The 57,537-nt window shown below is 70.7% G+C and carries 47 protein-coding genes, 1 tRNA gene and 1 pseudogene (2 of these 49 only partly in view); 19 read left to right on the top strand and 30 right to left on the bottom strand.

Annotated features, from left to right (window positions below):
* Positions 1-1,503: the 5' portion of a proteasome ATPase gene (arc, locus tag OG257_RS30880; protein ID WP_329212780.1), read on the bottom strand. The gene continues 264 nt to the left of window position 1, outside the view; the window shows 1,503 of its 1,767 coding nt (coding positions 1-1,503); it begins with the start codon at positions 1,501-1,503; its stop codon lies off the left edge, out of view.
* A 241-nt stretch (positions 1,504-1,744) separates the two neighbouring features.
* Between arc and OG257_RS30875 the strand changes: the two genes are divergently transcribed.
* Positions 1,745-2,056: a ferredoxin gene (locus OG257_RS30875; protein ID WP_329212779.1), complete on the top strand. Its 312-nt coding sequence runs from the start codon at positions 1,745-1,747 to the stop codon at positions 2,054-2,056.
* Between the two features lie 4 nt (positions 2,057-2,060).
* Here the strand turns inward: OG257_RS30875 and OG257_RS30870 are convergent, their stop codons facing one another.
* From OG257_RS30870 to OG257_RS30860, 3 genes are all read right to left on the bottom strand, one after another.
* Positions 2,061-2,657 carry a hypothetical protein gene (locus tag OG257_RS30870; RefSeq protein WP_329212778.1) on the bottom strand — a complete coding sequence of 199 codons (597 nt, stop codon included), beginning with the start codon at positions 2,655-2,657 and terminating at the stop codon, positions 2,061-2,063.
* Between the two features lie 212 nt (positions 2,658-2,869).
* Complete coding sequence (locus OG257_RS30865; RefSeq protein ID WP_329212777.1) at positions 2,870-3,778, bottom strand: tRNA (adenine-N1)-methyltransferase; 909 nt, start codon at positions 3,776-3,778, stop codon at positions 2,870-2,872.
* A gap of 96 nt (positions 3,779-3,874) precedes the next feature.
* Positions 3,875-5,125 (bottom strand): site-2 protease family protein, encoded by a 1,251-nt coding sequence (locus tag OG257_RS30860; protein WP_329212776.1) that lies wholly within the window; start codon positions 5,123-5,125, stop codon positions 3,875-3,877.
* Positions 5,126-5,296: 171 nt separating this feature from the next.
* Between OG257_RS30860 and OG257_RS30855 the strand changes: the two genes are divergently transcribed.
* Together OG257_RS30855 and OG257_RS30850 are read left to right on the top strand one after the other, a co-directional pair.
* Entirely contained in the window at positions 5,297-6,142 is an 846-nt protein-coding gene (locus tag OG257_RS30855; RefSeq protein WP_329212775.1) for a RecB family exonuclease, read from the top strand.
* Positions 6,143-6,151: 9 nt separating this feature from the next.
* Entirely contained in the window at positions 6,152-6,823 is a 672-nt protein-coding gene (locus tag OG257_RS30850; protein ID WP_329212774.1) for a response regulator transcription factor, read from the top strand.
* 84 nt (positions 6,824-6,907) lie between these two features.
* Here OG257_RS30850 and OG257_RS30845 read toward each other — a convergent pair whose 3' ends face one another.
* From OG257_RS30845 to metH, 3 genes are all read right to left on the bottom strand, one after another.
* Complete coding sequence (locus OG257_RS30845) at positions 6,908-8,494, bottom strand: ABC transporter substrate-binding protein (RefSeq protein ID WP_329212773.1); 1,587 nt, start codon at positions 8,492-8,494, stop codon at positions 6,908-6,910.
* A gap of 277 nt (positions 8,495-8,771) precedes the next feature.
* The gene (locus tag OG257_RS30840) at positions 8,772-9,482 is read right to left on the bottom strand and encodes an HAD family phosphatase (protein WP_329212772.1); all 711 of its coding nucleotides are present in this window, start codon (positions 9,480-9,482) and stop codon (positions 8,772-8,774) included.
* A 140-nt stretch (positions 9,483-9,622) separates the two neighbouring features.
* Positions 9,623-13,135 (bottom strand): methionine synthase, encoded by a 3,513-nt coding sequence (gene metH / locus OG257_RS30835; protein ID WP_329212771.1) that lies wholly within the window; start codon positions 13,133-13,135, stop codon positions 9,623-9,625.
* Between the two features lie 240 nt (positions 13,136-13,375).
* Between metH and OG257_RS30830 the strand changes: the two genes are divergently transcribed.
* The 6 genes from OG257_RS30830 to OG257_RS30805 all read left to right on the top strand — a co-directional run bounded on the left by OG257_RS30830 (position 13,376) and on the right by OG257_RS30805 (position 20,578).
* Positions 13,376-14,140, top strand: coding sequence for an IclR family transcriptional regulator (locus tag OG257_RS30830; protein WP_329212770.1), 765 nt, complete (start codon positions 13,376-13,378; stop codon positions 14,138-14,140).
* 274 nt (positions 14,141-14,414) lie between these two features.
* Positions 14,415-15,206 carry an MIP/aquaporin family protein gene (locus tag OG257_RS30825; RefSeq protein ID WP_329212769.1) on the top strand — a complete coding sequence of 264 codons (792 nt, stop codon included), beginning with the start codon at positions 14,415-14,417 and terminating at the stop codon, positions 15,204-15,206.
* Positions 15,207-15,245: 39 nt separating this feature from the next.
* On the top strand, positions 15,246-16,781 hold the full coding sequence (glpK, locus tag OG257_RS30820; RefSeq protein ID WP_329212768.1) for a glycerol kinase GlpK: 1,536 nt from the start codon (positions 15,246-15,248) through the stop codon (positions 16,779-16,781).
* 6 nt (positions 16,782-16,787) lie between these two features.
* Positions 16,788-18,398 carry a glycerol-3-phosphate dehydrogenase/oxidase gene (locus OG257_RS30815; RefSeq protein WP_329212767.1) on the top strand — a complete coding sequence of 537 codons (1,611 nt, stop codon included), beginning with the start codon at positions 16,788-16,790 and terminating at the stop codon, positions 18,396-18,398.
* A gap of 118 nt (positions 18,399-18,516) precedes the next feature.
* Positions 18,517-19,482 (top strand): LLM class flavin-dependent oxidoreductase, encoded by a 966-nt coding sequence (locus OG257_RS30810; RefSeq protein ID WP_329212766.1) that lies wholly within the window; start codon positions 18,517-18,519, stop codon positions 19,480-19,482.
* 37 nt (positions 19,483-19,519) lie between these two features.
* On the top strand, positions 19,520-20,578 hold the full coding sequence (locus OG257_RS30805; protein ID WP_329212765.1) for an LLM class flavin-dependent oxidoreductase: 1,059 nt from the start codon (positions 19,520-19,522) through the stop codon (positions 20,576-20,578).
* Positions 20,579-20,643: 65 nt separating this feature from the next.
* Here the strand turns inward: OG257_RS30805 and OG257_RS30800 are convergent, their stop codons facing one another.
* From OG257_RS30800 to OG257_RS37270, 4 genes are all read right to left on the bottom strand, one after another.
* Positions 20,644-21,801 carry an LLM class flavin-dependent oxidoreductase gene (locus OG257_RS30800; protein WP_329212764.1) on the bottom strand — a complete coding sequence of 386 codons (1,158 nt, stop codon included), beginning with the start codon at positions 21,799-21,801 and terminating at the stop codon, positions 20,644-20,646.
* Positions 21,802-21,823: 22 nt separating this feature from the next.
* Entirely contained in the window at positions 21,824-23,005 is a 1,182-nt protein-coding gene (locus tag OG257_RS30795; RefSeq protein ID WP_329212763.1) for an SfnB family sulfur acquisition oxidoreductase, read from the bottom strand.
* The gene (ssuE, locus tag OG257_RS30790) at positions 22,998-23,552 is read right to left on the bottom strand and encodes an NADPH-dependent FMN reductase (RefSeq protein ID WP_329212762.1); all 555 of its coding nucleotides are present in this window, start codon (positions 23,550-23,552) and stop codon (positions 22,998-23,000) included. The genes OG257_RS30795 and ssuE overlap by 8 nt, the downstream gene beginning before the upstream one ends.
* Before the next feature lie 212 nt (positions 23,553-23,764).
* Positions 23,765-23,848 carry a putative leader peptide gene (locus OG257_RS37270; RefSeq protein ID WP_383805710.1) on the bottom strand — a complete coding sequence of 28 codons (84 nt, stop codon included), beginning with the start codon at positions 23,846-23,848 and terminating at the stop codon, positions 23,765-23,767.
* 213 nt (positions 23,849-24,061) lie between these two features.
* On the opposite strand from OG257_RS37270, the gene OG257_RS30785 reads away from it, so the two are divergent.
* Positions 24,062-24,733: a FadR/GntR family transcriptional regulator gene (locus OG257_RS30785; protein ID WP_329212761.1), complete on the top strand. Its 672-nt coding sequence runs from the start codon at positions 24,062-24,064 to the stop codon at positions 24,731-24,733.
* A gap of 247 nt (positions 24,734-24,980) precedes the next feature.
* Positions 24,981-26,084, top strand: a complete 1,104-nt coding sequence (locus OG257_RS30780; RefSeq protein ID WP_329212760.1) for a PAC2 family protein — start codon at positions 24,981-24,983, stop codon at positions 26,082-26,084.
* Positions 26,085-26,203: 119 nt separating this feature from the next.
* Here the strand turns inward: OG257_RS30780 and OG257_RS30775 are convergent, their stop codons facing one another.
* From OG257_RS30775 to OG257_RS30755, 5 genes are all read right to left on the bottom strand, one after another.
* Positions 26,204-29,251 carry an NPCBM/NEW2 domain-containing protein gene (locus OG257_RS30775; protein WP_329212759.1) on the bottom strand — a complete coding sequence of 1,016 codons (3,048 nt, stop codon included), beginning with the start codon at positions 29,249-29,251 and terminating at the stop codon, positions 26,204-26,206.
* Between the two features lie 125 nt (positions 29,252-29,376).
* Entirely contained in the window at positions 29,377-30,606 is a 1,230-nt protein-coding gene (gene mshC, locus OG257_RS30770; RefSeq protein ID WP_329212758.1) for a cysteine--1-D-myo-inosityl 2-amino-2-deoxy-alpha-D-glucopyranoside ligase, read from the bottom strand.
* Positions 30,607-30,806: 200 nt separating this feature from the next.
* Positions 30,807-31,676 (bottom strand): SCO1664 family protein, encoded by an 870-nt coding sequence (locus OG257_RS30765; protein ID WP_329212757.1) that lies wholly within the window; start codon positions 31,674-31,676, stop codon positions 30,807-30,809.
* Entirely contained in the window at positions 31,640-32,230 is a 591-nt protein-coding gene (locus OG257_RS30760; RefSeq protein ID WP_329212756.1) for a DUF3090 domain-containing protein, read from the bottom strand. Before OG257_RS30760 ends, OG257_RS30765 begins: the two co-directional genes overlap by 37 nt.
* A gap of 105 nt (positions 32,231-32,335) precedes the next feature.
* Positions 32,336-33,046, bottom strand: coding sequence for a histidine phosphatase family protein (locus OG257_RS30755; RefSeq protein WP_329212755.1), 711 nt, complete (start codon positions 33,044-33,046; stop codon positions 32,336-32,338).
* Positions 33,047-33,109: 63 nt separating this feature from the next.
* On the opposite strand from OG257_RS30755, the gene corA reads away from it, so the two are divergent.
* Complete coding sequence (corA, locus tag OG257_RS30750; RefSeq protein WP_329212754.1) at positions 33,110-34,096, top strand: magnesium/cobalt transporter CorA; 987 nt, start codon at positions 33,110-33,112, stop codon at positions 34,094-34,096.
* A 32-nt stretch (positions 34,097-34,128) separates the two neighbouring features.
* On the opposite strand, the gene OG257_RS30745 is transcribed toward corA, so the two are convergent.
* Together OG257_RS30745 and OG257_RS30740 are read right to left on the bottom strand one after the other, a co-directional pair.
* A complete protein-coding gene (locus OG257_RS30745; protein WP_329215438.1) occupies positions 34,129-34,917 on the bottom strand; it encodes a ferritin-like domain-containing protein in 789 nt (262 codons plus the stop codon).
* A gap of 229 nt (positions 34,918-35,146) precedes the next feature.
* The gene (locus OG257_RS30740; protein ID WP_329212753.1) at positions 35,147-36,199 is read right to left on the bottom strand and encodes an LLM class F420-dependent oxidoreductase; all 1,053 of its coding nucleotides are present in this window, start codon (positions 36,197-36,199) and stop codon (positions 35,147-35,149) included.
* A gap of 144 nt (positions 36,200-36,343) precedes the next feature.
* Here OG257_RS30740 and OG257_RS30735 point away from each other — a divergent pair, with 144 nt between their 5' ends.
* On the top strand, positions 36,344-37,327 hold the full coding sequence (locus OG257_RS30735; RefSeq protein ID WP_329212752.1) for an aldo/keto reductase: 984 nt from the start codon (positions 36,344-36,346) through the stop codon (positions 37,325-37,327).
* Positions 37,324-39,648, top strand: a complete 2,325-nt coding sequence (locus OG257_RS30730; protein WP_329212751.1) for a helix-hairpin-helix domain-containing protein — start codon at positions 37,324-37,326, stop codon at positions 39,646-39,648. The genes OG257_RS30735 and OG257_RS30730 overlap by 4 nt, the downstream gene beginning before the upstream one ends.
* 69 nt (positions 39,649-39,717) lie before the next feature.
* Here OG257_RS30730 and OG257_RS30725 read toward each other — a convergent pair whose 3' ends face one another.
* Positions 39,718-40,374, bottom strand: coding sequence for a hypothetical protein (locus OG257_RS30725; RefSeq protein ID WP_329212750.1), 657 nt, complete (start codon positions 40,372-40,374; stop codon positions 39,718-39,720).
* Positions 40,375-40,421: 47 nt separating this feature from the next.
* Here OG257_RS30725 and OG257_RS30720 point away from each other — a divergent pair, with 47 nt between their 5' ends.
* Entirely contained in the window at positions 40,422-40,610 is a 189-nt protein-coding gene (locus tag OG257_RS30720; RefSeq protein WP_185301746.1) for a DUF5703 family protein, read from the top strand.
* 70 nt (positions 40,611-40,680) lie between these two features.
* On the opposite strand, the gene OG257_RS30715 is transcribed toward OG257_RS30720, so the two are convergent.
* The 3 genes from OG257_RS30715 to OG257_RS30705 form a co-directional block, all read right to left on the bottom strand.
* Positions 40,681-41,451: a chaplin gene (locus tag OG257_RS30715; RefSeq protein ID WP_329212749.1), complete on the bottom strand. Its 771-nt coding sequence runs from the start codon at positions 41,449-41,451 to the stop codon at positions 40,681-40,683.
* 138 nt (positions 41,452-41,589) lie between these two features.
* Positions 41,590-41,823 (bottom strand): chaplin ChpH, encoded by a 234-nt coding sequence (gene chpH / locus OG257_RS30710; RefSeq protein WP_329212748.1) that lies wholly within the window; start codon positions 41,821-41,823, stop codon positions 41,590-41,592.
* 164 nt (positions 41,824-41,987) lie between these two features.
* A complete protein-coding gene (locus tag OG257_RS30705) occupies positions 41,988-43,313 on the bottom strand; it encodes a M20/M25/M40 family metallo-hydrolase (RefSeq protein WP_329212747.1) in 1,326 nt (441 codons plus the stop codon).
* 183 nt (positions 43,314-43,496) lie between these two features.
* Here OG257_RS30705 and OG257_RS30700 point away from each other — a divergent pair.
* Positions 43,497-43,584, top strand: a tRNA-Leu gene (locus OG257_RS30700).
* A 46-nt stretch (positions 43,585-43,630) separates the two neighbouring features.
* Here the strand turns inward: OG257_RS30700 and OG257_RS30695 are convergent.
* The 3 genes from OG257_RS30695 to OG257_RS30685 form a co-directional block, all read right to left on the bottom strand.
* The gene (locus OG257_RS30695) at positions 43,631-46,183 is read right to left on the bottom strand and encodes an alpha-L-arabinofuranosidase C-terminal domain-containing protein (RefSeq protein WP_329212746.1); all 2,553 of its coding nucleotides are present in this window, start codon (positions 46,181-46,183) and stop codon (positions 43,631-43,633) included.
* Between the two features lie 168 nt (positions 46,184-46,351).
* The gene (locus tag OG257_RS30690) at positions 46,352-47,395 is read right to left on the bottom strand and encodes a glycoside hydrolase family 43 protein (RefSeq protein WP_329212745.1); all 1,044 of its coding nucleotides are present in this window, start codon (positions 47,393-47,395) and stop codon (positions 46,352-46,354) included.
* Between the two features lie 28 nt (positions 47,396-47,423).
* Entirely contained in the window at positions 47,424-48,482 is a 1,059-nt protein-coding gene (locus OG257_RS30685; RefSeq protein ID WP_329212744.1) for a rhamnogalacturonan acetylesterase, read from the bottom strand.
* Positions 48,483-48,793: 311 nt separating this feature from the next.
* Here OG257_RS30685 and OG257_RS30680 point away from each other — a divergent pair.
* Positions 48,794-50,005 (top strand): annotated as a pseudogene (locus OG257_RS30680) (immunoglobulin-like domain-containing protein); the annotation flags it as partial.
* 70 nt (positions 50,006-50,075) lie between these two features.
* Positions 50,076-51,014, top strand: coding sequence for an RluA family pseudouridine synthase (locus tag OG257_RS30675; protein ID WP_329212743.1), 939 nt, complete (start codon positions 50,076-50,078; stop codon positions 51,012-51,014).
* Positions 51,015-51,026: 12 nt separating this feature from the next.
* On the opposite strand, the gene OG257_RS30670 is transcribed toward OG257_RS30675, so the two are convergent.
* From OG257_RS30670 to OG257_RS30655, 4 genes are all read right to left on the bottom strand, one after another.
* Positions 51,027-51,656: an MBL fold metallo-hydrolase gene (locus OG257_RS30670; protein ID WP_329212742.1), complete on the bottom strand. Its 630-nt coding sequence runs from the start codon at positions 51,654-51,656 to the stop codon at positions 51,027-51,029.
* Positions 51,656-52,741 (bottom strand): S-(hydroxymethyl)mycothiol dehydrogenase, encoded by a 1,086-nt coding sequence (locus tag OG257_RS30665; RefSeq protein ID WP_329212741.1) that lies wholly within the window; start codon positions 52,739-52,741, stop codon positions 51,656-51,658. Before OG257_RS30665 ends, OG257_RS30670 begins: the two co-directional genes overlap by 1 nt.
* A gap of 121 nt (positions 52,742-52,862) precedes the next feature.
* On the bottom strand, positions 52,863-54,506 hold the full coding sequence (locus tag OG257_RS30660) for an amidohydrolase (protein ID WP_329212740.1): 1,644 nt from the start codon (positions 54,504-54,506) through the stop codon (positions 52,863-52,865).
* A gap of 55 nt (positions 54,507-54,561) precedes the next feature.
* Positions 54,562-56,115 (bottom strand): APC family permease, encoded by a 1,554-nt coding sequence (locus tag OG257_RS30655; protein WP_443054584.1) that lies wholly within the window; start codon positions 56,113-56,115, stop codon positions 54,562-54,564.
* 52 nt (positions 56,116-56,167) lie between these two features.
* Here OG257_RS30655 and OG257_RS30650 point away from each other — a divergent pair, with 52 nt between their 5' ends.
* Positions 56,168-56,902 carry a TetR/AcrR family transcriptional regulator gene (locus tag OG257_RS30650; protein WP_329212738.1) on the top strand — a complete coding sequence of 245 codons (735 nt, stop codon included), beginning with the start codon at positions 56,168-56,170 and terminating at the stop codon, positions 56,900-56,902.
* A gap of 9 nt (positions 56,903-56,911) precedes the next feature.
* On the opposite strand, the gene OG257_RS30645 is transcribed toward OG257_RS30650, so the two are convergent.
* On the bottom strand, positions 56,912-57,537 hold the 3' portion of the coding sequence (locus OG257_RS30645; RefSeq protein WP_329212737.1) for a FadR/GntR family transcriptional regulator. 76 nt of this gene lie beyond the right edge of the window; 626 of the gene's 702 nt are visible here — the last part of the coding sequence; its start codon lies off the right edge, out of view; the stop codon is at positions 56,912-56,914.

The following is a 57,537-nucleotide window of genomic DNA, read 5'->3' as shown; positions in this document are numbered from 1 at the left end:
CACGATGTTCTGAATCATCGCTCCGGAGTTGAAGTCCTTGAAGTACAGGACTTCCTTGTCGCCGTTGGCGTAGGTGACCTCGAGGAAGCGGTTCTCCTCGGACTCCGTGTACATCCGCTCCACGACCGACTGGATCATCGCGTGGGCGGCGGCCTCCTTCGAGCCGGAGTGCTCGGCGAGGTCGTCCGCGTGCAGCGGCAGCGAAGGAGTGAGGTACTTCGCGAAGATGTCCTTCGCGGCCTCCGCGTCCGGGCGCTCGATCTTGATCTTCACATCGAGACGGCCGGGCCGCAGGATGGCGGGGTCGATCATGTCCTCGCGGTTGGAGGCACCGATGACGATGACGTTCTCCAGGCCTTCCACACCGTCGATCTCGGCGAGCAGCTGGGGGACGATGGTGTTCTCCACGTCCGAGCTGACACCGGAACCACGGGTGCGGAAGAGGGATTCCATCTCGTCGAAGAAGACGATGACGGGGGTGCCCTCGCTCGCCTTCTCCCGGGCACGCTGGAAGACCAGACGGATGTGCCGCTCGGTCTCACCGACGTACTTGTTGAGGAGCTCGGGGCCCTTGATATTGAGGAAGTAGCTCTTCCCCGCGGGCTGTCCGGTGACCTCGGCGACCTTTTTGGCCAGCGAGTTGGCTACGGCCTTGGCAATGAGTGTCTTGCCGCAGCCGGGGGGACCGTAGAGCAGGATGCCCTTCGGCGGGCGCAGTTCGTGCTCCTTGAAGAGGTCCGGGTGGAGGTAGGGGAGCTCGACCGCGTCTCGGATCAGCTCGATCTGGTCGCCCAGGCCGCCGATCTTCTCGTAGTCGATGTCCGGAACCTCTTCGAGGACGAGCTCCTCGACCTCGCTCTTGGGAACCACTTCGTAGACGTAGCCGGACCTGGGTTCGAGCAGGAGGGCGTCGCCGGGGCGGATGGTGATGTCCAGCAGAGGCTCGGCGAGCCTCACCACCCGCTCCTCGTCGGTGTGCCCGACGACCAGGGCGCGTTCGCCGTCCTCAAGGATCTCCTTGAGGGTGACGATGTCCCCGGCCCGCTCGAATTCCATGGCCTCGACCACGTTGAGCGCCTCGTTGAGCATGACTTCCTGGCCCCGCCGAAGGCCTTCGATCTCGACGCTTGGGCTCACATTCACCCGGAGCTTGCGGCCCCCGGTGAAGATGTCGCAGGTGCCGTCCTCGTTGACCTGCAGGAAGACACCGAAGCCGGCCGGTGGCTGGGCAAGCCGGTCGACTTCCTCCTTGAGGGCCACGATCTGGTCGCGGGCCTCGCGGAGTGTATTGGCGAGCCGCTCGTTCTGCGCGGACACGCCTGCCAGGTTGGTCTGCAACTCGACGATCCGCTCTTCGAGAATCCTCGTATGACGCGGAGAGTCGGCGAGCTTACGTCGCAGGACGGCGATTTCCTGCTCGAGATAGGCAACCTGGCCGGCTGGGTCTTCTGACCCCCGCCCGGGCCGGATGCCGCGGTTGATGTCGTCGTCGTGGGCTGCCACGGTCCTCACCTCCTCCAAGGGGAGCTGGACGCTTCCTGACCCTACCTGGGTGGGTGATGATTGAAACCCCTAGATCACAAAGACCCGGTGGTGTGTCCGATCTTCACCCTTGCGCTCTCCCTCACGCCAAGGGAATACCCACCCTTCGGCACCGGGAAGCTGCCGGTTGTATCGTCGAACCGTTCAACACCCGTCAGGGCTGGCTTCAATTGGTGCAGATACGCAGGGAACGGCAGGACACATGACCGCGCAGCAGGACGCTCCGGGCAACAGTGACACGCAGGACCTGGAGGTCTGGATCGACCAGGACCTCTGTACGGGCGACGGCATCTGCGTGCAGTACGCACCTGAGGTGTTCGAGCTGGACATCGACGGTCTGGCCTACGTCAAGAGCTCCGAGGACGAGCTGCTCCAGGACAAGGGAGCGACCACCCCGGTGCCGCTGCCGTTGCTCCAGGACGTGGTGGACTCGGCGAAGGAATGCCCGGGCGACTGCATTCATGTACGTCGCGTTTCGGACAACGTGGAAGTCTTCGGCCCGGACGCGGCGTAGCGGCTCAGGCGCTCAGCGCGGTGTCCCCGGCGGGTCCGGCGGACTTGATGAACGCGTTGCCCTTCCACTGCCAGGTGGCGCTCTCCTGCTCGTCGGGGCAGCAGCGCGGCACATCGGCCGAGGAGTAGCCGAGGAGTGTCGCGGCGACCAGGCCGTCGCGGACCGCGAAGTCCGTGACCGTGATTTTCTGAGCGGGGTCCACCAGGGTTGCCACAACCCGCGGTGCGGCCCCGCTCGCCTGTGTCAGGACGTAGACCCCGCTGGGCGGTGTGCCGGAACCCGCGGCGCAGTGCACGACGGCGACGGTCTCGGGCCTGTTGTCGCCGTCGAGGTCGCCGGCGGCCTGGTCGGCCACGGTGTACCCGGCCGTGCCGCAGTCCAGCGGGAAGGCGGCGTCGGCCGGGTCGGGTGCTTCGGCGGCGGGCGCGGCACCGTGCTGGGCGTTCGTGCGGTGCTCGGACGCGGAGGCGGTCGCCGTGGCCGCGTCCGGCTGGAGCAGGCCCGCCGCGGCGACGACGGCGGCCATGGCCGCGGCCGTGGCGAGCCAGTGCACCGGCTTGGTGTCGGTGTGCGCGAGATCCGGGAGCGCGGAGGACTGCACGCGGTTTCTCTCCTGTGGTTCCTGGAGGCCTGGATAGGCGGCGGCCGACGGGAAATCGGCGGGTGGGGGGTGGCCAGCATCGTGCCACACCTCACACCGCAGGGGAACGGCGGGGTCACTGCCCGGTGCCCCGGAACAACGAAAAGGCGCCGCCTGCCGGCTCCCGGGGTCGGTCCGGGGAACTCGGCGGCGGCGCCTCTGCCTTGTACGGGTCAGTCGCGGGTGGCGGAGCCGCTCCGGCTGCCGGGACCGCTGTAGTCCTCGCCGTAGGCGCCCTTGGAGGGGCGGCGGCGGCGCAGCGGCGCCTCGACGCCGTCCGCGAGACGGCGGGCGGTGACCAGGAAGCCGGTGTGGCCGATCATCCTGTGGTCGGGGCGGACGGCCAGGCCCTCGACGTGCCAGTTGCGGATCATCGACTCCCAGGGCTGCGGCTCCGCGAAGCAGCCGATCTCCCGGATGGATTCGACGGTCCGTGACAGCTGCGTGGTGGTCGCGACGTACGCGCAGAGGATGCCGCCGGGCACGAGTGCCTTGGAGACGGCCTCGAGGCACTCCCACGGGGCGAGCATGTCCAGGACGACTCGGTCGACGTCGGTGTCCGAGAGGTTGTCCTGGAGGTCGCCGACGGTGAGCTGCCAGGCGGGGTGCGGAGAGCCGAAGTAGCGCTCCACGTTCTGCTGGGCGATCTCGGCGAAGTCCTCGCGGCGCTCGTAGGAGTGCAGCATGCCCTGCTCGCCGATGGCGCGCAGGAGGAAGGTGCTGAGCGCTCCGGAGCCGACACCGGCTTCGACGACGCGGGCGCCGGGGAAGATGTCGCCGAAGGCCAGGATCTGCCCCGCGTCCTTGGGGTAGACCACGGCGGCGCCGCGGGGCATGGACAGGACGTAGTCGGGGAGCAGGGGGCGCAGCGCGAGATAGGCGACGTTTCCCGTGGTACGGACAACACTGCCCTCGGGAGCACCGATCAGCTCGTCGTGCGGGAAAGAACCCTTGTGGGTGTGGAAGTTCTTTCCGGCCTCGAGCGTGAAGGTGTAGTGGCGTCCCTTGGGGTCGGTGAGCTGGACCTGGTCCCCGACTTTGAATGGGCCGCGACGGCGGGCGGCACCGGTCGGTTCGGACATGCGGCCAGCCTACCGGTATTTCGGGGTCCCCATTTCGGGGGCCTTGCCGGGGGCTTTCCGGGGCTTTCGACCGCCCGCGTGCCCGGTGGCGGACGGTCAGGCCGCGGGCCGGGCCATCGCCGCGACGAAGGCGCGTTCGACGTCGGCTGTGGAGAGGACCCCGTAGATCTCGCCGGTGTCCTCGACGACCAGGTACTCGGTGGCCGGGGTCGCCTTGAGCCGGTCCAGCAGGGCCTCGCCCGCGAGTTCCGCGGGGACCTTCATGCCCTCGGTGAGGTCCTGGGCGAGGCCGCTGACGGCCACCCAGGGGCGGCGGTGCTCGGGGACTCCGACGATGGCGGCCTCGCGGACGACGCCCTTGGGGTTGCCCTGTCCGTCGACGACCACCAGGGCGCGGGCGCCCGCTTCGTTGGCACGGCGGAGCGCCTCGGAGAGCGGAGTGGCGGACTCGACGGGGACCGCGCGCCGGGTCAGGGTGCGGGCGCGCAGGTCCGGGAGGTGCTCACGCAGCCTGGCCATGCGCAGGCTGTTGCCCGCGCCGGTCCAGATGATTCCGGCGAGGATCGCGGCGAGCAGGGCGTCGGTCACGGTCTCGAAGCCGCTGATCTCGCTGGTGGCGTTGCCGAGGGCGCCGGTGTGGGTGAGCAGGGGCAGGCCGACGAGAACGGCGACGGCCAGGCCCCGGCCGACCCATGCGGCGGCGATGGTGCCGCTCATCGGCTTGCCGGTGATCTTCCAGACGACGGCTCGGAGCATGCGTCCGCCGTCGAGGGGGAGCCCGGGCAGCAGGTTGAAGGCGGCGACGATGAGGTTGGAGATCATCAGTCCGGCGAGGAGCACCCCGGGGACCGTGCCGGCCTCGACGAACTGCAGGGGGATGTAGAAGAGGCCGCCGAGCACCAGGGAGAGCAGGGGGCCCACGAAGGCGAGGACGAACTCGCGGCCGGGGGTCTCCGATTCCTTCTCGATCTCGGAGACGCCGCCGAAGAACTGGAGCTGGATGCGGCGGACCGGCAGCTTGTAGTGCAGGGCTGCGACGGTGTGCGCGAGCTCGTGGACGAGTACGGAGGCGTAGAAGGCGATCGCGAAGAACAGGGCGACCAGGTAGCGGGCGGCGCCGAGTTCCGGCAGGACGCGGTCGAGCTGACCGCCGAAGACCCACGTGATCAGGGCGGCGACGACGAACCAGCTGGGTGCCACGTACACGGGCACACCGAAGGGGCGGCCCATGAGCAGGCCGCCGCCCGGATCTGCGGGGCGGCGCGGTTTGCCTTTCTCCGGCCCGGTGCCGGGGTCGGAACCCCCTGCGCCGGGCTTCGGGCGCCCGCTGTCGCCGCTCTCGTCCACGGGGTCCTTTCGGTCGGTGGCGTCCTGCCACGATCATGCAGTCTGCGAGCTCTGTGGTCGATGGTATGCCGCTCGGTGTCGGTGGCGGGTCGTAGGGTCTTCGACATGACCTCCGTACCGCGCCCGCCTCGGCCACCCTCGTCCCTGTCGCCGTCGCGCGCGAGCGATTTCATGCAATGCCCTTTGTTGTACCGCTTCCGGGTCATCGACAAGCTGCCCGAGAAGCCCAGTGAGGCGGCTACCCGGGGCACGCTGGTGCATGCGGTGCTGGAGCGCCTGTTCGACTCCCCGGCGGGGGACCGTACGGCGCCGAGGGCCAAGGCGTTGATTCCCGGTCAGTGGGACCGGCTGCTCGAGTCGAAGCCCGAGCTGACCGAGCTGTTCGACGGGGACGCCGAGGGTGAGCGTCTGGCCGGGTGGCTGAGCGAGGCGGAGCAGCTGGTGGAGCGGTGGTTCTCGCTGGAGGACCCGACCCGGCTGGAGCCTGCCGAGCGTGAGCTGTTCGTCGAGACGGAGCTGGATTCGGGGCTGCGGCTGCGGGGTGTGATCGACCGGATCGATGTGGCTCCCACCGGCGAGGTCCGGATCGTGGACTACAAGACGGGCAAGGCCCCGCGTCCGGAGTACGCGGAGGGCGCGCTGTTCCAGATGAAGTTCTACGCCCTGGTGATCTGGCGTCTGAAGAACGTGGTGCCCAGGCGCCTCCAGCTCGTCTATCTGGGCAGCGGTGACGTCCTGACGTACGACCCGGTCCCGGCCGACCTCGAGCGGGTGGAGCGAAAGCTGCTGGCGCTGTGGGACGCGATCCGGCTGGCCACGGAGACGGGCGAGTGGCGGCCGCGGCCGACGAAGCTCTGCGGCTGGTGCGATCACCGTGCGGTCTGTCCCGAGTTCGGTGGGACTCCCCCGGTGTATCCCCTGTCGGTTCGCCCTGCGGAGTCGGAGGAAGGTGTCCAGGGCAGAATGGAGCCGGTCCGGGCAGAGGCCGGCCAACCGGTGGCCCTCGAAGGCCCTTAAGGAGATTCCGTGGCTATCCGCGTCCTACTGGTCGATGATCAACCACTGCTGCGCACCGGTTTCCGGATGATCCTGGAGGCCGAGGGCGATCTCGCGGTGGTCGGTGAGGCCGGTGACGGTCTGCAGGCCATCGACCAGGTGCGGGCACTGCAGCCCGATGTCGTGCTCATGGACATCCGGATGCCGCGGATGGACGGTGTCGAGGCGACCCGTCAGATCACCGGCCCGGGCCGGGACGGTCCGGCGAAGGTCCTCGTGCTGACGACGTTCGACCTCGACGAGTACGTGGTGGAGGCGCTGCGCGCCGGAGCCAGCGGCTTCCTCCTGAAGGACGCCCCGGCCAACGAGCTGGTGCAGGCCATCCGTGTGGTGGCGGCGGGCGAGGCGATGCTGGCGCCGAGCATCACGCGCCGGCTGCTCGACAAGTACGCGGACCATCTGCCGTCGGGCGAGGAGACCGTCCCGGACGCGCTGCACACGCTCACGGAGCGCGAGGTGGAAGTGCTGAAGCTCGTGGCGCGCGGCCTGTCCAACGCGGAGATCGCCGCCGACCTGTTCGTGAGCGAGACGACGGTCAAGACGCATGTGGGCCACGTGCTGACGAAGCTGGGCCTGCGCGACCGGGTGCAGGCGGCCGTCTACGCCTACGAGAGCGGTCTGGTGCGTCCCGGCGCCCAGTGAGCCGGGGCGGTGCAGGCGGTACGGACGACGATGCGGTCCGGGGCAGTGGCCCCGGACCGCATCGTTGTTCCGGAAGGTGTCGCGTCAGGCGCGCGCGAGCTCCCAGAGCTGCAGGTCGGCCGAGGCGTTGACCGCCCACTCCACACCGTTCAGGCCGTCACGCGAGGCGACGTACTGCTTGCCCTGCCAGACCGGGAGGACGGGGACGTCGTTGGCGACGATGTCCTGGAGCTTCGTGAAGGTCCCGGACGCGGCGCTGCGGTCGGCCACGCGGCGGGACTGGGGAATGAGCGTGTCCTGGGCGAGTGCCGACTCGTAGGGCGAGTTGAGGAAGTTGTTCTTGTCGAGGAACGGCGCCGTGTAGTTGTCCGGGTCCGGGAAGTCCGGGAACCAGCCCATGCCGTAGACCGCGTAGTCGCCCTTCTTCTGAGCGGGGCGGTACTTGGACCACGGGGTGCCCGCGACGTCGACGTCGAAGAGCTTGGAGTTGTTGAGCTGCTTGGCCAGCAGTTCGAACTCGGAGGCGGTCGCGGGACCGTAGTGGTCGGTCGTGTAGTTCAGCGTGAACTTCACCGGAGTGTCGATACCGGCCTTCTCCAGGGTTTCCGCGGCCCCGGCGACGCTCGGCTCCCCGTACTTGTTGAAGAACGAGTTGGTGTGTCCGGTGACTCCGGACGGGATCAGCGAGTAGAGCGGCTCGGCGGTGCTGCCGTACACACCCGTCGCGATGGACCCCCGGTCGATGACCTGGGCCATGGCCTGGCGCACGGCCTTGTCCTTCACCACCGGGTCCTCGGTGTTGAAGGCGAGGTAGCTGATGGCGAGGCCGGGCATCTCGGTGAGCTCGATGCCGTCCTTCGGCTTCTCGAGCATCTGCTTGGACTGCTCGGGCGACATGGTGCGCGTCATCATGTCGATCTCGTCGTCCTCGAGCGCCCTGCCCATCGCCGCCGCGTCGGGGAAGAGGTTCAGCTCGACCTTGTCGTTGAGAACCTTCAGATCGCCCTTGTACTTGGGGTTCTTGGTGAAGACGACCTTGACGACCTGGTCGTCCTTGACCTCGGGCTTCATGGTGTACGGACCCGAGCCGTCGACCTGGAAGCCGTCACGGGCGGCCTTCGCCGGGTACTTGTCCTTCTGGACGATCCCGGCGGGCGGCGTGGCGAGCTTGTACGGGAAGGTCGCGTCCGAGGTGCTCAGGTGGAAGACGATCTGCTTCGGACCCTTGGTCTCGATCGTGTCGATGTTCGCGAGCAGACCCACCGGGCCGCTCTCGTCCTTGATGTCCAGGACGCGCTGGATCGAGTACTTCACGTCCTCCGGCGTGACGGGCGTGCCGTCGGAGAAGGTGAGGCCGTCGCGCAGTGTGCAGCGGTAGCTCTCGTTCGCCGTGTCGGTGAACTCGCAGCTCTGGGCCGCCTCGGGAACGGGCTCGCCGCCGCCGCGCGGGATGTGGGTCAGGGTCTGCACCGTCTGGCGCAGGACGTTCCAGACACCTGCTTCGTAGCCGATCGCCGGGTCGAGCGGCGCGGTGTTGTCCTTGGAGGCGACGAACTGGTCCGTTGTCCCGACAACGATGGCATCGCCCCCGTCGTCCGACCCGCCACAGGCGGCGAGAACGGGCGCGAGCAGGCCGATCACGGCCGGCAGCACCAGCGTCTTGCGGTTCATCTGGACGTTCTCCCTCATTCCGGCATGTGAGATGACCGAGGTTAGTGGGAGCCGTACAGGGGCTTGACCGGGGCGATCCCGGCACGTATGCACTCGGTGATGACAGATGACCGCGCGTCTACGTCACGCTCGGGAATGATTCGTACACCGCTTCACGAACCGGGACACAAGGACTGCGGAAACGGACACTCGGGGCGATCCCGAGGAGGCCCGACCGTCACGACGCGTGACGAAGCTCACGCCCGCACTGCTGACGACATCTTGACATGAACCTGCATTACGGGAGCTGGTCCGTGTCCGTGATCAGCCGGCGCAGGAACGCGAGATCCACTGCTTCGAGGGAGGGCACCACCACACGTCCGGGCGCGGCGGCGATCGGCGCGACGGACGGTACGGCGACCACACGGCAGCCTGCGGCCTCCGCCGCGGCGACGCCCGTCGCGGTGTCCTCGATGACCGCACAGCGCCGGGGGTCGGCCGCGAATCCGGCGGCCGCCGCGAGGTACGGCTCCGGGTGGGGCTTGGTGCGGGTGACCTCGTCACCGGCGACCGTGAGGGCGAAGTGGTGGTGCCCGACCGAGTCCAGCACCCGGTCGATGATGCGGCGGTGCGAGGCGGACACGAGGGCGGTGGGCACCTTGTGCGCGGCGAGCTCGGCGAGCAGCCGTGCGGCGCCCGGCATCAGCGGCACGCCCCGAGCGATGCGCTTCTCGAAGCGGTCGTTGAGGAGCACCGTGAGCTCCTCGATGGAGATGTCGGCACCGGTGACCTCGATGAGGTACCCCGCGCTGCGGGTCATCGGACCGCCGACGACGACGTCGCGCCAGGATTCGTCCAGGCGGTGTCCGAGGTCGGCGAAGACCTCGGCCTCCACGTCCCACCAGAATCCCTCGGTATCGACCAGGGTGCCGTCCATGTCGAGCAGGACGGCCTGCAGGGCGGAGCCTTCGGCCGTACGGGGCAAGGACGCGGGGACCGTACTGGTCATCCGGTACACCTCCATGGGGGACGAGAAGGCCGGCCGCCTTCCCGGTGGGAACGGCGACCGGCCTGCACTGGACCGACCAGTCTACGACTCGTGCGGGGACGGCGCATGGAGCGGCGCCCTGCCGCGCGTTGAACAGCTGACTACCGTGCGTTGAAGTACTTGGCCTCGGGGTGATGGATGACGATCGCGTCGGTGGACTGCTCGGGGTGCAGCTGGAACTCCTCGGAGAGCTTCACCCCGATGCGCTCGGGCTCCAGGAGCGCCGCGATCTTCGCCCGGTCCTCCAGGTCGGGGCAGGCCCCGTAGCCGAGGGAGAAGCGCGCTCCGCGGTACTTCAGCGCGAACATGTCCTCGACGTCGGACGGGTCCTCCCCGGCGAAGCCCAGCTCGCTGCGGACCCGCGCGTGCCAGTACTCGGCGAGCGCCTCGGCCAGCTGCACGGACAGCCCGTGCAGTTCCAGGTAGTCGCGGTAGGAGTTCGCCTCGAAGAGCTCGGCGGTGGCCCCGCCGATCTTCGAGCCGACCGTGACGACCTGGAGGCCGATCACGTCCGTCTCGCCCGACTCCTCGGGGCGGAAGAAGTCCGCGAGGCACAGGCGGCGGCCGCGGCGCTGGCGCGGGAAGGTGAAGCGGGTGCGCTCCGAGCCGTCCTCGTGCAGCAGGATCAGGTCGTCGCCCTTGGACACGCACGGGAAGTAGCCGTAGACGACGGCTGCCTCCAGCAGGTTCTCGGTGTGGAGCTTGTCGAGCCAGCCGCGCAGGTGCGGGCGGCCCTCGGTCTCCACGAGCTCCTCGTACGTCGGCCCGTCGCCCGCACGGGCCTGCTTGAGGCCCCACTGGCCCTTGAAGAGGGCTCCCTCGTCCAGCCAGGAGGCGTACTCCTTGAGCTGGATGCCCTTGACCACGCGGGTGCCCCAGAACGGCGGCTCGGGGACCGGATTGGTGACGGAGACGTCGGAACGCACGCCCTCCTCCGGCTCCTCGACCTCCAGCACGGCGGCGTCCCGCTTGGGCACCCTGCGCTGCTTCAGCTCGGGGAGCGTGGCGCCCGGGACGCCCCGCTTGACCGCGATGAGGGCGTCCATGAGCCGCAGCCCCTCGAACGCGTCGCGGGCGTAGCGGACCTCGCCCTCGTAGATCTCGTGCAGGTCCTGCTCGACGTAGGCCCTGGTGAGGGCGGCGCCGCCCAGGATGACCGGGTAGTCGGCCGCCATCCTGCGCTGGTTCAGCTCCTCGAGGTTCTCCTTCATGATCACCGTCGACTTCACCAGGAGACCGGACATGCCGATGACATCGGCCCGGTGCTCCTCCGCGGCGTCCAGGATCGCGGCGACGGGCTGCTTGATGCCCAGGTTGACGACGTTGTAGCCGTTGTTCGACAGGATGATGTCGACGAGGTTCTTGCCGATGTCGTGGACGTCGCCGCGGACGGTGGCCAGCACGATGGTGCCCTTGCCCTCGGCGTCCGACTTCTCCATGTGCGGTTCGAGGTGGGCCACCGCCGTCTTCATGACCTCGGCGGACTGCAGCACGAACGGCAGCTGCATCTGCCCGGAGCCGAAGAGCTCGCCGACGACCTTCATACCCGCGAGCAGGGTGTCGTTGACGATGTCGAGCGCGGGGCGGGTCTGCAGGGCTTCGTCGAGGTCCGCCTCCAGACCGTTCTTCTCACCGTCGATGATGCGGCGCTGCAGCCGCTCGTCCAGTGGCAGGGCCAGGAGCTCCTCGGCCTTGCCCTCCTTCATCGACTTCATGTTGACGCCCTCGAACAGCTCCATGAGCCGCTGGAGGGGGTCGTAGCCCTCGGCGCGCCGGTCGTAGACGAGGTCGAGTGCGACCTTGACCTGTTCCTCCTCCAGCCGCGCGATGGGCAGGATCTTGGAGGCGTGCACGATCGCCGAGTCCAGGCCGGCCTTGACGCACTCGTCGAGGAACACGGAGTTCAGGACGACACGGGCGGCCGGGTTGAGGCCGAAGGAGATGTTGGAGAGGCCGAGCGTGGTCTGGACGTCGGGGTGGCGCTTCTTGAGCTCCCGGATTGCTCCGATCGTGGCGACGCCGTCCTTGCGGGACTCCTCCTGACCCGTGCAGATGGTGAAGGTCAGGGTGTCGATGAGGATGTCCGACTCGTGGATGCCCCAGTTCCCGGTCAGGTCCTCGATCAGGCGCTCGGCGATGGCGACCTTGTGCTCGACGGTGCGGGCCTGGCCCTCCTCGTCGATGGTCAGCGCGATCAGCGCGGCGCCGTGCTCGGAGGCCAGCGCGCTGACCTGGGCGAAGCGGGACTCGGGCCCGTCGCCGTCCTCGTAGTTCACGGAGTTGAGCACCGCTCGTCCGCCGAGCTTCTCCAGACCGGCGCGCAGGACGGGCAGCTCGGTGGAGTCCAGGACGATGGGCAGCGTGGAGGCCGTGGCGAAGCGTCCCGCCAGCTCCTCCATGTCGGCCACGCCGTCGCGGCCGACGTAGTCGACGCAGAGGTCGAGCATGTGCGCGCCCTCGCGGATCTGGTCGCGGGCCATCTCCACGCAGTCGTCCCAGCGCGCCTCGAGCATGGCCTCGCGGAACTTCTTCGACCCGTTGGCGTTCGTACGCTCGCCGATCGCCAGGTACGAGGTGTCCTGGCGGAACGGCACGGTCTGGTAGAGGGAGGCGGCGCCCGGCTCGGGGCGCGGCTCGCGGGCGGTGGGGGCAACGCCCCGCACGCGCTCGACGACCTGGCGAAGGTGTTCGGGCGTGGTCCCGCAGCAGCCGCCGATCAGGGAGAGGCCGTACTCGCGTACGAAGGTCTCCTGGGCGTCGGCGAGCTCGGCCGGGGACAGCGGGTAGTGCGCGCCGTTCTTGCCGAGCACCGGCAGGCCGGCGTTCGGCATGCAGGAGAGCGGGATGCGGGAGTGCCTGGCGAGGTAGCGCAGGTGCTCGCTCATCTCGGCGGGGCCGGTGGCGCAGTTCAGTCCGATCATGTCGATGCCGAGCGGCTCGAGAGCGGTCAGTGCGGCGCCGATCTCGGAGCCGAGCAGCATCGTGCCGGTCGTCTCGACGGTGACGGAGCAGATGACCGGCAGGTCGGCGCCGGCGGCTTCGAGGGCGCGCCGGGCGCCGATGACGGAGGCCTTGGTCTGCAGCAGGTCCTGGGTGGTCTCGATCAGGAGCGCGTCGGCGCCGCCGGCGATCATGCCTTCGGCGTTCTGCTGGTAGGCGTCGCGGAGCTTGCCGTACGGGGCGTGGCCGAGGGTCGGCAGTTTGGTACCCGGCCCCATCGAGCCGAGCACCCAGCGCTGCTGCCCGGTGGAGGCGGTGAACTCGTCGGCGACCTCGCGGGCGATACGGGCGCCGGATTCGGAGAGCTCGAAGACCCGCTCGGGAATGTCGTACTCGCCCAGAGCCGCGAGGTTGGCTCCGAACGTGTTCGTCTCGACGCAGTCCACGCCGACGGCGAAGTACTCCTCGTGCACCGAACGGACGATGTCGGGCCGGGTGACGTTGAGGATCTCGTTACAGCCCTCCAGGTCCTCGAAGTCCTCGAGGGTGGGGTCCTGGGCCTGCAGCATCGTGCCCATGGCACCGTCGGCCACCACCACACGGGTGGCGAGCGCCTCGCGGAGGGCTGCGGCTCGGGTGCGGCTGTCAGCGGCGGGGGTCGGCAACGAGGCCATGGATGTTCTCCCTGGGATGCGACGGCTGTCGGCTTTGCACCCTTCTGCGGAGGAGGGCACGCCGCCAGCGTAGCCGGGCGGGGCCCGGCCCGGTCATTGCGTCCCACGGGGCGGACTGCATGCTGTGCGAGGAACGGGCCCGGTCGCGCGGTGACGCGGAATCTTCGACCGACCGGACAGAGGTCGGCATCGACCGATAGTGTTCAGCATTGTCGAACCGAGGTGGAGGAGTACGGCGCGATGGCCAAGAACATCCAGTCGCTCGAGCGGGCAGCAGCGATGCTGCGTCTGCTGGCGGGCGGCGAGCGTCGGCTCGGGCTGTCCGACATCTCCTCCTCGCTGGGGCTGGCCAAGGGCACCGCACACGGCATCCTGCGCACCCTGCAGCACGAGGGCTTCGTCGAGCAGGACGCCGCCTCCGGGCGTTATCAGCTCGGCGCCGAACTGCTGCGACTGGGCAACAGCTACCTCGACGTGCACGAGCTGCGGGCCCGCGCCCTCGTCTGGACCGACGACCTGGCCCGTTCCAGCGGCGAGAGCGTCCACCTGGGCGTGCTGCACCAGCACGGCGTCCTGATCGTCCACCACGTCTTCCGGCCCGACGACAGCCGCCAGGTCCTGGAGGTCGGGGCCATGCAGCCGCTGCACTCCACCGCCCTCGGCAAGGTGCTCTCCGCCTACGACCCCGTGGCGCACAGCGAGGTCGTCGAGGTGGAGCGCCGGCCCTTCACGCCGCGCACGGTCACCGGCGAGGAGGAGTTCGAGACACTGCTCGACCTGATCCGGGCGCAGGGCTGGGCCTCGGACGTGGAGGAGACCTGGGAGGGCGTCGCCGCGGTGGCCGCCCCCATCCACGACCGGCGGCGGATGCCCGTGGGCGCCGTGGCCGTGACGGGCGCCGTGGAGCGGGTCAGCCCCGGCGGCGACCTGCGCCCCGAGCTCATCGCCGCGGTACGCGACTGCGCCCGCGCCGTCTCCCGGGATCTGGGTGCCGGGCGCTTCTGAGTCCGCGCCGCGCCGTCGGTAACGATCGAGTCCCGCACCCGGTCCCGAGCCACAGAACTCTTGACGCGTCGTTCATTGGGGAGAAACATTGCCGTTCACCGGTCGGCATTGCCGAACACCTAACGGCAATACACGTTAGGGTGTGACAGTGCCGAGGGCCGGTCAAGCCCTTACAGGTGACGTGCCCTTACTGATGGGTACCCACCTGGGGCGCGATCCACCGGAGGAAACCGGTGTTTCGCCTTCCCCTGGACGAAGGACAAAGGAGTCGCGGGTGTCCAGCTCCGACATCTTCATCGGCGAGACCATCGGTACCGCCATACTCATCCTGCTCGGCGGCGGTGTCTGTGCCGCCGTCACGCTCAAGCACTCGAAGGCCCGGAACGCCGGCTGGCTGGCCATCACCTTCGGGTGGGGCTTCGCCGTACTGACCGGCGCCTATCTCTCGGCCGGCGTGTCCGGCGCCCACCTCAATCCGGCCGTCACGATCGGCCTCGCGATTCAGGGCGGCACCCCGTGGAGCGAAGTACCCCTGTACTTCGCTTCCCAGCTGCTCGGCGCGATGATCGGCGCGGTGCTGGTCTGGGCCGTCTACTACGGACAGTTCCACGCACACCTCAACGACCCGGAGATCGTGAAGGGCGAGCCTGCCGAAGAGGGCATGGTCGACCAGTCGGCCGCTCCGGCGGCAGGCCCGGTGCTCGGGATCTTCTCCACGGGTCCTGAGATCCGCAACGTCGTACAGAACCTGGTCACGGAGATCATCGCCACCGCCGTACTGATCCTGGCGATCCTCACCCAGGGCCTCAACAACGAGGGCAAGGGCCTCGGGACGCTCGGCGTCCTGATCACCGCTCTGGTGGTTGTCGGAATCGGTCTCTCGCTCGGTGGTCCGACCGGCTACGCGATCAACCCGGTTCGCGACCTCGGTCCGCGTATCGTGCACGCGCTGCTGCCACTGCCGAACAAGGGCGGTTCCGACTGGGGCTACGCCTGGGTACCGGTAGTAGGACCTCTCCTGGGCGCCGCCCTCGCGGGCGGGCTCTACAACCTCGCCTTCGCCTGAGCCGTAACCCTCGACACCACAGACCTCCGGGAGCACACCGTGACCGACGCACACACCACCGGGCCGTTCATCGCGGCCATCGACCAGGGCACCACGTCCAGTCGCTGCATCGTCTTCGACAAGGACGGCCGGATCGTCTCCGTCGACCAGAAGGAGCACGAGCAGATCCTCCCCAAGCCGGGCTGGGTCGAGCACGATGCGACCGAGATCTGGGAGAACGTCCAGGAGGTCGTCGCCGGCGCCATCGTCAAGGCCGGCATCACCTCCGCCGACGTCAAGGCGATCGGCATCACCAACCAGCGCGAGACCACCCTGCTCTGGGACAAGAACACCGGTGAGCCCGTCCACAACGCCCTCGTGTGGCAGGACACCCGCACCGACGTGCTCTGCAAGGAACTCGGCCGCAACGTCGGCCAGGACCGCTTCCGCCGCCAGACCGGACTGCCGCTCGCCTCGTACTTCGCGGGCCCCAAGGTCCGCTGGCTGCTCGACAATGTCGAGGGGCTGCGCGAGCGCGCCGACCGGGGCGACATCCTCTTCGGCACCATGGACTCCTGGGTCATCTGGAACCTGACCGGCGGCACGGACGGCGGCGTCCATGTCACCGACGTCACCAATGCCTCGCGCACCCTCCTGATGAACCTGCACACGATGCAGTGGGACAACGAGATCGTCCGGTCGATGGACATCCCCCCGTCCGTACTGCCGGAGATCCGCTCCTCCGCCGAGGTCTACGGCCATGCCAAGGGCGGCGTCCTCGACGGCATCCCGGTGGCCTCCGCGCTCGGCGACCAGCAGGCCGCGCTGTTCGGCCAGACGTGTTTCGCCGAGGGCGAGGCCAAGTCCACGTACGGCACCGGCACCTTCATGCTGCTGAACACCGGCGAAACGCCGGTGAACTCGTACAACGGGCTGCTGACGACCGTCGGGTACCGGATCGGCGACCAGAAGGCGGTGTACGCCCTGGAGGGCTCCATCGCCGTCACCGGTTCGCTGGTGCAGTGGATGCGCGACCAGATGGGCCTGATCAAGTCCGCGGCCGAGATCGAGACGCTCGCGTCCTCGGTCGAGGACAACGGCGGCGCGTACTTCGTCCCGGCGTTCTCCGGTCTGTTCGCCCCGTACTGGCGTCCCGACGCCCGCGGTGTGATCGCCGGCCTCACCCGGTACGTGACCAAGGCGCACATCGCCCGTGCCGTGCTCGAGGCCACCGCCTGGCAGACCCGTGAGATCAGCGACGCCATGACCAAGGACTCCGGCGTCGAGCTGACCGCTCTCAAGGTCGACGGCGGCATGACCTCCAACAACCTGCTGATGCAGACGCTCTCCGACTTCCTGGACGCGCCCGTCGTGCGCCCCATGGTCGCCGAGACCACCTGCCTCGGCGCTGCCTACGCCGCCGGTCTGGCCGTCGGCTTCTGGCCGGACACCGACGCGCTGCGCGCCAACTGGCGCCGGGCCGCCGAGTGGACACCCCGTATGGACGCGGCCACCCGCGACCGCGAGTACAAGAGCTGGCTCAAGGCCGTGGAACGTTCCATGGGCTGGCTCGACGAGAACACTGGCGAGGAGTAACCAACCATGACCACCCTGCAGAGCGTCCCCGCCCTCGGGACGCATCCGGCCTCCGGCTCCCTTCCGAGCCGCGCCGAGACCCGGGAGCAGCTTTCCAAGGCGACGTACGACCTCCTGGTGATCGGCGGCGGCATCCTGGGCATCTCCACCGCCTGGCACGCCGCGCAGTCCGGACTGCGGGTGGCCCTGGTGGACGCCGGCGACTTCGCCGGCGCCACCTCCTCCGCCTCCTCCAAGCTCCTCCACGGCGGTCTGCGCTACCTGCAGACCGGCGCGGTGAAGCTGGTCGCGGAGAACCACTTCGAGCGGCGCGCGGTGTCCCGTCAGGTCGCACCGCACCTGGCCAATCCGCTCACCTTCTACCTCCCCGTCTACAAGGGCGGGCCGCACGGCGCGGCCAAGCTCGGGGCGGGCGTCTTCGCCTACTCGGCACTGTCCGGGTTCGGGGACGGCGTCGGCCATGTGATCAGCCCGGCGAGGGCACAGCGTGATGTGCCCGAGCTGCGTACGGACAACCTGAAGGCCGTCGCGGTCTACGGCGACGACCAGATGAACGACGCCAGGATGGCGCTGATGACGGTCCGCGCGGCCGTCGACGCCGGCGCCGTCGTCCTCAACCACGCCGCGGTGACCGGTCTGCGCTTCACCCGGGGCCGGGTCACCGGGGCCGAGCTGGAGGACCGTCAGGACGGCACGGAGTTCGGTGTGGACGCCCGCCTCGTCCTGAACGCCACCGGCCCGTGGGTCGACCACCTGCGGAAGATGGAGAACCCGGACGCGGCTCCTTCCATACGGCTGTCCAAGGGCGCGCACCTGGTCCTCAAGCGCACCCGCCCCTGGAAGGCCGCGCTGGCCACCCCGATCGACAAGTACAGGATCACGTTCGCGCTGCCGTGGGAGGACATGCTGCTGCTCGGCACGACCGACGAGGAGTACGAGGGTGACCCGGCCGATGTCGCGGTCACCGAGAAGGACACCGCGCAGATCCTGGACGAGGCGGCGTTCTCCGTCCGCGACCAGCAGCTGTCGCGCGACCTGATCACGTACTCCTTCGCGGGCCTGCGCGTCCTGCCGGGCGGCCCCGGCGGCACGTCCAGGGCGAAGCGGGAGACCGTCGTGACGGAGGGCCGCGGCGGCATGCTGTCGGTCGCGGGCGGCAAGTGGACGACGTTCCGCCACATCGGCCGTACGGTGATGAACAAGCTGGCCGCTCTGCCCGGGCACCCCCTCACCGAGGACATGGAGCCGATGTCGCGGCTGCCGCGGAAGCTGCCGCTCCCCGGCATCGCGAACCCCGACGCGGTCGCGCACCGGCTGATGGTCGACGGCGGCACGCCCGGTCCGCGGATGTCGGCCGACACGGCACGGCACCTCGCCACCCACTACGGCTCGCTCGCCTTCGACATCGCGCGGCTGGCGAACGAGAACCCGGCACTGGCGGCCCGTATCCACCCGGACGCACCGGAGATCTGGGCGCAGGTCGCGTACGCGCGTGACCGCGAGTGGGCCGAGACGGCGGACGATGTGCTGCGCCGCCGGACGACGCTCACGATCCGGGGTCTGGCGACGGACGGGATCCGGGCCCAGGTCGAGGACGTGCTGGCAGACAGGCGCTGACGGCCGGTACGCAAACACAGGGGGCGGCTCCGGGGGGAGCCGCCCCCTGTGGCATGCCTCCCGGGACGTGCCACACAGCCGCCATACGCGTGCAACGTGACGCGGGGACAGTGGAGGGATGACCGCACACGAGGGTTTCCGTCTGTCGGTGGCACTGAACGGTGCCGGGTCCCATCCCGCCGCACCCGCACGGCAGTTCACGCCCGAGGCGTATGCCTCACTGGTGCGCGGTGCAGAGGCGGGGCTGCTGGACTTCATCACCGTGGAGGACGGCCCCGGGCGGCTCGACTCCGCCCTGCTGCTCGCACTGGCGGCCACCGTCACCGACCGCATCGGGCTCGTCCCGCTCGGTCCCGCGACGGGTGACCCCGAGGCGTGGGCCGCGCGGATCGCGACGCTCGACCATCTGAGTGCGGGGCGGGCGGGAGTACGGCCGCGCGCGGCGACGAGCACCGCCGAGCGTGCGCGTCTGGTGGCGCTGTACGGGACTCCCGAGGGTGACCGCGAGCTGGCCGAACTGTTCGGGCAGGCAGGCGAGTTCCTGGACGCGGCGACACAGGCGTGGGGCACCGCCGTACGCCCCGTGCAGGGCCGGCCGCCACTGGCGGTGCTCGCGCACGCCACGATCCCCTACCGGCTGGCGGCCGCCCATGCCGATGTCGTGTTCGTGACCCCGAAGGACACCGCCGGTCTCGTCACCATCCGCAAGGAGGTCGAAGCCCTGCGGGAGGAAGCAGGACGCCCCGCGGGGGCACTGCGGGTCTTCGCCGACCTCGAGGTCGTACTGGGCTCCGGCCAGGAGGCGGCCGACGAGCGCCGGGCCAGGCTGGACGAGGCCGCGGGCGAGCCGTTCGTCTCGGACGCGGCGGTCTTCACGGGTACTCCGGAAGGTCTGGCCGACCTCCTCGAGGAGTGGTTCCGCGAAGGGGGCGCCGACGGATTCCGGCTGCGGCCCGCCGTACTCCCCGACGACCTCGACGCGATCACCGCCGGCCTGGTGCCCGTCCTGCAGCGGCGCGGGCTCTTCCGCACCGAGTACACCGCCCTGACCCTGCGCGGCCACCTCGGCCTGGCCGGGGTCTGACGCCCGGCCTCTCCACACAACGGAAGGAACGGTCCTCGTGAAGTTCTCCGTACTCTCCCTCATCGGGCACGCGCCGCACCCGCTGACGGGTGAACTCCCTTCGGCCGCCGACCGGTTCCACGAGGTGATCGAGACCGCGACGGCCGCGGAGCGCCTCGGTTTCGACGCCTACTCGGTCGGGGAGCGGCACGCCGGGCCGTTCCTCTCCTCCAGTCCCGGCGTGGTGCTGGGCGCGCTGGCCGCACGTACGAGCACCATCAGGCTGCTGACCGGGGTCACGGTCGTCGCGATCCTCGATCCGGTGCGGGTGGCGGAGGACTTCGCGACGCTCGACCAGATATCGCGCGGCCGGATCGAGCTCGTCGTGGGCAAGGGCGCGGAGGCCGGACACTTCGATCTGTTCGGGCTCGACGAGGAGCGTCAGTGGGACCTGCAGAAGGAGAAGTACGAGCTGCTGCGGCGGCTGTGGGCGGAGGAAGGGGTCGACTGGGAGGGCGAGTTCCGTCCGTCCCTGAAGAACGTGACGACCGTGCCGCGTCCGTACGCCGGGCTGCCGCGCATCTGGCACGGCTCGGCGACCAGCCTCAACTCCCCCGAGCTCGCGGCGAAGCACGGCGATCCGCTCTTCACGGCCAACGCGATCCAGCCCCGTGAGGCGTACGCCCGGCTCATCGCCCACTACCGGGAACGGTTCGAGGCGTACGGACACGACCCGGCCGGTGCGCGGGTGGCGGCGGGGTCGGGCGGGCTGCTGATCGCGGACAGCTCGCAGCGGGCCGTCGAACGCTACAAGGAGCTCTACGAGGCCAGGGTCGCCCAGTCGTTCAAACCGCACCTGGAGGGCAGGGCGGGCTACAACACCCCGTTCCGCACGATCGAGGACGCGATCGCGAACGGGCCGCAGCTCATCGGGTCCCCGCAGCAGATCATCGACAAGGTCCTCGGCTACCACTCGGTGTACCGGCACGACCTGCAGTCGATCACCGTGGACGGTTTCGGCCTGTCGCACGGCGAACAGCTGGAGACCCTGCAGCGGTTCGCCGAGGAGGTCGCCCCGGTCCTGCGACGCGAGGCGCCCTCCACGCTCTGGGAGTGAGTGGCCCTGGGGCCACGCTCCGGGAGTGGCCCCGGGCCCGCGCGGGGGCCCGGGGCACCGTGCCCTCAGGACCCTGCCGGAGCCTTCGCGAAGGGGACCTGGGCGGGGCCGGGGTCGGCCGGACCGTCCGGGTGGGCCCACAGGCCCCGGGCGGCGAGCCGGGGCAGGACGCCCTCGCCGAACCAGTACGCCTCCTCCAGGTGCGGGTACCCGGAGAGGATGAACTCGTCGATGCCGAGCCGGTGGTACTCCTCGATGCGCTCGGCGATCTCCTCGTGGCTGCCGACGAGCGCGGTGCCCGCACCGCCCCGGACCAGGCCGATGCCCGCCCACAGGTTGGGGTGGATCTCCAGGCCGTCGCGGCCGCCGCCGTGCAGGGCGAGCATCCGCTTCTGCCCGTCGGACTCGCTGCGGGCCAGGCCCTCCTGGACGGAGCGCACGGTGGCGGGGTCGAAGCCCGCCAGGAGGCGGTCCGCCTCGGCCCAGGCCCGCTCGGAGGTGTCACGGGCGATGACGTGGAGCCGGATGCCGAAGCGCAGGCTGCGGCCCTCGCGCTCGGCGAGCCCGCGTATCCAGGCGATCTTCTCCGCGACCTGGGCGGGCGGTTCGCCCCAGGTGAGGTAGACGTCCGCGTGGCGGGCGGCGACCACACCGGCGGCGGGCGAGGAGCCGCCGAAGTACACCTCGGGCACCGGGTCGGGAACCCGGGTGAGCCGGGCGTCCTCGACGGTGAGGTGCTCGCCCTTGAAGTCCACCGTCCTGCCGTCCCACAGGTCCCGGACGATCTCCAGGAACTCGCCGGTACGGGCGTAGCGCGCGTCCTTGTCGAGGAAGTCCCCGTACGCGCGCTGCTCGTGACTCTCCCCGCCCGTCACCACGTTGAGCAGCAGCCGGCCCCCGGTCTGGCGCTGGTAGGTGGAGGCCATCTGCGCGGCGAGGGTGGGCGAGACGAAACCGGGCCTGAAGGCGACCAGGAACTTCAGCCGTTCGGTGTGCTGGCTGACCATGGCCGTGGTCAGCCAGGCGTCCTCGCACCAGGCACCGGTGGGGGTCAGCACTCCTTCGAAGCCGAGGTCCTCGGCGGCACGGGCGATCTGGGCGAGGTAGCGGACGGTGGGCGGGCGGTCGCCGCCCGCCGCGGTGACGGGGGTGCCGTGACCGCCTCCGACGACGTGGCGGCTGTCGCCGTTGGTGGGCAGGAACCAGTGGAAGGTGAGAGTCACCGGTGATCTCCGTTCGGGGGTGTCACAGCAGGCCGTGGCGGGGCGGTCGGGTGCCGCTGAGGGCATGGCGGCCGAGGTGCTGGATCTTCCAGCGGGCCGGGTCGTGGAGGGTGTGGGTGCGGGCGTCGCGCCAGTGCCGGTGCAGGTTGAGCGAGTCGAGGGCCGAACGGGTGCCTGCCACCTCGAACAGGGCTCCCGCGACCTCGACGGCGGCGCTCGCGGCGTACGCCTTGGCTGCGGCGACGGCGAGGGACGCATCGGCGGCGGTCTCGTCGGTGAGGGTGGCCTGCGCGGTGTCCACGGCACGGGCAGCGGTGTCCAGGAGCGCGTCGGCGGCCCGCACCCGGAGGTCGAGTTCGCCGAACCGCTGGATGAGCAGCGGGTCCTCGGCCGCGGTGTCGTAACCGCTCTCGAACCAGGGACGGCTCTTCGTCCGTACGAAATCCGCCGCCTCGGCCAGCACACCGACGGCGATCCCCGCGTCGATCGCCGCGTGCAGCAACTGGGCCGCCGCACCGTGCAGTTGCGGGCCCTCGAAGGTCAGATGGTGGGCGAACAGCCGGTCTGCGGGCACCCGCACCCCCTCCAGGCGTACGGTGCCGCTCGCGGTGGTGCGCTGGCCCATGCCGTCCCAGTCGTCGACGACGGTGAGGCCGGGTGCGCCGGCGGGGACAAGGGCGACGTACAGCTTGTCCTCGGCGCCGCGGGCGAGCACGGGGATCCAGTCGGCGAAGAGTGCGCCGGTCGCGTAGTTCTTCACACCGGTCAGCAGGTACGAACCGTCGGGGGCGGGTTCCAGCCGGGTGCGGATGTCCTGGACGTGCTTGGTCCCCGCCTCGGACTGGGCGTTCCCGAACCGCTTGCCGGCCAGCAGCTCCGCGTGGAAGAAGGCCTGCTGCTCGCGGGTGCCCTGCCTGCGGATCACGTTGACGTACGCGAAGTGGCTCTGCGGGATCTGGGCAAGGCTCGCGTCGGCCGAGGCGAGCAGCCGGAAGACGTGGGCGAGGGTGAGTGCGCTGACGTCCGCGCCGCCGTGGTCCGCGGGGACGGTCACGGCCAGCAGGCCGGATGCCGAGAGCTTCTCCAGTTCGGCGCGGGGCAGCAGGCGTTCGGCGTCGCGCCGCGAGGCGCCGTCGCGGAATTCCGCGGCCAGTTCGGCGGCCTTCTTCAGGGCCTCGGCGTCGTCGCGGATGATCTCAGCCATGGACGGCCACCGGTGCCGTGCGCTCCAGCGCGGCCGAGAACCCGTCGACGATCCGGTCCAGCGCCTCGGCATCCGTCGCCTCGACGGTGAGTGTCCCGTCGGGAGACACCGTGAGGTGCCGGTCCAGGACGAACCAGCCCTGGGTGATGTGGGACGCGCCCATCGAACTGAGCACCGGGCGCAGCGCGTAGTCGATGGCCAGGACGTGGGCGGTGCTGCCTCCGGTGGCCAGGGGCAGGACGGTCTTCCCGACGAGCGCGGTCTGCGGCAGCAGGTCCAGCAGGGCCTTCAGCAGCCCCGAGTACGCGGCCTTGTAGACGGGCGTGCCGATGACGACGCCGTCGGCCCGCGCGAACAGTTCGAGGGCTCCCACCACGGCCGGATGGCCGAAGTCGGCGCGGAGCAGGGCCTCCGCGGGCAGCGTGCGGACGTCGAAGGGTATGACCGTGTGGCCCTGTCCGGCCAGGCGGTCGTCGAGGTGGCGCAGCAGCCGGGCGGTGCGGGAGGTGGCGGACGGGCTTCCCGAGACGGACAGGACGGTGGCCATGGGCTCTCTTCTCGTGGGGCGGTGCGGGCGGGACTGCGCACGGACCCGCGCCGGACGGCACGGAGCGGGACGGAGCGGCACACGGCGTCGGGCCGGCCCGGGGCGGAACGGGCGTCGGCGGGGAAGGCCGGGTCACCGGCGGAGAGGGTCCCGGGAACGGGCCGGCCCGTCCTGGTCAGGAGGGCATGGGACAGCGCGCGAAGGAGGGGTCCTCAGACTTCGCGACAACAGAAGGAACTGGCAACACGTGCGAGGTCGATGTGACGTCGCTGTGTGAGATTCCGTCGGTCCTTCATGCCCGTCAGACTAGCCATCCACGGCGCCGGCAGTCGAGTGGGCCCTCACGGGGCGCGGTGTCGCCGGCCGGGCGCTTCACGCGGCGAGTGCCTTCCACCGGCTCTTCGTGGAGCACGCCCGGAGCCTTTGCGGCCCACGGGTGGCCCTGTCACCGGCCGAGGGCCACATAATGGGGTCATACATCGGATGTCTTGTGCGCGAGGAGGCCCACCATGGCCGTCACCGACGAAGCGATCGAGAAGATCAAGGGAATGATCGTCTCGGGCGCCCTGCGGCCCGGCGACCGGCTCCCCAAGGAGAGCGAACTCGCGGCCGAGCTGGGCCTGTCACGCAACTCGCTGCGCGAGGCGGTGCGGGCACTGTCCCTGATCCGGATCCTCGACGTGCGCCAGGGCGACGGCACCTATGTGACCAGCCTGGATCCGCAGCTGCTGCTGGAGGCCCTGAGCTTCGTGGTGGACTTCCACCGCGACGACACCGTGCTGGAGTTCCTCGCGGTCCGCAGGATCCTGGAGCCGGCAGCCACGGCGATGGCGGCTCAGCTGATCGAGGATTCCGAACTGGACGCGCTGGACGCCCAGCTGGACGCACTGGGTGCCGACCCCTCGGTGGAGGAGCTGGTCGCCGGCGATCTGGAGTTCCACCGCGGGATCGTCCAGGCGTCCGGGAACTCCGTCCTGTGCTCGTTGCTGGACGGGCTCTCCGGGCCGACCACCCGGGCCAGGGTCTGGCGCGGGCTGACCCAGGAGGACGCGGTCAGCCGCACCCTGCACGAGCACCGGGCGATTCTCGCGGCGCTGCGGGACCGGGACGCCGAGGCGGCCCGCTCCTGGGCGACGGTGCATGTGGCGAGTGTGGAGCAGTGGCTGCGCTCGACGCTGTGACGGGCGGGCCGGCGGCCGGCGGACCGCGTTCCACCGGCGCCCTCGACATCCGTGAGGGTCCGACTCATGTGCGCTGGTGGGCACATGAGTCCGGGTTCGAGGGGGAACTCGGCCCGTTTCCCCAGTACAGCTCGGATGAATCCAGGCGCTTGCACGGTTCGCCCGCCCACGCAAACGGACTGCGGGGGGAGGGGGCGGAAGCCGTAAGGTTGGTCCGTACGCAAGGAAACTTCGGAAGGAGGCCTGGGTGATCGAGCTCGAGGGGGTACCCGAGCTGATCGACCCGGTCATGGTGGCCGCGTTCGAAGGCTGGAACGACGCCGGTGACGCCGCCTCCACAGCGGTCGGACATCTGGACCGGGAATGGAAGGGCGAGGTGTTCGCGGCGCTCGACGCCGAGGACTACTACGACTTCCAGGTCAACCGGCCCACGGTGTGGCTGGACGGTGGGGTACGCAAGATCACCTGGCCCACCACACGGCTCTCCGTGGTCCGAATCGGCGGGGAGAAGCCCCGCGATCTGGTGCTGGTCCGCGGCATCGAACCCTCGATGCGCTGGCGCTCGTTCTGCAACGAGATCCTGGGTTTCGCCCATGAGCTGGGCGTCGAGATGGTCGTCATCCTGGGGGCGCTGCTCGGCGACACCCCCCACACCAGGCCGGTGCCGGTCAGCGGGGTCACGTCGGACCCGGATCTGGCCAGGACGATGGATCTGGAGGAGACCAGGTACGAGGGCCCGACCGGCATCGTCGGCATCCTCCAGGAGGCGTGTACGCATGCCGGAGTTCCTGCGGTGAGCCTGTGGGCGGCGGTGCCGCACTACGTGTCGCAGCCGCCGAACCCGAAGGCGACGCTCGCCCTGCTGAACCGTCTTGAGGACCTGCTCGGGCTGCGGATCCCGCTGGGCGAGCTGGCCGAGGACGCCCGCGCGTGGCAGCTCGGCGTCGACCAACTGGCCGCCGAGGACAGCGAGGTGGCCGAGTACGTGCAGACGCTGGAGGAGGCGCGGGACACCGCGGAGCTGCCCGAGGCGTCCGGCGAGGCCATCGCGCGGGAATTCGAGCGGTATCTCAGGCGCCGGGATGTGGGAGGTCCCGGTCAGGGGCCGGGCGGCCACGCCACGGAGAGCGGTGACGTGTCCTATCTGCGGGACACGTCGAGCGGTCGCACGAGACCGCCGAAGCCGCAGCGTCCGGAGAGCGGGCCGGAAAGTGATCCCGGGGCCGTACGTCCGCCGTCGCCCGGCAAGGGGGACAGCGGAGCGGCCGGCACGGGGAAGGCGTCCGAGGACTCCCCCGACGCCCCGGACACGTCCGGGGACAACGACAACGGGGACACCACGGAGGACTGACAGGCCTGACAGGCCAGTGGCCGGCGGCAGCCGAGCGCGCATGGGGCGCCGGGCGGGAACGAATCCCGTCCGGCGCCCCCCGTGTTGGTACGGGACCGGTATCCGGTCCCGGCGTCCTGTCAGGCGCAGCTGAACCTCGCAGCCCCCCAGTCGCCGTGGTCACCGGTCTTGGAACCGTTGGTGTCCCTGACCTTCAGATGCACGTGCCGCGCACCGTCGAGGCTCACGTCGACGGGCACCATGGCCGAGGCGCCGGTCAGCTTCGGAGAGGTCCACAGCACCTTGCCGTCGGCCTCCACGGAGAACTCCACCTCGCCGTAGCCGTTGATCTCGTCGTCGATGCCCACGTCCGCGGTGAACGCGGTGCACCGGCCCCCGAGATAGACCTCGATGTCGGAGTCGGCGTGGGTGCCGATCCCCTTCTCGTACGTCTTGCCTGCCAGGGTCAGCGTGTGCCCGTCGGCCGCACCGGACTCACCGTTGGAGCGGTCACGCTCCGCGGGCCCGTAGCCGTTGGCCGACGTGAGCCAGACCAGGTCGCTCGCCCAGGCCGCGCCGGCCGGGGGCGGCGGCATCACTCCGAGGGCGAGGCGCTGCACGGCCGTTCGGGCCTCGCCCGCCGACCGGTAGCGGGCCAGCGCGGTGATCCGCGCCTCGCCCGCCGTGGCGTCCCGCGCCGGGGTGACCGCCACCTCGACCCGGCGGGTGGTGCCCGCCGGTATCCGCGCCACGACCGCCGCCGGGGTGACCTGCCAGCCCTCCGGGACGTCGAGGGTGACGGCGGTGTCCGTCAGGTCGGCGGAGCCCGCGGTGACGTCGACGGACACGGTGCCGGCCACCCCTGCGCCCGCCTCCTGTGCGTCCGGTGCGGAGACGACGGCCGTCGCGCCGGGCTTCTTCCCGCCGACGGCGCTGGCGTTCTCCAGCGTGAGCGTGAACGCCTGACCGGTGCTCAGCGGCAGGGTCTTGACCTTCACCACGCCGCCGCGGTCGTCCTGGTCGTACCACCAGCCCTGCTTCGCCGCCTCGAAGTCCGCCGCCGAACGCACCTGCGGCAGCTTGCCCGCGAGCTTCACCGCAGTGGGAGCGGACCCGGTGTGCACGGCGAACTCGTAGGGGCGGCGGCTCTGTTTGCCCGCGAAGCTCCCCCTGCTCTCCCCGATGCGTACGGTGACATCGCCCGCACCGCTCTTCGGGGCGTCCACGACGGCCCGCTGCGTGGCGTACCTGCCCTCGCGGTGCTGCCGGGTCACACCGTCGTCCTCGTACAGCGTGAACGACGAGGTCCCCTGCGGATACACGTCCCAGGCCAGCGGTGAGTCCGCCGTGCGGTCCTTGTACGAGCGGATGCCGGGCCACATCGGCACGGCGGCGCCCGCCTTCACGAAGAGCGGGAGGGTGTCGAGCGGGGCGCTGTAGTGGTCGACGGTGGTCGGCCCCTGGTACGTCCTGCCGCTCCAGTAGTCGGTCCAGGTGCCCTTCGGCAGGTAGATGCCACTGCGCTCGGTGGCGTCCTGGTGGACGGGGGCGACCAGGAAGTGCTCACCGGACATGAACTCGTACTTCGCCGCGTCCGACGCCGCCTTCGGGTCGTCCGGGTACTCCAGGACGAGCGGGCGGACCATGCCGACGCCCGTCTTCGTCGCCTCGTGGGCGTAGGAGTACTGGTACGGCAGCAGCGACTCCTTCAGCTTCAGGTAGTCACGGTTGACGGAGGTGTACGGCTCGCCGTACCGGAAGGGCTGCTTGTCGTTCGCGGCCCAGCCGTCCATGGTCATCGTCGTACCCAGGAACATCTTCCACTGGAGGTCCCGGGTGTACGTCTTGGCGCTGCCGCCGAAGATGCCGTCGACGTCACCCGTCGTGTACGCGAGTCCGGACATCGTGGCGCCCGCGTAGGTCGGGATCTGCCAGCGGATGTACTCCCAGCTGCCCGACTGGTCGCCGGACCACTGGACTCCGCAGCGCTGGGCGCCCGCCCAGCTCTCCGGCGCCCAGGTGAAGCCGCGGGCATCGCTGTTGTCCTCGATGCCCTTGTACGCGTCCTTGCAGCCGTCCAGGGCGAACTTGTAGCCCTCGCCGATCCAGGCGACATCGAGCTTGGCGACCCGCTGGCCCGCCTTCACCTGGTCGGCGAGCTTGTCGATGCCGTCCTCGGTCCACAGACCGAGCTCCATCCCGCGGTCCTGGAGGCCCTCGGCGGTCTCGGCGAGGTCCTCGTAACCACAGCCGTAACCGTCGTTGACGAGCATCCAGCCGTTCGGCATGTCGTTCTCGACGTAGCCGTCGGCGACCTTCAGCGCGTCCAGGGTGTGCCGCTCGCCGCGGTTGGCGTTGTGCAGGTAGCAGTCGGCGTCGCCGATCTCCATGCCGTACACGGGCGGCAGGAAGGGCTTGCCGGTGAGCTTCGTGTACTGGCCGATGACGTTCTTGGCGTCACCCGCGAAGTAGTAGGCGTCGAAGCGCTGTTCCCGCGCGCTCGTCGTCACCGGGTCGGTGAAGGCGTAGGTGTTGGGCGCGTAGGTGTTGCGGTAGACGCCGTATCCGGCGGAGGAGAGGTAGAACGGGACCGAGTTGGGGTGGCCGCCGTCGTCCCAGTTGTAGTCGACGCCGACCTCGACGGTCTTGCCGCGGTGCGAGGTGTTGCCGCGGCCGTTCTGCATCCCGGCGCCGTAGAACTGCTCGTCGGCACCGCGGGCGAGGGTCTGGGTGGTCTTCTCCCCGTCCCAGCTCAGCCCCTTGGCCTCGGACCAGACCTGGCTGCCGTCGGCCCGGTGCAGCGCGAACCGCAGGGGCGACTTGTAGGCCCGCAGGGTGACCCCGCCGCTCGCGGAGAGGTCGTAGCGGTCGCCGCGGTCCTTCCAGCTGGTTCGTGGCGGAGCGCCCTGGGGCAGCACGATGTCGTCACCGGTCGGGTCGGCGAACGTGCCGTCCGGGGCGAGTTCGATGCGGAAGGTCTCGGCGGAGACGAAGCTGACGCGGGCCTCGGCCTTGCCGGCCGTCAGGTGGTAGACGGGCCCTTCGGCGGAGAACCCGGTGACGTCGCCGACGGTCGTGCCCACCGGTTCGGACGGCTCGGCCTGGGCGCTGCCCGGCCCCGCGAGTGCCGCGAGCAGTCCGAGCAGACCGGCAACTGCCGCCACTCTGATGCGCGTTGATGATTGCATAGAGCGCTTTTAGCGCAACTTCGAGCAATTGACCACGGACAAAAGGGAACCGGCCCCGACTTCGTGAGGAAGTCGGGGCCGGTCCTTGGGATCGGGTCACGCGGTGCGGTCACACCACCCGGCTGCTACAGGGCGACGCCGAGCAGGGCGTCGACGGTGCGCGAGACGAGACCGGGGGCACCCTCGTCCGTTCCGCCGTCGGAGTTCTGCCGGGCTGCCCAGCGGTCCACGGCGGCGAGCGCCGCCGGAGCGTCCAGGTCGTCGGCCAGGGCCTCGCGGACCTCCTCGACGAGTGCGTCCGCGGAGAGCCCGTCGGGCCGGGAGACGGCGGCACGCCATGTCGCGAGACGCGCGACGGCGTCGGCGAGCACCTGGTCGGTCCACTCCCAGTCGGACCGGTAGTGGTGCGAGAGCAGCGCAAGCCTGATCGCCGCAGGGTCCACGTCGTCGCGGCGCAGCGCCGAGACGAAGACGAGGTTGCCCTTGGACTTGGACATCTTCTCGCCGTTCAGGGCGACCATGCCGGCGTGCACGTAGGCACGGGCGAACGGGTGCTCGCCGGTCAGTGCCTGCGCGTGCGAGGCACCCATCTCATGGTGCGGGAAGGCGAGGTCGGAACCGCCACCCTGGATGTCGAAGCCCATGCCGAGGTGGTCCAGCGCGATGGCGACGCACTCGATGTGCCAGCCGGGCCGGCCGCGGCCGAGGCTGGCGCCGTCCCAGCTCGGCTCGCCCTCACGGGCGGCCATCCAGAGCATCGGGTCGAGCGGGTTCTTCTTGCCCGGCCGGTCCGGGTCTCCGCCGCGTTCGGCGGAGAGCAGGCGCATCGCGTCGGCGTCGAGCCCCGAGACCTCACCGAAGTGCGGGTCGCAGTCGACGGAGAAGTACACGTCGCCGCCGAGCTCGTAGGCGGCGCCCGCGTCCCTGAGGCGTTCGACGAGCGGGACGATGCCGGGTATCGCCTCCACCGCCCCGATGTAGTGCTGCGGGGGAAGCATGCGCAGGGCGGTCATGTCCTCCCGGAAGAGTGCCGTCTCGCGCTCCGCGAGCTCGGTCCAGTCCTGACCGTCGCGCACGGCCCGCTCCAGCAGCGGATCGTCCACGTCGGTCACATTCTGGACGTAGTGAACCTGCCGCTTGGTGTCGAGCCACACGCGCTGAACGAGGTCGAACGCGTTGTAGGTCGCCGCATGACCCATGTGGGTCGCGTCGTACGGCGTGATGCCGCAGACATAGATGCGGGCGACGGGACCGGGGTCAAGGGTGATCCGTCCGCCGGTCGCGGTGTCGTGGATCCGAAGGTCGCGGCCCTTGCCAGGCAGGGCGGGGACCTCAGAAGCGGGCCAGGCATGCATGTCATGAGCGTAACCGGACGATGCTTCCGGATACGAACCGGATCAGGAATCCTGGCCGAAGAGGCGGTCTTGTACGTGCGGGAGTTTTCCGCTAATGGCCGGGAGCGCACTGCCGGCGGCGCACTCCCGCACCCGGGAATCCGCCCTCCGGACCCGCTCTCCGGCCTTCGGCCACCTGCCCCCGGGAGAGAGCGCCGCTCTCACACTGGTGGCCACGGAATCGCCGGCCACTCCCCGCTCGGCTGCGGGTGCCTCCCGGACTTCCGCAGCCCGGAAACCCGCCCCCGCAGCGCGTCGAGCTCCACCGCGGTGATGAGTTCCCCCAACCGGGTGGCCAGCGCCGCACCTGGTTCCAGTTCGGCGGCCAGCGCGTCCAGCACCTCGACCGCCTCGGCCGTCAGCGGCTCGCCCGCCCAGCCCCACAGCAGGGTCCGCAGCTTGTCGTCGGCGTTGAAGGTGACGCCGTGGTCGATGCCGAACAGCCGGCCCCCGGGGGCGGGCAGCAGATGCCCGCCCTTGCGGTCACCGTTGTTGATCACCGCGTCCAGGACCGCGAGCCTGCGCAGCCGGGGGTCGTCCGCGTGCACCAGCAGCGCGGTCCTCCCCTCCCCCACCTCGGCGAATCCCACGGCCTTCCAGCCGTCCCCCGGCTCCTCGTCCTCGACGAGCCCGAGCAGCGGTGGAAGTCCGTGGACACCGGCAACGTCGGCCCCGGACTCCTCGGCGGTCTCGTCCGCCTCGATCCACAGCTGGCACATGCCCTCGCCGTAGGGGCCCTCGCGCAGCACCGTCGGCGGCACGAGCCCCCACCCGGTCGCCTCGGAGAGCTCGTAGGCCGCCACCTCGCGCTGGGCGAGCGTGCCGTCCGGGAAGTCCCACAGCGGCTGCTCCCCGGCCACCGGCTTGTACACGCAGGGGCGTTCCTCGCCCTCGTAGGCGACCGTGCAGTAGAGCACGGCGTTCGACGCACCGCGGACCTGTCCGAGGACCGTGAGCTCCCCCTGGGCGAGCAGGGTCTTCAGTCCGGCCTCCGTCAGGCCCCGCGACGGTATCCGTTCTGGCGCGGGCATACGTGTCCTTCCGGGTCGAGCGGCAGGCTGCAGAGCGGGCACGGCGGGCGGCCGGCGTTCACGACGTCCAGGGCGCGCTTGGCGAACGCCCGGGCCTGCGCGCCGCTCAGCCGGACCCGGAGCATCGGCGGGCCGTTCTCCTCGTCCTGCAGGAGCCTTTCCTCGGCCTCGGCGAGGTCGTCCTCGGAGTCCGCGTCCAGCTCGACGAGAGCCTGCGCCTCGACGATCATGCGCTGTTCCTCGCCGTCCCAGGCCAGCGCCATCGTGCCGACCCTGAACTCCTCCTCGACCGGGGCGTCGAGCGGGGCGGTGTCGGTGACGTCCATGGGAGCCACCGCCGGCACCGGTGAATTGCCGCCGGTCCGCCGGACGACCTCGTCGAGGAGTTCGTCGATCCGTTCGGCCAACGCGGCAACCTGGGTCTTCTCCAGGGCCACACTGGTGACCCGTCCCGTCGAGGATGCCTGCAGGAAAAACGTACGGCGGCCAGGCAGCCCGACCGTACCGGCCACGAAACGGTCCGGGGGGTCGTAGAGGAACACCTGACGGGACACGTCCTGTCTCCCTTGAAATATGAAGGCGAATGGGGGCCGACCGGGCCCCGGGGGGATGCCCCCCGCAAGGCCTCTACGGCGCGTCCACCCTACTGCGCGGAGAGATCACGGCGCCCCAGCGCCGCCCCCGACGGCCGCATCCGTTGCCTCCTCCCCCGCCGCGTCGGCCCCCAGGGGCTGTTCGCGCGGTGCCAGGGACGCGAAGTCGCCGGTGTCACCGAGGCGGAGGAGAAAGGGGCGTAGCCGGGTGTAACGGATCGCGGTGACCGAGCAGGGGTCGGCGTGGATGCGCTGGAAGAGGTCGAGATGCATGCCGAGCGCGTCGGCCACGAGGGCCTTGATGATGTCGCCGTGCGAGCACATCACGTACGTGGCGTCGTCGCCGTGTTCCGCCTCGATGCGGCTGTTCCAGTCCCGTACGGCGTCCACGGCCCTGGCCTGCATGGCCCGCATGGACTCGCCGCCGGGGAACGCCGCGGCCGAGGGGTGCTGCTGCACGACGGACATCAGCGGTTCGTCGGAGAGCTCGGCGAGCTTGCGCCCCGACCAGTCCCCGTAGTCGCATTCGCTGATGCGGTCCTCGGTGCGCAGCACGAGGCCCGGCCGGGCGTCGAGCAGGGGCTGGAGCGTCTCGCGGCAGCGCTGCAGGGGGCTGCTGACGGCCGCGACGAGGCTGAGTGCGGCCAGCCGTCCGGGCAGCGCGGCCGCCTGTTCGGCGCCGCGTTCGTCGAGGGAGACGCCGGGGGTCCGCCCCGCGAGCACTCCGGCGGTGTTGGCGGTCGAGCGTCCGTGGCGTACAAGGATGAGCGTGGGCATACGTGCCAGCGTAGAGGGCACGTCGAAGGTGCGAGGAGGCACGATGCAGGGAAGAATGCGCGCGTGATCGTGGACTGCGGCATTTACCGGGACGGGCGCCGGACCGACGGCCCCGCCGACTTCTCCGACGCCCTGGGCGAAGCGCGGGAGGCCGGGGACGCCTTTGTCTGGATCGGCCTGCACGAGCCGACGGAGAAGGAGTTCGACCTCGTCAGCAGCGAGTTCGGCCTGCACCCCCTGGCGGTGGAGGACGCCCTGCGCGCCCATCAGCGCCCCAAGCTCGAGGTCTACGACGACTCCCTGTTCGCCGTCATCAAGCCCGTGGTCTACGAGCCGGAGAGCGACACGGTCAGCACCGATGAGCTGATGATCTTCATAGGCGACTCCTTCGTGGTGACGGTCCGCCACGGCGAGGGGGCGCCCCTCGCAGCGGTACGCCGCCGGCTCGAGGCCGAGCCCGAGGTGCTCAAGCACGGCCCCACGGCAGTGCTGTACGCGGTCAGCGACGCGGCGGTCGACCACTACATCGAGGTCGCCGCCGAGCTCCAGGCGGACCTGTCGGAGCTGGAGGCGCAGGTGTTCGCCCCGAGCGGCACCGGGGACGCGAAGAACACCGCTGCCCGCATCTACACCTTCAAACGCCAGGTACTGGAGTTCCGCCGGGCGACCGGCCCGCTGAGCGCGCCGATGATCCGGCTCGCGGGCGCGGGCGTGCCTTTCGTCGACAAGCACTCACAGCCGTTCTTCCGGGACGTCAGCGACCACCTGACGCGTGCCAACGAGCATGTGGAGGGGCTCGACCGGCTGCTCTCGGACATTCTGTCGGCGCATCTGGCACAGATGGGGGTGCGGCAGAACGACGACATGAGGAAGATCTCGGCGTGGGCGGCCATGGCCGCCGTACCGACCATGGTGGCCGGCATCTACGGCATGAACTTCGACCACATGCCCGAGCTGCACTGGGTGTGGACGTACCCGGTGGTGGTCGGGCTGATGGGCTGCGCCGTTTTCGGCCTGTACCGCCTGTTCAAACACCGCGGCTGGATGTAGCGCCACCCGTACGGACCGGGCCGGCCCGTCCGTCAGGCGTACTCGGCTTCAGGCGTCGCCGGGCCGCCCAGCGCGTCGCGCCGTGCGGGGGCCTCCAGGCTCACCATGCGCCGCCAGCCGGCCAGCCGCTCGTACGCGTACATCCCGTGGATCCCCGCGGCCAGGACGGCCGCCTTGGCGCGGGGCCAGCGCAGCACGGTGCCCATGTGGCTCATCACGGCGAGGCTGACATCCCGGTACACCCGGATCTCGGCGAGGGCGCACTCCCTCAGGACGTTCTGAATCGTCCGGCCGTGCCCGGCCCGGGCGAAGCGGAGCAGTTCCTCGTGGCAGTAGGCGAGGTGGTTGTCCTCGTCCCGCGAGATCATCTTCACCGCGCGGCCGAGTGCCGGATGGTCCGCGAAGTGCCTGCGCAGCAGCTGCATCTGCTCGGAGGCGCGCTGTTCCGTGACCCTGCTGTGGGCGAGGTAGACGATGATGTCCCGCTCCGACAGCGGTTCGTCGCGGTTGAGCTGGTCATGGGCGAGGCCGATGCCGTGCCTCTCCAGGAGCAGCGTGTAGTCGGTCTCGTACGGGACGACGACGGGTTCGAGCCCGCGCTGCTTGAGCAGGGCGTTGAAGATCCGGCCGTGCTTGTCCTCGTCGGCCCCGTGCCGGGTGATCTTGGGGGCGAGATCGCGCAGGGTCCTAGGGACGAGGGCGGCGATGCGGCCGTTCTCCCAGCCGCCCTGGGACTCCCCGCTGGCTGCGATCGAGCAGAACAGCCTGAAGGCGTCGTCGTCGTCGAGGATCTCCTGAAAAAGACTCTTTGCCGAGAGCATCACTGCCACCCTTCGCACCGTGTCCGCAGAAACAAAGTCAAAGGCGGAACGGGGCGGCGGGCAACACGAGGGGGGCCGAGGGAGGGCCGAACGGGCCCCGGCCCTGTCCGGGCGGCCGGGTCGGGGCGTAACCGTCGGGCGCGGTGCGCGTTGTTCCCTGTGACGGCCGTGGCGGGGAGGACCCCCGAGCCCCCACCACGGCCGTAGTGCTGCCCCGGGGGCGCGACAGCTACGCGGCGAGGCCGGAGTGCTCCAGGGCGTCCGTGCCCGCGCGCAGGGCCGCGAGCCGCTCCTCGAGCGTGAAGCCGGCCGGGGCGAGCGTCAGCGTGGTGACTCCGGCGGCGGCGTACGCCTGCATACGCTCGGCGATCCGCTCCACCGAGCCGAGCAGCGTGGTCTGGTCGATGAGCTGGTGCGGCACGGCGGCGGCGGCGCCCGCCTTGTCGCCGGCCAGGTACTTGTCCTGGATCTCGGCGGCTTCCTTCTCGTACCCCATGCGCTGGGCCAGCTGGTTGTAGAAGTTCTGCTTGCGGCTGCCCATGCCGCCGACGTACAGCGCGGTGTACGGGCGGAACATGTCGGCGAGGCCGTTGATGTCGTCGCCGATGGCGAGCGGCAGCGTCGGACAGACGTCGAAGCCCTCCATGGTCTTCCCGGCCTTCTCCCGGCCGGCCCGCAGGTGCTTCACCGCGGTGTCCTCGAGGTGCTCGGCGGAGGGGAAGATCAGCAGGGCTCCGTCGGCGATCTCGCCGGTCTGCTCCAGGTTCTTCGGGCCGATCGCGGCGATGTAGAGCGGAATGTGCTCGCGCTGGGGGTGGACGGTGAGCTTGATGGGCTTGCCCGGGCCGTCGGGGAGCGGCAGCGTCCAGTGCTCCCCCTCGTAGGAGAGGCGCTCGCGGGACATGGCCTTGCGCACGATGTCGACGTACTCGCGGGTGCGGGCCAGCGGCTTGTCGAACTTGACGCCGTACCAGCCCTCGGAGACCTGCGGTCCCGACACACCGAGGCCCAGGCGGAACCGGCCTCCGGAGAGCGAGTCGAGAGTGGCCGCGGTCATCGCCGTCATGGCGGGCTGACGGGCCGGGATCTGCATGATGGCGGACCCGACGTCGATGGACTCGGTCTGGGCGGCGACCCAGGCAAGGACGGTGGGTACGTCGGAGCCGTAGGCCTCGGCCGCCCAGCAGACGTCGTAACCGAGCCGGTCGGCCTCCTGGGCGACGGCGAGGTTGTCGCCGTCCATGCCCGCGCCCCAGTAACCGAGATTGATGCCGAGCCGCATGCCGCGCTCCCTCTACTGATGAGTAACGTCCCTGTGTCCCGGACTCTAGCGCGCATGCCGGGGATCCGGCAGGCTGGACGGCCCTCAGTTCGGTTGTCCACAGGCTTCCACCCTGTGGGGCCTTGGCCAGTAATCTCAGCGCCCATGGAGCAGAGGCATCTCGGCCGTACCGGCCTTCGCGTGTCCCGGGTCGGGCTCGGCACCCTCACCTGGGGCCGGGACACCGACGAGCACGATGCTGCCGACCAGCTGAAAGCCTTCTGGGACGCCGGCGGCACGCTGATCGACACAGCCGATGTGTACGGCGGCGGGGAGGCCGAGTACCTTCTCGGCCGGCTCGTCGACAACCTGGTGCCCCGACAGGATCTGGTCATCGCGACCAAGGCCGGCAGCGTGCCCGATCCGTACCGCCGCTTCGACGGATCGCGCGGGCATCTGCTGGCCGCGCTCGACGCGTCCCTGGAGCGGCTCGGGACGGACTACGTCGACCTGTGGCAGATCCACGCCTTCGACCCCGTGACGCCGCTGGACGAGACCCTGCAGGCACTGGACCTGGCGGTCTCCTCGGGACGCGTCCGCTATGCGGGAGTGTCGAACTTCAGCGGCTGGCAGCTTGCCAAGGCGGCCACCTGGCAGCTCGCGGCGCCCGGTCTGCGTACGCGGCTGGCCAGCACGCAGATGGAGTACTCGCTGCTGCAGCGGGGTATCGAGCGGGAGGTGCTGCCCGCGGCACTGGACCTCGGAGTGGGGCTGCTGCCCTCGTCCCCGCTGGGCCGCGGGGTACTGACCGGCAAGTACCGCACCGGTACGCCGTCCGATTCACGGGGCGCCTCCGAGCACCTGGCCCCCTTCGTCGAGCCGTATCTCGACGACCCGGCGAGCCGCATCGTGGACGCGGTGGCCACGGCTGCGGACGGCCTCGCCACGACGCCGCTCATGGTCGCCCTGGCCTGGGTGCGGGACCGCCCGGGAGTGGTGGCTCCGATCATCGGCGCGCGCAACGCGCAGCAGCTCTCCGAGGCCTTGTCAGTGGAGGCGCTTAGTCTTCCTGACGAGATCTGCCAGGCGCTCGACGATGTGTCGGCGCCCGTGCACCGCTATCCCGACCAGGACTGGAGCACGCTGTGACTGCCCTTCCCCGGGGGGAAACCCCGGACCCCGCGGCCGAGAACGACGAGGACCGCGAGGACGCGGGCTCCGACGGCGCTGTCGGCGCCACCGTCACGCCCGGCGACGACGGGGCCGCAGAGGGCGGTGCGGAGCAGGTTGCCGCGAGCCCCGAGGCCCCTGCGGCCCCGGAGGCCTCCGCAGACTCCGAGACCGCCGCGGACCTGGAAGCCCCCGCAGACTCCGAGACCCCCGTCGGCACCGAGGCCGACGGCACGCCCGGGACCGCCGCGGCTCCCGCGCTCTCCGATGCCGAGATCGAGCTGGCGGCCCAGCGCGAGCTCCGGGAGCGGATCGAGAAGCGCAAGGCCGAGAAGGAAGGGCCCATCCCCGCCGGTACGAAGCTGAGCGGCCCGGCTGCCGACCTGCTCGCAGCCGTGCGCGCCGTCGAGAGCGGCGAGAAGGCGGCCACGGCGTTCTTCGAGCCGCGCGCGTCGGCGCCCGCGCCCCGCCCGGCCGCCCCCGGACCCGCATCCGCACCCCCGACCGTCCGGCCCCGGTCCGCCGAACAGCAGCCCACGCACACCGCCTCGCCCGAGGCGGCCGACGCAGTCGCGGCGGTGCTCGCCGAGGGCGGCGCGCCCGGGACCCTGGCGCGCCCGGCGGCCGTGACGCTCGGCGAACAGGCCGCCGGCATCCTGCGCGAGGACCCCTGGCAGCTGCTGTCCGTGCCCGGGGTCCGTCCCGAGCAGGCGGACGGCTTCGCCAGGGCTCTGCTCGGCACGGAGTGCGGCCCGGACGACGAGCGGCGTACGGCGGCGCTCGTGGGCTGGCTGCTGGAGCGTGCCGCCCTCCAGGGCCATACCGCGCTGGACGCGTCGCAGGTGCGTACGGCGCTGGCCGAGCGCGCGGTCACCGACCCCGAAGCCGCCGTTGAGCACGCCGTCGCCGAGGGCGTCGTGCTCGTCTTCCAGGACGGCCTCGACCCCGCGGAAGCCGCGGAGCCCGGGGAGCCGGAGGGGGACGACGAGGACGGCGCACAGGACGCTCAGGACGAGCAGGAGCCGGTACAGGTCCTGCTGGGCCTCAACCGGTACGCGCTGGCCGAGGAGAGCCTCGCCGACGGCCTGGCACGGCTGGTCAACGCCTGCGAGAAGGGCGCCGACTGGACGGAGGCCGCTGCCGCAGCCCCGTCGCCCTCGGCGGCCGAGCTGATCAGGACGGCGGCGACCGCCGGACTCGTCGCCCACAGCGGTGGCGAGAGCGCACGGGCGGAACCCGCCGCCCTCATCGCTGCCGCGCGGGACCTGGGACTGCGCGCCCTCGGCGCGACCCACAGTGTGGACGGCCGGCACAGGCTGGCCACCGCGGTCGGCGACCCGCAGACCGCGGTCACCCTCCGGGACCTGCTCTCCGGTGCGGCGGGCCCCGGCCGGGACGAGGACGGTGCCCTCGCACTGGACCTGCTGGTCGTGCTGGACGCGCCGCAGCTCGATGTGGAGACCGCCGCGATGCTCGTGGAGTCCCTCGCCGACGGGACCCGGCTGGTGCTGAGCGGCGACCCGGGTGTGTTGGGTTCCGCCGGCGCGGGCCGGGTGTTCGCGGACGTGCTGGCGGCACGCGCCTGCCCGCAGGTGGTGTCGCGCACACCGGACCCCGGACCGATCGGCGAGCTCGTCTCGGGCATCGGAATCGGTGAGCTCACCCAGGTCGAGGCCCCCGGCCGGGAAGTCGTGATCGTCCCCGTCCGCGATGCGGGTGAGGCGGTCCACCGCACCGTGCAGCTCGTCGCCGACTCGGTGCCGCGTGCCATCGGCGTGCCTTCGTCCGACACCCAGGTGATCACCGTCGGACACGGTGGCTCCGCCGGCACCAAGGCACTCAACGCGGCGCTCAAGGAGCGGCTCAACCCGGGCCCCGGCAGATTCGGGGGCTTCGACCCGGGCGACCGGGTCGTCCACGTACCGGCTCCCGGCAGGGCCGTGCCGGGTTCGGTCGTCTCGGCCGACGCCGCCGGACTGCACCTGGACTGTGCGGGCACACCCGTCGTCGTACCCCCGGACGCGGTGGAGTCGTCGGTACGGCACAGCTGGGCGCTCAGCGCCCATCAGGCGGCCGGTATGCGCTGGCCCGCCGTGGTCGTCGTCCTGCCGGGCGATGCCGCGCAGGGCCTGAGCCGCCCGTGGGTGTACACCGCCTTCAGCCGCGGTGAGCGCCATCTGTCCGTGGTGCACGGCGTGGACCAGGCACTGCCCCGCGCGGTCGCCGAGATCCCCGCCCAGGAGCGGACGACGCGGCTGCGCCCCCTGCTGGAGGCTCTGCCGACCCCGGACGCGTCCTAGGAGACCCGGGCGCGCCCCGGACAGCCCGACGAAGGCCCCGGTGCGCGCCGGGGCCTTCCGTCCGCGGGGTCAGCCGCCCACCACGGATACGTCCGCGTCGCCGTCCAGCTCGTCCTCGTCGAAGACCGAACTGACGTCGAAGCGGCAGACCACCTGCGCCGGATCGGCGTCGTCGAACGGAGCCCCGAGCCACTCCCCCGGCTCGGGGAGCTCGTCCACGGCGGAGACCCACAGCGTGGAGTCACCCTCCTCCAGACCGAATTCCTTGTGCCGGGACGCGATCTCGTCCGCCTCGTACTCGCCGAACAGCACGCCCAGCGCCGCATGCACGCTGGTACCGACCACGGGCACGGTGTCGCTGTCGTGCTGGTCAGGATCCAGTTCGGCGAGCCGCTGGGCCTGGGCGAGCAGCCGCGGGGGTTCCACCACCGCGTAGTCGCGCCTGATCAGCACACTGAGGGCGTGCGGCTCCTCGGGACCGGCGTACGGCGGCAGTGAGTCCTCCGCGCCGGGGATCTCGAAGGGGGTGACCTCGTCGTAGCGGTCGTAGAGGAGTTCGTCGTAGACCTCGGCCGCAGCGGCCAGTGCGTTGAACGCGTCGAAAACAGCGGGGTCGTCGTCCCCGGTACGGCGCTCGACCGCCTCGAGGTGGCGGTCGAGCGCGGTTTTGACTGCATCGGCGGCGGCGCGTACCTCGGCAGCGGTGGGCTGCGCAGCATCAGACATAGTGCAGACGCTATCCGTACCGGGGCTCTGCACGCACAATAGATGCGATGCCGGAATACGAATTTGTCGACGTGTACGTGCCGCGCGGGGTCTCCCGCAAGGAAGCGACCCGCCTGCTGACCGACCATGCCGAGTACGGGCACTGGGAGTTGGACCGCCTGACCCTGCGCCTGGACGGCAGCCGCCGCGTCCGGTTGCGCCGCCGGATCATCCGCCAGCTCCGGGCCACCTGGTAGCGCGGAGCGGGTCCCGCGCCTGCGGAACCCGCTCCCTCGACGACGCCGTACGCGAGAGGTCGCGGTGTCGTTATGCGGCGCTGCGCGAGCGGCGGTACAGGACCGTACCCGCACCGGCGAGCAGCAGGCCGGCGCTCGCCGGGACCAGCAGGTCGAGCCCGCCCGCACCGGTCTGTGCGAGTTGCGGGCCGGGGACGAGCTGGGCTTCGGGAGCGGGCGGAACCTGCGCGGGCGGCAGTACCGGCTCCTCGGGGGTGTGGGGCGTCGGCGGTACGACGGGCGGAGGGCTGACCTCCGAGTCGTTCTCGCAGCTGTTGCCGAAGACCGGGTTGAGCAGGCCACCGATGGTGACGCTGTTGCCGCAGAGGTTCACGGGAATCTCGACCGGCACCTGCACCTGGTTGCCGGAGCCGATACCGGGCGACCCCTTCGCCTCCCCCTGGGCGGAGGCGCCCGGGGCACGGTGCCTGCCGGTCCCCTCGCCGCTGCCCCGGCCCTCGTGCCCGGAGGCCTGGCTGCCGGAGTGGGAGCCGCCGTGTCCGCGACCGTGACCGGACGGGGCGCCGTCGTCCCTGGTGTGGCCGGGACCGGCATCCGCCGATCCGTTTCCGCAGTCGTTGCCGCCCGTGGGATTGAGCAGGCCGCCGACGTTCACGGAGTTCCCGCAGACGTTGACCGGTACGTCGATCGGGACCTGGATCGAGTTCCCCGACAGCACCCCCGGTGAGTTGGACGCGCCGCCTGCTGCTCCCGAGTCGGCGTGTGCGTAGCCACCACTGAGCGCGAGCACTCCGCCCGCCGCTGCCATGGTGATCAGGCCTTTACGTGTGACCTGTCGCATAGGTTCGTTTCCTGCCTTCTGCCTTCCGAATGCCCTCGGACACAACCGTGCGAGGGCCGAATGCCCAGTGGCCCCGGAGTGCATGGCGCGCACTCCGGGGCCGACCGGACTCACACCCTTACGGGTTGGTGTTCAACGTCAGTCGTTGACGCAGGCGTTGCCGAAGGCCGGGTTCAGCAGCCCGATCACGGAAATGGTGTTACCGCACACGTTCACCGGAACGTGGACCGGGACCTGGATGACGTTGCCCGAGAGCACGCCGGGGCTGCCGATGGCAGCACCCTGGGCGCCGGCGTCGGCAGAAGCCATACCCGCACCCGCGAGCACGAGACCACCGGTAGCAGCCGCGATTGCGACGACCTTCTTGATCATTATTCCTCCTGGTTGACAAGTGCGGTCCCAGCCGCGGACCGCATCACCTGTAACGAGGAGGGAGTTGGGGGGCTACGAGTGCACGACCCCTTTCACCCTTTCTGGTGAGGTGCGTACACGCTGGCGAATTCGGCTGCCGACAGCGTTCCCGCTGCTCCAGGACCTCAGGAGTGGTCGATGAAGCGGTCGAGCACCCGGGTGCCGAACTTCAGGCCGTCCACCGGTACCCGCTCGTCCACACCGTGGAACATGCCCGCGAAGTCCAGCTCCGGCGGCAGCTTCAGCGGGGCGAAGCCGAAGCAGCGGATACCGAGGTCGTCGAAGGACTTCGCGTCGGTACCGCCGGAGAGCATGTAGGGCACGGCGCGGGCGATCGGGTCCTCGGCCTTGAGCGCGAGCTGGATCGCGTCCACCAGTGAGCCGTCGAAGCTGGTCTCCAGCGCCTTGTCGCCGTGCACGTCCTCGCGCTTGACCCGCGGGCCGAGGATCCGGTCGAGGTCGGCCAGGAACTCGTCCTCGTAGCCGGGCAGGAAGCGTCCGTCCACGTGCGCGGTGGCCTGTCCGGGGATCACGTTCACCTTGTACCCGGCGCCGAGCATGGTCGGAGCGGCGGAGTTCCGCAGGGTGGCGCCGACCATCTTGGCGATCCCGCCGAGCTTGGCGAGCGTCGCCTCCATGTCCTCCGGGTCGAGCGGGGTGCCCAGCGCGTCGGACAGTTCGTCGAGGAAGGACCGCACGGTCTTGGTCACCCGGACCGGCCACTTGTGCCGGCCGAGCCTGCCGACGGCCTCACAGAGCTCGGTGATCGCGTTGTCGTTGTTGGTCATGGACCCGTGTCCCGCCGTGCCGTCCACGGTGAGACGCATCCAGTGCATGCCCTTCTGCGCGGTCTCCACCAGGTAGAGGCGCAGGTTCTCGTTGACGGTGAACGAGAAGCCGCCGACCTCGCCGATCGCCTCGGTGACGCCGTCGAAGAGGTCACGGTGGTTGTCGACGAGGTGGCGGGCCCCGTACGTGCCGCCCGCCTCCTCGTCCGCGAGGAAGGCCAGCACGATGTCGCGCGGGGGCTTGCGTCCGCTGCGCATGCGGTCGCGGACGACCGCGAGGGTCATCGCGTCCATGTCCTTCATGTCGACCGCGCCCCGGCCCCACACGCAGCCGTCCGCGATCTCGCCGGAGAACGGGTCGTGCGTCCAGTCGGCCGCGTTGGCGGGCACCACGTCGGTGTGCCCGTGGATCAGCAGCGCGGGCTTGGAGGGGTCCTCGCCCTCGATCCGGGCCACGGTGGAGGCCCTGCCCTTGTGGGACTCGAAGATCTGCGGTTCCAGCCCGACCTCGGCGAGCTTCTCCGCGATGTACTCGGCGGCGAGCCGCTCCCCGGGGCCCGAGTGGTCGCCGTAGTTGCTGGTGTCGATCCTGATCAGGTCACGACAGAGGTCCACGACCTCATCCTCACCGGAGACGGTCCGAGCCGTGTTGGTCTCGCTCACGCTGCTTCCTTCCACTGTCGCGGTGGTGCTCCCCCTCATCCTCGCGCGCCTGCCCCGCACACCCAAGACCGCCCGCTCCTCGTTACGTGCCTTTCACACGTCATGGGGCGTGATCGAGCACCCCCGAATGTTTGCTATGGTTTTCCACGTCGGAACGGGCCCTGCCCGGTCGGCACACACCCGGTCCGGGTGGCGGAATGGCAGACGCGCTAGCTTGAGGTGCTAGTGCCCTTTATCGGGCGTGGGGGTTCAAGTCCCCCCTCGGACACCAGCAGAAAACCCCCAGGTCACCCTGGGGGTTTTCGCTGTTCCAGGCCCTATTCCTTGATGCGCAGGAAGGTCACGGAGTGCGCCGGGAACGTGTGGGTGAGCACGCGCCCGTCGACCCGCAGGGTCGTCTTCCGTGGCGCCACCTGACGGTCACCGGCGGTGTTCACCGCGTCCGGGGCCGCCTGGAGCGTGGTCAGCCGGGCGGTCCGTGAGGCCGGCCTCGCCCCCAGGTCGATCCTGGTCCTGGCATCCGACGCCTGGGCGTTGACCACCTTGACCACGAGTTCACCGGTGGCGTCGTCCCGGGTGACCACCTGCCGGAAGGGTTCGGCGGGCTTGTCGTCGGTGAAGGTGCCCCACTGCTTCCCGTCGAGGAAGAGGGTGACCTGGCGGCCGCGCACCTGGATCCTGAGGTCGTAGGCGCGTCCCGTCTCGATCTTCGTGCTGTCCTCGGTCATCGTCTGGTTGGCGCCGTCGACCGTCTTCTCCACGGCGGAGCGGGTGTTGCCCCAGCCTCCGAGGTTCCACCAGTACTTGTTCCCGGTGTCCTTGACCCCGAAGGCGACGAGGAAGCCCTCCTTGCCCGCCTTCTTCGTCGCCCTGACCCGCAGGTCGTAGTTCTGCCAGCCGGTGTCGCCGGCCGTGACCAGGGTGTTCTCGGCGCTCTCGTCGGACTGGACGTACGCGCCGTCCTGGACGGCCCAGGCGCCGCGGCCCGCCGCCTTCGTCCACTGCGCGTCCCCGGCGGAGAAGTCGTCGCTCAGCAGCCGGGTGCCGTCCTCGCCGGTGACCTCGACGTCGTCGTACGCGGCACTGGTCGCCCAGGTCGACAGCCCGACGGCGCCGGTGATCGGTGCGGAGACCGCCGGGGTGGTGGACGCGGTGCTCGGCACGACCCGGTCGCCGACGTTGTTCATGAAGAGCTTCTGCACCTCGTAGTTCGCCGACCCCCATGACTTCTCGTTGTCGAACCAGATCATGTCCGGGCGCCACTGCGAGTCGTTCGTGTCGGCGAGCAGCGGGGCGTAGGAGGCGAGCTTCACGACATCAGCGTTGCGTTCGAGGCCGGTCATGAAGGCGGCTTCGGCGAGGGCGTTGGAGAAGCGGTTGTCGAGCGAGGCGTACTCGCCGAGGAACACCTCGGGGCCGTTGCGGTCGTAGGTGTCGTAGCGGGCGTTGTTCTCGAGGAACCACTGCGGGCTGTTGTAGTAGTGCTCGTCGACCATGGCGACGTCCGCGTCCCGGTTGAGCTGCCAGGCGCGGTCGAAGGTGGTGCCGCTGTCGTCCGGGCCGGAGTTGCTGACCACGGTGATGTCCGGGTACCTGGCCTCGATGGCCTCGCGGAACCGGGTGAAGCGGGTGAAGAACTCGTCCGGGAGGTTCTCCTCGTTGCCGACCTCCAGGTGGGTGAGCCCGAACGGGGCGCGGTGGCCCATGGCGGCGCGCTTGGCACCCCAGATGGAGTCGGCCGGGCCGTTGGCGAACTCGATCAGGTCGAGGGTGTCCTGGATGTGCCGTGCCAGCAGTTCGGGGTCGTCGGTCGCCTTGTTCTGGCCGCAGCCGGTGACGAGTGCGGGCACGACGGGCAGCGCCATCGCGCCGATGTCCTCGGCGAACTGGAAGTACTCGTAGTAGCCGAGGCCGTAGGTCTGGTTGTAGCCCCAGAAGTTGGCGTTGACGGGACGCTGCTCGACCGGGCCGATGGTGTCCTTCCACTGGTAGGAGCGCTTGCGCTCCCAGCCGGGCGCCTCGTACGCCTCATGGCTTCCCGTGTTGACGAGGCAGCCGCCCGGGAAGCGCAGGAAGCCGGGTTCCAGTGCGGCTGTCTTCTCCGCGAGGTCCTTGCGGAGGCCGTTGACCCGTCCCTTGTAGGTGTCCCGGGGGAAGAGGGAGATCATGTCGAGCCGTACGGTGCCGCTGCCGCCTGCCGTCACGGTGAGCCTGCCGTCCGCGGCCGCGGTGCGGGCGGTGAGGGTGCCCGTGTACTTCGTCCAGCGGTCTCCGCGCACGGTGATGCGCAGCGGTGCGGTGAGCGCGGTGCCGTCCGCCGCGGTCGCTCCGACGGTCAGCGCGGTGCCCTCGGCCCGGTCGGTGCGTGCCCAGACGGAGAAGTCGTAGCGGGCGCCCTCGCGTATGCGCAGGCCCTCGTTGTAACCGGAGTTGGTCACTCCGAAACCGGCCTGCCCGCCCGCGCCGCCGTCGAGGTCGAGGCGCAGGTACCGGCGGTTGCGTTCGCCCAGGCGCTCGTCGTCGTCCAGGGTCCGGGCCTGCCCCGTACCGCCGGACACCGCGGTCGGGCTCCAGGCGGTCATGGCCGAGTAAGCGGCGTTGTCGGCGCGGTCGTACTCGAAGGACCTGTTCTGGACGAGTTCGGCGTACAGCCCTCCGTCGGCCGCGTGGTTGATGTCTTCGTAGAAGACGCCGTACATCGAGTCGTCGATGGCGGGGCCGGTGCGGTCCGGGTGGACGGTGAGGGAGTAGTCGGTCGGCTCCGCCGCCGGTGCGGCGTCGTCGGCGCGGGCGGGCGCGGCCACCAGCGTTCCGAGGAGGAGCGCGGCGACGGGGACGGTGAGCCGGGGCCACAGTTGCGGGTACGGCATGGATGCTCCAGGGGTTAACTGTTCGATATATCGGACATTGCCCAGAACTTCGAACGCAAGATAGGCAGAGACATGGAACGCGTCAATGCTGCGGACCGGCCACGGCCCGGTCGGCCGGGGGCCGGTTCCGGCGTCAGGCGTCAGGCGTCAGGCGTCAGGCGTCAGGCGTCAGGCGGAGTCGGCCACCGGGATGCCGAAGTCCGGCGTGCCGTCCGCGTTCCAGGCCAGCCGCTGGATCCGGGTGTGCCGATTGGGGTCGTGCAGCGGGTCGCCGGTGATCTCCCGGTACGGCCGTGCGTGGTAGACGAGCACGTCGGTGCGGCCGTCCTCGGCCACGGTGAAGGAGTTGTGGCCCGGACCGTACTGTCCGGTCTCCTCGCTGCTGGTGAAGACGGGCTCCGGGGACTTGGCCCAGGAGGCAGGGTTCATCAGGTCGCTGCGGTCGTCCGCGGTGAGGAGGCCCATGCAGTAGTTGGCATCGGTCGCGCTCGCGGAGTACGTCATGAAGACGCGGCCGTTCCGCTTGATCACCGCGGCTCCTTCGTTGACCTTGAAGCCGACGCACTCCCAGTCGTACTCGGGTGTGCTGAGGCGGATCTGGGGCCCGGTCAGCGTCCACGGGTCGGCCATCCGGGAGAGGAAGAGCCCGGTGTTGTTGTCCAGGCCGGGCTCGTGCTGGGCCCAGACGAGGTAGCGGTCTCCCCGGTGGGTGAAGGTGTGGGCGTCGAGCGAGAACGTGTCCCAGGCCGTGGTGAGCTGCCCCTTCTCGGTCCAGGTGCCGCGGAAGGGGTCGGCGCTCGCGTTCTCCAGCACCCAGATCCGTATCTTCCAGACGTCGTCCGCGGGCGCCGAGGCGAAGTAGACGTACCACTTGCCGCCGATGCGGTGGAGTTCCGGCGCCCAGATGTGGGCGGCCATGTCCCCGGTGGCGTGCCGTGTCCAGATCACCGCTTCCTCGGCGGTGCTCAGGCCGTGCAGGGTGCGGGAGGACCGCAGGATGATCCGGTCGTACTCGGGGGCGCTGGCGGTGAAGTAGTAGCGGCCGTCGGTGTGCCGGGTGATGTGCGGGTCGGCGCGTTGCTCGACCAGTGGATTGCGGTACGGGGCGCGTGGCGCCGCGGCGTGGGCGACGCCGGGTACGGCGGTGAGGGCTCCCGCGCCCAGGGCTCCCCTCAGCACGGCCCTGCGGCTGGGCACTTCGGCATGGTTCACGGCGATCGCCTTTCGTCGGGGTGCGGGGTCAGCGGACCGTGCGCGGCGCAAGGAGCTGCTGGGCGCGCAGTTCACCGAGGACGAGCGCGGCGTACTCGGTGGCGCCGCGCGTGGAGGTGTGGGTGTTGTCGCGCTTCTCGTCGTAGAGGTAGAGGGCCTTGGAGGCCTCGGGGCCGAGCTCCTCGACGCGCGCCTTGGTCAGGGCGGTGAGGTCGACGAGCGGGGTGTCCTGCTCGGCGGCGAGGGTGCGCACCTCGGCGGGCAGGTCCACGCCGAGGCCGTTGACGATCAGCGCGGTGCCGTTGTCGAGCGTGCCGTCGGTGTTGAACCAGCGGCGGACGATCGGGGTGACGAGCACGGGCCGGCCGCCCTCGGCGCGTACGCCCTCGATCATCGCGGTGAGGTTGGCCCGGTAGGTGTCGCGGTCGGTCTGCTTGTCGTTGTGGGCGAGCTGGATGAGGACGAGGTCGCCGCGGTGGATACGGGCCCGGAGGGCGGGGAACAGGGCCGGGTTGTCCCGGAAGGTCTGCGAGCTCTCCCCGGAGTCGGCGTAGTTGGCGACGGAGAGCCGGTCCGTGAGGTACTGCGGGAGCTGCTGCCCCCAGCCCGAGTAGGGCTCGCCGGGCTGGTCGCAGACGGTGGAGTCGCCCGCGAGGAGGATCTGGGGCGTGCGGACCCGCTCGACCCGGAGTCCCGCGAGCCGCGGTGCCGCGCCGCCGAAGGCGAGGTCCAGTCCGGGGCTGCCGACCGGCCCGGTGGGCTCGCCCTCCGGCTCGCGCACATCCACCGTGAAGCTGCGGCGCACGGTCTCACCGGCGGCGTTCGGGGTCTCGGCGAGCACGGTTCTGCGGGTCTCGGCGGTGACCGCCGTCGAGCCGGCCTCCGCACCCCCGAGGAGGACCCTGACCCGGTACGTGCCGGGGGTGACGTCGAAGTGGCAGACGACCGGGGCCGTCCCGGTGCAGCGGTCCAGGCCGTCCGGCCCGGCCGCGGTGCGGTTCTGGGCCACCGCGGGAGTGACCGCGAGGGCGGTCAGGGCGGCAGCGGCGGTGCAGGCGGCCAGCAGGACGGTTCCGGCTCGGCGCATGGCGAGGCTCCTCGGGGTGGGGCGACAGCGGATTGAATGGATTCAGCGGGCAGGACCCTACGCGGGTCGGCAAGCGCTTTCTACAGTGCGTACGGATTCGTCCGCGACCCTTGACGGGGGCCCTCGGCACCCCTAGCGTCGGTCCGATTTGACGAACAGCGTCCGGTATTCCGAACAACGTCGGGAGAGTCATGCGTCCGCACCCCGCGAGAAGAGCCCTTGCCCCTCTGCTGCCTCTCCTGTCCCTCGTCGTCGGCCTGCTCGCCTTCCCGGGCAGCAGCCCCGCCCACGCCGGATCCGCGGGGATCAGCGACGGGGCAGCCACCGCGCGGGCCGCGGCCGCACTCACGGTGCACGGCCTCGACGACGTGCGCGGCAATCTGACGCTGCCCGCCACGGGCACCCACGGCACCACCGTCACCTGGAGATCGCAGAAGCCCCGGGTCATCGACGCGACAGGCATCGTGCACCGCCCGGAACCCGGTGCGGGACCGACGAGCGTGGAGCTCACCGCCGTGGTCACCCGGGGCAGGGCGGCCGCCCGCCGTACCTTCACCGCCGCCGTGCCCGAACTGCCGCAGGAGCGGGCGTACACCGGCTACGCCATGAGCTACTTCACCGGCGAGGGCACCGAGGACGGCGAGCAGATACGGATGTCGCTCAGCCGGGGCGACGACGCGCTGCACTGGCAGGAGCTGAACGGCGGCAGGCCGGTGCTCACTTCGGACCTCGGTACCAAGGGGCTCCGCGACCCGTTCGTCATCCGCTCCCCGGAGGGCGACAAGTTCTACCAGATCGCCACCGACCTGCGGATGTACGGCGGCACGGGCGGCAGCTGGGACCAGGTCCAGCGCACCGGCAGCAGGTCGGTCATGGTCTGGGAGTCCACGGACCTGGTGAACTGGACCGACCGGCGCCTGGTGGAGGTCGCGCCCGAAACCGCCGGCAACACCTGGGCTCCGGAGGCGTACTACGACGAGGAGCTCGGCTCGTACGTCGTCTTCTGGGCCTCCAAGATCTACGCGGCGGACGACCCGGAGCACACCGGCAGCACGTACAACAAGATGCTGTACGCGACCACGCGTGACTTCCGCACCTTCACCGAGCCGGAGGTGTGGCACGACCCCGGGTACTCGGTCATCGACTCGACGGTCATCCGCCACGACGGCAGTTACTACCGTTTCACCAAGGACGAGCGGAACCCGTCGTCGGACACCCCGTGCTCCAAGTTCATCACGGCGGAGAAGTCGCAGGACCTCACCTCCCGTTCGTACGGCTTCGTGGCCGACTGCATCGGCAAGGGCTCGGTCGACCGCGGTGAGGGCCCAGCGGTCTTCAGGTCCAACACCGAGGAGAAGTGGTACCTCCTCATCGACGAGTTCGGCGGGCGCGGCTACGTGCCGTTCGAGACGGACGACCTCGACTCGGGCAGGTGGACGATGTCCACGGACTACGCACTCCCGGCGGGCGCCCGGCACGGCACCGTGCTTCCGGTCACGCAGGAGGAGTACGAGCGGCTGCTCGGCTCCTGACGGCCGGGCGGTGCCATGATGGGCAGTCCCCCAGGCCCCACCCATGACAAGGACCGACGCGATGAGAGGACGGGCGAAGCCCCCCGCCGCCCCGCTGCCCCAGCGCGACGGGATCGATCCGGTGCGGGTGAGGCTGCCGGAGGACCCGGACGGGGTCTGGGGATGCGTCCGCGACCATCTGCTGGACCGGTTCGCGGGGGCGGTCGGCGCACAGCGGGTGGACGCGATGCTCGCCGAGGGGCTGTTCGTCGGGGCCGACGGCGGTGCGGTGCGTGGCGACGAGCCGTACACAGCGGGCCGGTACCTCTGGTTCCACCGGGATTTCGCGCCGGAGGAGCCGGTGCCGTTCCCCGTCGGTGTGGTGTACCGCGACGAGCACCTCGTCATCGCGGACAAGCCGCACTTCCTCGCCACCACTCCGCGCGGCCGGCACATCACCGAGACGGCGGTGGCCCGGCTGCGCAGGGAGCTGGATCTGCCGGAGCTGCAGCCCGCCCACCGGCTCGACCGGCTGACTGCGGGCCTCGTCCTGTTCGTCGTACGGCCCGGGGAGCGGGGGGCGTACCAGACGCTGTTCCGGGACCGGCTGGTGCGCAAGGAGTACGAGGCGGTGGCACCGTACGACCCGGGTGTGGCACTCCCCCGCACCGTGCGCAGCCGGATCGTCAAGGAGCGCGGGGTCATCGCCGCGCGCGAGGAGCCGGGCGAGGCGAACAGCGAGAGCCGGATCGAGCTTCTGGAGCACCGGGGCGGCCTCGGCCGCTACCGGCTGCTGCCCGCCACGGGGCGCACCCATCAGCTCCGGGTCCATATGAACGCGCTGGGGCTGCCGCTCGTCCACGATCCCGTCTATCCGGTGGTGGAGCCGGAGCGGGACCGCGACGACTACACGCGGCCCCTGCAACTGCTGGCCAGGGTGCTGGAGTTCACCGACCCGGTCACGGGCTGTCCGCACCGCTTCGAGAGCGGGCTGCGGCTCACCGCGTGGCCGGACCGGTGAACCCGGCCCGGGTCAGTGGCCCCGGGCGATCCATTCGTCCAGGTGCGGGGCCTCGCCGCCGATCGTGGTGGAGTCTCCGTGTCCGGTACGCACGACGGTCTCGGGCGGGAGTCCGAGCAGCCGGTCCCTGATCGAGTCGACGATCGTCGGGAAGTGGGAGAAGGACCGTCCGGTGGCCCCGGGCCCGCCGTGGAACAGGGTGTCACCGGTGAAGACGGTGGCCAGGTCCGGGGCGTAGAGGCAGACCGCGCCGGGCGCGTGGCCCGGGGTGTGCAGGACCGACAGGCGTGTTCCGGCGATCTCCAGCTCCTGGCCGTCGGCCAGTTCGGCGTCGGGGGTGCGGTCCGGGTGGGTCTGCTTCCACAGCGGCAGGTCGTCGGGGTGCAGGAGGATCGGTGCGCCGGTCGCGTCGGCGAGGGCGGGGGCCGCGTCGATGTGGTCGTTGTGCGCGTGGGTGCAGATGATGGCGCGCAGCGTACGGCCGCCGAGTGCGGCCTCGATGGCGAAGGCGTCGTGGGCGGCGTCGATGACGACCGCCTCGGTCTCGTCGCCGATGACCCAGACGTTGTTGTCGACGTCCCACTCGCCGCCGTCGAGGGCGAAGGTGCCGGAGGTGACGAGGTGGTCGATGCGGGCGGTCATCAGAACACCACCACCGAACGCAGGACGTCGCCGTCGTGCATACGGGCGAAGGCCTGTTCGATGTCGCCGAGTCCGATCGTCTCGGTGACGAACGCGCCGAGGTCGATGCGGCCCTGCTGGTGCAGGTCGATGAGCATGGGGAAGTCGCGCGAGGGCAGACAGTCGCCGTACCAGGAGGACTTGAGCGAGCCGCCGCGGCCGAACACGTCGAGCAGCGGGAGTTCGAGCTGCATCTCCGGGGTGGGGACGCCGACGAGGACGACGGTGCCTGCGAGGTCGCGGGCGTAGAAGGCCTGCTTGTACGTCTCCGGGCGGCCGACGGCCTCGATGACGACGTCCGCGCCGTTGCCGTCGGTCAGTGCCCGGATCGCCTCGACGGGGTCGTCGGAGCGCGAGTTGACGGTGTGCGTGGCGCCCATCTTCTTCGCCGTCTCCAGCTTGCGGTCGTCGATGTCGACCGCGATGATCTTCGCCGCGCCCGCGAGCCGGGCGCCGGCGATCGCCGCGTCGCCGACACCGCCGCAGCCGATGACGGCGACGGAGTCGCCGCGGCCGACCTGGCCGGTGTTGATGGCGGCGCCGATGCCCGCCATGACACCGCAGCCGAGCAGTCCGGCGACGGCCGGGGAGACCTCGGGGTCGACCTTGGTGCACTGGCCGGCCGCGACGAGGGTCTTCTCGGCGAAGGCGCCGATCCCGAGTGCCGGGGAGAGTTCCGTGCCGTCCAGCAGGGTCATCTTCTGCACGGCGTTGTGCGTGTCGAAGCAGTACCAGGGGCGGCCGCGCAGACACGCGCGGCACTGTCCGCACACCGCACGCCAGTTGAGGACGACGAAGTCGCCGGGCGCGACGTCGCTGACGCCCTCACCGACGGACTCCACGATGCCCGCGGCCTCGTGGCCGAGGAGGAACGGGAAGTCGTCGTTGATCCCGCCCTGCTTGTAGTGCAGGTCGGTGTGGCAGACGCCGCACGCCTGGATCTTCACGACCGCCTCGCCGGGCCCGGGGTCCGGGATCACGATGGTCTCGACCCGTACCGGCTCGTTCTTCCCCGGTGCGATGACCCCTTGCACCTGCTGCGCCATACCGTGGTCTCCCTGTTTCCGAGTGGGGCTCCTGCGAAGGTTGATCACGGACAACCGTACGCCCCGGAGGGTGCCGCGTCGGCACCCTCGGAGCGTCGCGTTCCTCGGAGGACGTCCGGTGTCAGGCCTCGGAGTCGTGGACCTTCCGGCCGCCGACGTATGTCCGCAGCACACGCGTCCCGCCGATCTCCTCGGACGGGTTCGCGTACGGGTCGCGGTCCAGGACCACCAGGTCGGCGAGGGCTCCGGCGCGGAGTGAGCCGGTGTCGTCGAGGTGGTTCACGTGGGCGGATCCCGCCGTGTACGCGGCGATGGCGGCCGTGAGCGGGATGCGCTGTTCGGGGAGGAAGACCGGGCCTTCGCCATCCGGTGCGATCCGGTTGACCGCGGTGTGGATGCCGTGCAGCGGATCGGCGCTGCTGACGGGCCAGTCGCTGCCCGCCGCGACGGTGGCGCCGGATCGCAGGAGGGCTCCGAACGGGTACTGGAGGGCGGCCCTGCCGGCGCCGAGGAAGGGGATGGTCAGCTCGTCCATCTGCGGTTCGTGGGCGGCCCACAGCGGCTGGATGTTGGCCGTGGCGCCGAGCTCCCGGAACCGGGGGATGTCGTCGGGGTGGACGACCTGGAGGTGGGCGAGGTGGGGTCGGGTGTCGGTGCGTCCGTTGACGGCGCGGGCGGCCTCCACGGCGTCCAGTGCCTCGCGTACGGCGCGGTCGCCGAGAGCGTGGAAGTGGGCCTGGAAGCCGAGGGCGTCGAGGGCGGTGACGTATCCGCGCAGCTCGACGGGGTCGATGAAGCTGGTGCCGCTGTTCGTGGAGGCGCAGCCGCAGGCGTCGAGGTACGGGGTGAGGAGGGCGGCCGTGCCGGTCTCGGCGACCCCGTCCAGCATGATCTTGACGGATCCGGCCCGGAACGGGCCGGTGCTCAGCTCCGTCCGTCTGGCGGCCAGCTCGGGTATCTGCTCGGCGCCGCGGTCGCGGTCCCACCAGAGTGCGCCGACGACCCGGGCGGTGAGCGATCCGTCGCGGGCGGCGGTGAGATAGGCGTCGGCGGCGTCGTCCATCGAGCCGTAGGAGCCGACGATCGCGTCCTGCCAGGCGGTGATGCCGTACCCGTGGAGGATCCGCTGGGCCCGCAGCAGCGCGGCGAGCCGGTCGGCCGGGGTGGAACGCGGGGTGAGCCGGGCGACCAGGTCCATGGCTCCCTCCTGGAGGAGGCCGGTGGGCTCGCCCCTCCCGTCGCGCTCGATGCGCCCGTCGGCGGGTTCGGGGGTGTCCCGGGTGATGCCGGCGATCTCGAGGGCGCGGGTGTTGACCCAGGCCCCGTGGTGGTCGCGGTTGACGAGGTAGGCGGGGCGGTCGGGTACGGCGGTGTCGAGCAGGTCCCTGGTCGGGGCGCCGCCCTCGAAGGCGTCCATGGACCAGCCGCCGCCGGTGATCCATTCACGGTCGGGGTGGCTGTCGGCGTAGGCGCGTACGGCAGCGACGGTGGCCGGTGCCGTACGGGCGTCCGTGAGGTCGCACTGGGCCATCTCCAGTCCGGCGGTGACCGGGTGGATGTGGGCGTCCTGGAAGCCGGGGACGAGCAGGCGGCCGGCGAGGTCGACGACCTCAGTCCTCGGCCCGATGAGCGCGCGGACCTCGTCGTGGCCGACGGCGGTGATCCGGTCGCCGGTGACGGCGACGGTGGTGGCACGGGTGCCGGCCGCGTCCATCGTGAGGACGGGGCCGCCGCTGAGGACGAGGTCGGCGGGGGTGTGGTGCATGGGTGTTCCGTTTCGTTCCGTCTGCGGGGTGGATGGTGGGGTGTGCGGTGCTCGGTCAGACCGTTTCGGGGACGGCGGGCGCGGTGGAGCGGCCGGTGACGAAGTAGGGGGATTTCCTGACCCACTTGGCCCAGGCCGCCGCGATCACGCCGGTCAGCAGCATGACGGCGGGACAGAAGAGCATGAACCAGCCGTTGTCCGGGCTGATCTCGAAGTGGTCGGCGGAGGTGTAGAAGGTCCAGCACAGGTAGCCGCCGAGGCCGAGCAGGACGACGGCGCTGAGGACGGGGAGGACCACTGCACGCAGGGCCTCGGACAGGCTCTCGCGCAGGGCGCCGCGGAAACGGGCGGCGGCGGCCAGGGCGGTCAGCGCGTAGTAGAGGGACACGACGACGCCGATCGCGTTGACGGAGGCCAGGATGAGGTCGCCCACCTTCGGGATGACCAGGGAGAGGACGGCCACGGCGGCGGCGACGCAGCCGATGGCGACGGTCCCGGCCGCGGGGGTCCCGTAACGGGGGCTGACCTTGGTCCAGAGCGGGCCGAGCGTACGGTCGCGGCCCATCGCGAACATGCCGCGGACGGTGGGTATCACCCCCGACTGGAGGGACGCGATCGCGGAGAACGTCAGGGCGATCAGCGGGAGTGCGGCGAGCGGCTGGTCGGCGAGCCGCTCACCGAAGTAGGTGAGGCCCTGGGCTCCGTGCGCGGTCAACTCGTCGAGGGAGAGGACGCGTTGGAAGGCGAAGGAGCCGAGCAGGAAGAGGCCGAGCATGGTGAAGAGGGTGATGAGCCCGGCCTTGGAGGCATCCTCGGGGTCGCGGACCTCCTCGGTGACGCTGAACGAGGACTCGAAGCCCCAGTAGCAGAAGACGGAGAGCAGGAGCCCCTGGGCGAGCTGCTGTCCCGACGGGATGGTGAACGGGTTGAGCCAGTCCAGGCTGAACGGGTGCGGTCCCGCGACGAGCCCGTATCCGCAGAAGCCGAGCAGGACGACGTACTCGAAGACGAGCAGGTACTTCTGGAAGGTGGCGGCGGACCGGAGGCCGGTGATCGCGGTAAAGGTGACGGCCACCAGGACGACGATGCCGAGAGCGGTCGCCTGTGCCGTGGAGTCGGGGTCGAGCCGGAGGCCCGCGAGCTCGTGCAGGCCGCCCTCGCCGGCGAGTTGGAGGAGGGCGGAGCCGGTGACGGTCGTGGTGTACGAGAGGAAGACGACCGTGGAGACGATGCCGATCCAGCCGGTGAGGAAGCCCAGCCAGGGGCTGAGGGAGCGGCCGACCCAGACGTAGCCGCTGCCCATGTTCGGCTCGACCCTGTTGAGCCGTGAGTAGGCGCTCGCGATACCGAGGATCGGCAGGAAGGCGAGCAGCATGATGATCGGGAGGTGCAGGCCGACGGCGGCCGCGGTGACACCGAGGCCGATGCCGATGCTGGTGGTGGCCGCGGTGGAGGAGGCGGCGATGGCCACGCCGTCGACGACGCCGAGGCTCTTCCTCAGGGCGTCGGGGGGCTGCGTGGCGGGTGGGTCGCTGCCGTACGGGGTTCGTGAGGCCTTCACGGTCACTCCTTCGCCGAGGGGCGCGGTTCGGCCCCGATGGCGGCACATCGAACTCTCCGGCGGGTTCACACGTCAACGCTGTTGTCATAAGGTGCGGCTCATGGGAGCGAGCGAGCGGGTGGTGCCGGAGGGGGCGCGTCGGCGCAGGCGCCCCACCAAGGGGGGCACGGTCCTGTCCGAGCAGCTGATCGTGGAGACGACGCTCAGGCTGATCGGGGAGCACGGGGCCGCGGCGCTGACGGTGCGGCGGCTCGGTGCCGCGCTGGGGTGTGATCCGAGTGCCGTCTACCGGTACTTCAAGGACACGGACGAGCTGTTGCTGGCGGTGGCCGACGAGTTGATCGGCCGTACGCTGAACAGCTGGCGTCCCACCGGCGACTGGCGGGCCGATCTGCGGGCGCTGGGGCTGAGGATGCACGCGGACTACATGGCGCATCCGCAGGCGGCGATGCTGGCCTGTGCCCGGGTGACGGGCCGCAGGCACGAGATCCGGTCGGTGGACGCGATCCTCGGGGTGCTGCGCGGGGCGGGCTTCCCCGATGCGGAGGCGGTGCGGATCTACCACGTGTTCGTCGACCAGACGCTGTCGTTCGCCGCCCTGGACGCGTCGACGCTGGCGCTTCCGGTGCGGGCGCGCGAGCTGGAGGCGCGGGCGTGGCGGGAGACGTACGCGCGGATGCCGGCCGAGACGCATCCGCACATCGCGGCGACCTCGGGGGTGCTGGTCGCCGAGATGGACCGCAGCGGGTACCCGGCGGCGCTGGAGATGGTGCTGGCGGCGGCCGCGGGGCGGTTGGCGCACGTGCTCGAAGGATCGGGCCCGCCCGGCGCCTGAGGGCGGGGCTCAGGGCGCGAGCACGTCCAGTTCGTGGAGGGCGCCCACCGCGATCTCCTTCGTCAGGCGTTCCGCGGCTGCCGCGTCCCCCTCGCGGACCGCCTCGGCCAGGCGTACGTGGAGGGTGACGGCCGCGGGGTCGGGGTCCTCGAACATCACCTGGTGGTGGGTACGCCCGGCGAGGACCTCGGCGACGACATCGCCGAGCCGCGCGAACATCTCGTTGCCGGAGGCGTTGAGCACGATGCGGTGGAAGGCGATGTCGTGCCGCAGATAGCCCTCCAGCTGCTGGCCGCGCGAGGTGGCGACCATGCCGAGGGCGCATTCGGTGAGGGCGGCGCACTGTTCGGCGGTGGCGTGCCGGGCGGCGAGTCCGGCGGCGACGGGTTCGACGGCGGACCTCAGCACGGTGAGGGAGCGCAGCTGCCGGGGGCGGTCGGAGCCGGCCAGCCGCCAGCGGATGACCTGGGGGTCGTAGACGTTCCACTCCTCGGTGGGCCGCACGGTCACGCCGACCCGGCGGCGGGACTCGACCAGGTGCATGGACTCCAGGACGCGGATCACTTCGCGTACGACGGTGCGGGACACCTCGAAGCGCTGTGCCAGCTCGTCGGTGCGCAGGACCCGGCCGGGCG

It is taken from the genome of Streptomyces sp. NBC_00683 (assembly GCF_036226745.1).
In the GTDB taxonomy this organism is placed as follows: domain Bacteria; phylum Actinomycetota; class Actinomycetes; order Streptomycetales; family Streptomycetaceae; genus Streptomyces.
The sequence above is the reverse complement of the archived record's forward strand: the minus strand, read 5'-3'. Positions and strand labels throughout refer to the sequence as shown.

Bases quoted from the DNA above. Each gene is read 5' to 3' on its own strand.
- OG257_RS30830 (WP_329212770.1), top strand. From the start codon at position 13,376: ATGGCCAAGAACATCCAGTCGCTCGAGCGGGCAGCAGCGATGCTGCGT.
- OG257_RS30785 (WP_329212761.1), top strand. From the start codon at position 24,062: ATGGCCGTCACCGACGAAGCGATCGAGAAGATCAAGGGAATGATCGTC.
- OG257_RS37270 (WP_383805710.1), bottom strand. From the start codon at position 23,848: ATGAAGGACCGACGGAATCTCACACAGCGACGTCACATCGACCTCGCA.
- OG257_RS30840 (WP_329212772.1), bottom strand. From the start codon at position 9,482: ATGACCAGTACGGTCCCCGCGTCCTTGCCCCGTACGGCCGAAGGCTCC.
- OG257_RS30735 (WP_329212752.1), top strand. From the start codon at position 36,344: ATGGAGCAGAGGCATCTCGGCCGTACCGGCCTTCGCGTGTCCCGGGTC.
- OG257_RS30675 (WP_329212743.1), top strand. From the start codon at position 50,076: ATGAGAGGACGGGCGAAGCCCCCCGCCGCCCCGCTGCCCCAGCGCGAC.
- OG257_RS30745 (WP_329215438.1), bottom strand. From the start codon at position 34,917: ATGCTCTCGGCAAAGAGTCTTTTTCAGGAGATCCTCGACGACGACGAC.
- OG257_RS30685 (WP_329212744.1), bottom strand. From the start codon at position 48,482: ATGCGCCGAGCCGGAACCGTCCTGCTGGCCGCCTGCACCGCCGCTGCC.
- OG257_RS30815 (WP_329212767.1), top strand. From the start codon at position 16,788: ATGACCACCCTGCAGAGCGTCCCCGCCCTCGGGACGCATCCGGCCTCC.
- OG257_RS30855 (WP_329212775.1), top strand. From the start codon at position 5,297: ATGCAATGCCCTTTGTTGTACCGCTTCCGGGTCATCGACAAGCTGCCC.
- OG257_RS30650 (WP_329212738.1), top strand. From the start codon at position 56,168: ATGGGAGCGAGCGAGCGGGTGGTGCCGGAGGGGGCGCGTCGGCGCAGG.
- OG257_RS30765 (WP_329212757.1), bottom strand. From the start codon at position 31,676: ATGCCCGCGCCAGAACGGATACCGTCGCGGGGCCTGACGGAGGCCGGA.
- mshC (WP_329212758.1), bottom strand. From the start codon at position 30,606: ATGCATGCCTGGCCCGCTTCTGAGGTCCCCGCCCTGCCTGGCAAGGGC.
- OG257_RS30865 (WP_329212777.1), bottom strand. From the start codon at position 3,778: ATGTCCGAACCGACCGGTGCCGCCCGCCGTCGCGGCCCATTCAAAGTC.
- OG257_RS30795 (WP_329212763.1), bottom strand. From the start codon at position 23,005: ATGGCTGAGATCATCCGCGACGACGCCGAGGCCCTGAAGAAGGCCGCC.
- OG257_RS30775 (WP_329212759.1), bottom strand. From the start codon at position 29,251: ATGCAATCATCAACGCGCATCAGAGTGGCGGCAGTTGCCGGTCTGCTC.
- OG257_RS30670 (WP_329212742.1), bottom strand. From the start codon at position 51,656: ATGACCGCCCGCATCGACCACCTCGTCACCTCCGGCACCTTCGCCCTC.
- OG257_RS30755 (WP_329212755.1), bottom strand. From the start codon at position 33,046: ATGCCCACGCTCATCCTTGTACGCCACGGACGCTCGACCGCCAACACC.
- OG257_RS30810 (WP_329212766.1), top strand. From the start codon at position 18,517: ATGACCGCACACGAGGGTTTCCGTCTGTCGGTGGCACTGAACGGTGCC.
- OG257_RS30740 (WP_329212753.1), bottom strand. From the start codon at position 36,199: ATGCGGCTCGGCATCAATCTCGGTTACTGGGGCGCGGGCATGGACGGC.
- OG257_RS30715 (WP_329212749.1), bottom strand. From the start codon at position 41,451: ATGCGACAGGTCACACGTAAAGGCCTGATCACCATGGCAGCGGCGGGC.
- OG257_RS30875 (WP_329212779.1), top strand. From the start codon at position 1,745: ATGACCGCGCAGCAGGACGCTCCGGGCAACAGTGACACGCAGGACCTG.
- ssuE (WP_329212762.1), bottom strand. From the start codon at position 23,552: ATGGCCACCGTCCTGTCCGTCTCGGGAAGCCCGTCCGCCACCTCCCGC.
- OG257_RS30660 (WP_329212740.1), bottom strand. From the start codon at position 54,506: ATGCACCACACCCCCGCCGACCTCGTCCTCAGCGGCGGCCCCGTCCTC.
- OG257_RS30845 (WP_329212773.1), bottom strand. From the start codon at position 8,494: ATGAACCGCAAGACGCTGGTGCTGCCGGCCGTGATCGGCCTGCTCGCG.
- chpH (WP_329212748.1), bottom strand. From the start codon at position 41,823: ATGATCAAGAAGGTCGTCGCAATCGCGGCTGCTACCGGTGGTCTCGTG.
- OG257_RS30695 (WP_329212746.1), bottom strand. From the start codon at position 46,183: ATGCCGTACCCGCAACTGTGGCCCCGGCTCACCGTCCCCGTCGCCGCG.
- OG257_RS30720 (WP_185301746.1), top strand. From the start codon at position 40,422: ATGCCGGAATACGAATTTGTCGACGTGTACGTGCCGCGCGGGGTCTCC.
- metH (WP_329212771.1), bottom strand. From the start codon at position 13,135: ATGGCCTCGTTGCCGACCCCCGCCGCTGACAGCCGCACCCGAGCCGCA.
- OG257_RS30725 (WP_329212750.1), bottom strand. From the start codon at position 40,374: ATGTCTGATGCTGCGCAGCCCACCGCTGCCGAGGTACGCGCCGCCGCC.
- OG257_RS30665 (WP_329212741.1), bottom strand. From the start codon at position 52,741: ATGGCGCAGCAGGTGCAAGGGGTCATCGCACCGGGGAAGAACGAGCCG.
- OG257_RS30655 (WP_443054584.1), bottom strand. From the start codon at position 56,115: ATGTGCCGCCATCGGGGCCGAACCGCGCCCCTCGGCGAAGGAGTGACC.